Origin of the sequence: Psychrobacter nivimaris (genome assembly GCF_009812035.1) — a bacterium.
In the GTDB taxonomy this organism is placed as follows: domain Bacteria; phylum Pseudomonadota; class Gammaproteobacteria; order Pseudomonadales; family Moraxellaceae; genus Psychrobacter; species Psychrobacter nivimaris.
Map to the genome: position 1 here is coordinate 1 of NZ_VZIZ01000014.1, position 57,671 is coordinate 57,671.

General features: G+C 42.6%; 42 protein-coding genes and 1 pseudogene (1 of these 43 running past the window's edge). 29 read left to right on the forward strand and 14 right to left on the reverse strand.

The window, feature by feature from the left end; translation table 11 throughout:
• Positions 1 to 91: 91 nt before the first annotated feature.
• Positions 92 to 1,330 carry a tyrosine-type recombinase/integrase gene (locus tag FQV37_RS06025; RefSeq protein ID WP_160021683.1) on the reverse strand — a complete coding sequence of 413 codons (1,239 nt, stop codon included), beginning with the start codon at positions 1,328 to 1,330 and terminating at the stop codon, positions 92 to 94.
• Positions 1,331 to 1,738: 408 nt separating this feature from the next.
• On the opposite strand from FQV37_RS06025, the gene FQV37_RS06030 reads away from it, so the two are divergent.
• The 11 genes from FQV37_RS06030 (at position 1,739) to msrB (ending at position 17,686) form a co-directional block, all read left to right on the forward strand.
• Positions 1,739 to 2,335 carry a LemA family protein gene (locus tag FQV37_RS06030; protein ID WP_160021684.1) on the forward strand — a complete coding sequence of 199 codons (597 nt, stop codon included), beginning with the start codon at positions 1,739 to 1,741 and terminating at the stop codon, positions 2,333 to 2,335.
• Positions 2,336 to 2,348: 13 nt separating this feature from the next.
• Positions 2,349 to 5,321, forward strand: coding sequence for a M48 family metalloprotease (locus tag FQV37_RS06035; RefSeq protein WP_240990961.1), 2,973 nt, complete (start codon positions 2,349 to 2,351; stop codon positions 5,319 to 5,321).
• A gap of 113 nt (positions 5,322 to 5,434) precedes the next feature.
• Positions 5,435 to 6,346 (forward strand): DNA polymerase III subunit psi, encoded by a 912-nt coding sequence (locus tag FQV37_RS06040; protein WP_160021685.1) that lies wholly within the window; start codon positions 5,435 to 5,437, stop codon positions 6,344 to 6,346.
• Between the two features lie 92 nt (positions 6,347 to 6,438).
• On the forward strand, positions 6,439 to 7,566 hold the full coding sequence (gene serC / locus FQV37_RS06045; RefSeq protein ID WP_160021686.1) for a 3-phosphoserine/phosphohydroxythreonine transaminase: 1,128 nt from the start codon (positions 6,439 to 6,441) through the stop codon (positions 7,564 to 7,566).
• Between the two features lie 306 nt (positions 7,567 to 7,872).
• Positions 7,873 to 9,705, forward strand: coding sequence for an extracellular solute-binding protein (locus FQV37_RS06050; RefSeq protein ID WP_160021781.1), 1,833 nt, complete (start codon positions 7,873 to 7,875; stop codon positions 9,703 to 9,705).
• Positions 9,706 to 9,857: 152 nt separating this feature from the next.
• The gene (gene gloB / locus FQV37_RS06055) at positions 9,858 to 10,637 is read left to right on the forward strand and encodes a hydroxyacylglutathione hydrolase (protein ID WP_160021687.1); all 780 of its coding nucleotides are present in this window, start codon (positions 9,858 to 9,860) and stop codon (positions 10,635 to 10,637) included.
• A 103-nt stretch (positions 10,638 to 10,740) separates the two neighbouring features.
• Positions 10,741 to 11,811: a microcin C ABC transporter permease YejB gene (gene yejB / locus FQV37_RS06060; protein WP_160021688.1), complete on the forward strand. Its 1,071-nt coding sequence runs from the start codon at positions 10,741 to 10,743 to the stop codon at positions 11,809 to 11,811.
• 62 nt (positions 11,812 to 11,873) lie between these two features.
• Positions 11,874 to 12,923, forward strand: a complete 1,050-nt coding sequence (locus FQV37_RS06065) for an ABC transporter permease (RefSeq protein WP_160021783.1) — start codon at positions 11,874 to 11,876, stop codon at positions 12,921 to 12,923.
• Positions 12,924 to 12,999: 76 nt separating this feature from the next.
• Positions 13,000 to 14,604, forward strand: coding sequence for an ABC transporter ATP-binding protein (locus tag FQV37_RS06070; protein ID WP_420876987.1), 1,605 nt, complete (start codon positions 13,000 to 13,002; stop codon positions 14,602 to 14,604).
• A 283-nt stretch (positions 14,605 to 14,887) separates the two neighbouring features.
• On the forward strand, positions 14,888 to 16,192 hold the full coding sequence (locus FQV37_RS06075) for an iron-containing alcohol dehydrogenase (RefSeq protein ID WP_160021690.1): 1,305 nt from the start codon (positions 14,888 to 14,890) through the stop codon (positions 16,190 to 16,192).
• Between the two features lie 279 nt (positions 16,193 to 16,471).
• Entirely contained in the window at positions 16,472 to 17,686 is a 1,215-nt protein-coding gene (gene msrB, locus FQV37_RS06080) for a peptide-methionine (R)-S-oxide reductase MsrB (protein WP_160021691.1), read from the forward strand.
• A gap of 98 nt (positions 17,687 to 17,784) precedes the next feature.
• On the opposite strand, the gene folE is transcribed toward msrB, so the two are convergent.
• A complete protein-coding gene (gene folE, locus FQV37_RS06085; protein ID WP_238052945.1) occupies positions 17,785 to 18,381 on the reverse strand; it encodes a GTP cyclohydrolase I FolE in 597 nt (198 codons plus the stop codon).
• A gap of 445 nt (positions 18,382 to 18,826) precedes the next feature.
• Here folE and FQV37_RS06090 point away from each other — a divergent pair, with 445 nt between their 5' ends.
• Both FQV37_RS06090 and FQV37_RS06095 read left to right on the forward strand, forming a co-directional pair.
• Positions 18,827 to 19,636: an enoyl-ACP reductase FabI gene (locus tag FQV37_RS06090; protein WP_102093016.1), complete on the forward strand. Its 810-nt coding sequence runs from the start codon at positions 18,827 to 18,829 to the stop codon at positions 19,634 to 19,636.
• A 134-nt stretch (positions 19,637 to 19,770) separates the two neighbouring features.
• Positions 19,771 to 20,466 (forward strand): YoaK family protein, encoded by a 696-nt coding sequence (locus tag FQV37_RS06095; protein WP_160021693.1) that lies wholly within the window; start codon positions 19,771 to 19,773, stop codon positions 20,464 to 20,466.
• A 94-nt stretch (positions 20,467 to 20,560) separates the two neighbouring features.
• On the opposite strand, the gene FQV37_RS14110 is transcribed toward FQV37_RS06095, so the two are convergent.
• A complete protein-coding gene (locus FQV37_RS14110) occupies positions 20,561 to 20,713 on the reverse strand; it encodes a hypothetical protein (protein WP_167514299.1) in 153 nt (50 codons plus the stop codon).
• A gap of 409 nt (positions 20,714 to 21,122) precedes the next feature.
• Here FQV37_RS14110 and FQV37_RS06100 point away from each other — a divergent pair.
• The 6 genes and pseudogenes from FQV37_RS06100 to FQV37_RS06125 all read left to right on the forward strand — a co-directional run bounded on the left by FQV37_RS06100 (position 21,123) and on the right by FQV37_RS06125 (position 30,041).
• A pseudogene (locus tag FQV37_RS06100) lies at positions 21,123 to 22,548 on the forward strand (SLC13 family permease).
• A 158-nt stretch (positions 22,549 to 22,706) separates the two neighbouring features.
• Positions 22,707 to 23,705: an alpha/beta fold hydrolase gene (locus FQV37_RS06105; RefSeq protein ID WP_160021695.1), complete on the forward strand. Its 999-nt coding sequence runs from the start codon at positions 22,707 to 22,709 to the stop codon at positions 23,703 to 23,705.
• Entirely contained in the window at positions 23,698 to 24,492 is a 795-nt protein-coding gene (locus tag FQV37_RS06110) for a metallophosphoesterase family protein (protein ID WP_160021696.1), read from the forward strand. Before FQV37_RS06105 ends, FQV37_RS06110 begins: the two co-directional genes overlap by 8 nt.
• 85 nt (positions 24,493 to 24,577) lie before the next feature.
• Positions 24,578 to 25,168: a DUF1543 domain-containing protein gene (locus FQV37_RS06115; protein ID WP_102091714.1), complete on the forward strand. Its 591-nt coding sequence runs from the start codon at positions 24,578 to 24,580 to the stop codon at positions 25,166 to 25,168.
• 159 nt (positions 25,169 to 25,327) lie between these two features.
• The gene (gene hrpA, locus FQV37_RS06120; protein ID WP_240990962.1) at positions 25,328 to 29,560 is read left to right on the forward strand and encodes an ATP-dependent RNA helicase HrpA; all 4,233 of its coding nucleotides are present in this window, start codon (positions 25,328 to 25,330) and stop codon (positions 29,558 to 29,560) included.
• Positions 29,561 to 29,600: 40 nt separating this feature from the next.
• Entirely contained in the window at positions 29,601 to 30,041 is a 441-nt protein-coding gene (locus FQV37_RS06125; RefSeq protein WP_057760321.1) for a hypothetical protein, read from the forward strand.
• Between the two features lie 98 nt (positions 30,042 to 30,139).
• On the opposite strand, the gene FQV37_RS06130 is transcribed toward FQV37_RS06125, so the two are convergent.
• Both FQV37_RS06130 and FQV37_RS06135 read right to left on the reverse strand, forming a co-directional pair.
• A complete protein-coding gene (locus FQV37_RS06130; RefSeq protein WP_102091713.1) occupies positions 30,140 to 30,469 on the reverse strand; it encodes a hypothetical protein in 330 nt (109 codons plus the stop codon).
• Positions 30,470 to 30,729: 260 nt separating this feature from the next.
• The gene (locus tag FQV37_RS06135) at positions 30,730 to 31,581 is read right to left on the reverse strand and encodes an AraC family transcriptional regulator (protein ID WP_160021697.1); all 852 of its coding nucleotides are present in this window, start codon (positions 31,579 to 31,581) and stop codon (positions 30,730 to 30,732) included.
• Between the two features lie 166 nt (positions 31,582 to 31,747).
• Between FQV37_RS06135 and FQV37_RS06140 the strand changes: the two genes are divergently transcribed.
• On the forward strand, positions 31,748 to 32,161 hold the full coding sequence (locus tag FQV37_RS06140) for an organic hydroperoxide resistance protein (RefSeq protein ID WP_160021698.1): 414 nt from the start codon (positions 31,748 to 31,750) through the stop codon (positions 32,159 to 32,161).
• A 170-nt stretch (positions 32,162 to 32,331) separates the two neighbouring features.
• On the opposite strand, the gene FQV37_RS06145 is transcribed toward FQV37_RS06140, so the two are convergent.
• The gene (locus FQV37_RS06145; protein WP_160021699.1) at positions 32,332 to 33,249 is read right to left on the reverse strand and encodes a DMT family transporter; all 918 of its coding nucleotides are present in this window, start codon (positions 33,247 to 33,249) and stop codon (positions 32,332 to 32,334) included.
• 323 nt (positions 33,250 to 33,572) lie between these two features.
• Here FQV37_RS06145 and FQV37_RS06150 point away from each other — a divergent pair, with 323 nt between their 5' ends.
• Positions 33,573 to 34,256 carry a DUF421 domain-containing protein gene (locus FQV37_RS06150; RefSeq protein ID WP_160021700.1) on the forward strand — a complete coding sequence of 228 codons (684 nt, stop codon included), beginning with the start codon at positions 33,573 to 33,575 and terminating at the stop codon, positions 34,254 to 34,256.
• 140 nt (positions 34,257 to 34,396) lie between these two features.
• Here FQV37_RS06150 and creD read toward each other — a convergent pair whose 3' ends face one another.
• From creD to pnuC, 4 genes are all read right to left on the reverse strand, one after another.
• Positions 34,397 to 36,007 carry a cell envelope integrity protein CreD gene (gene creD, locus FQV37_RS06155; RefSeq protein WP_160021701.1) on the reverse strand — a complete coding sequence of 537 codons (1,611 nt, stop codon included), beginning with the start codon at positions 36,005 to 36,007 and terminating at the stop codon, positions 34,397 to 34,399.
• 169 nt (positions 36,008 to 36,176) lie between these two features.
• Positions 36,177 to 36,701: a TIGR00645 family protein gene (locus tag FQV37_RS06160; RefSeq protein ID WP_102090338.1), complete on the reverse strand. Its 525-nt coding sequence runs from the start codon at positions 36,699 to 36,701 to the stop codon at positions 36,177 to 36,179.
• Positions 36,702 to 36,796: 95 nt separating this feature from the next.
• Positions 36,797 to 37,384 (reverse strand): AAA family ATPase, encoded by a 588-nt coding sequence (locus tag FQV37_RS06165; RefSeq protein WP_240990963.1) that lies wholly within the window; start codon positions 37,382 to 37,384, stop codon positions 36,797 to 36,799.
• On the reverse strand, positions 37,356 to 38,066 hold the full coding sequence (pnuC, locus tag FQV37_RS06170; RefSeq protein WP_160021703.1) for a nicotinamide riboside transporter PnuC: 711 nt from the start codon (positions 38,064 to 38,066) through the stop codon (positions 37,356 to 37,358). Before pnuC ends, FQV37_RS06165 begins: the two co-directional genes overlap by 29 nt.
• A gap of 295 nt (positions 38,067 to 38,361) precedes the next feature.
• On the opposite strand from pnuC, the gene FQV37_RS06175 reads away from it, so the two are divergent.
• The 6 genes from FQV37_RS06175 (at position 38,362) to FQV37_RS06200 (ending at position 46,954) form a co-directional block, all read left to right on the forward strand.
• Entirely contained in the window at positions 38,362 to 39,507 is a 1,146-nt protein-coding gene (locus FQV37_RS06175) for a beta-ketoacyl-ACP synthase III (protein WP_057760302.1), read from the forward strand.
• A gap of 234 nt (positions 39,508 to 39,741) precedes the next feature.
• Entirely contained in the window at positions 39,742 to 40,833 is a 1,092-nt protein-coding gene (gene prfA / locus FQV37_RS06180) for a peptide chain release factor 1 (RefSeq protein WP_057760300.1), read from the forward strand.
• Between the two features lie 130 nt (positions 40,834 to 40,963).
• The gene (gene lysS / locus FQV37_RS06185) at positions 40,964 to 42,502 is read left to right on the forward strand and encodes a lysine--tRNA ligase (RefSeq protein WP_102090341.1); all 1,539 of its coding nucleotides are present in this window, start codon (positions 40,964 to 40,966) and stop codon (positions 42,500 to 42,502) included.
• 115 nt (positions 42,503 to 42,617) lie between these two features.
• The gene (locus FQV37_RS06190) at positions 42,618 to 43,880 is read left to right on the forward strand and encodes a hypothetical protein (RefSeq protein ID WP_160021704.1); all 1,263 of its coding nucleotides are present in this window, start codon (positions 42,618 to 42,620) and stop codon (positions 43,878 to 43,880) included.
• Positions 43,881 to 43,949: 69 nt separating this feature from the next.
• Positions 43,950 to 45,821, forward strand: coding sequence for a DNA polymerase III subunit gamma/tau (gene dnaX, locus FQV37_RS06195; RefSeq protein WP_160021705.1), 1,872 nt, complete (start codon positions 43,950 to 43,952; stop codon positions 45,819 to 45,821).
• Between the two features lie 233 nt (positions 45,822 to 46,054).
• Positions 46,055 to 46,954, forward strand: a complete 900-nt coding sequence (locus FQV37_RS06200; RefSeq protein WP_057760292.1) for a LysR family transcriptional regulator — start codon at positions 46,055 to 46,057, stop codon at positions 46,952 to 46,954.
• A gap of 120 nt (positions 46,955 to 47,074) precedes the next feature.
• Here FQV37_RS06200 and FQV37_RS06205 read toward each other — a convergent pair whose 3' ends face one another.
• The gene (locus FQV37_RS06205) at positions 47,075 to 48,256 is read right to left on the reverse strand and encodes an aspartate aminotransferase family protein (protein ID WP_160021706.1); all 1,182 of its coding nucleotides are present in this window, start codon (positions 48,254 to 48,256) and stop codon (positions 47,075 to 47,077) included.
• Positions 48,257 to 48,296: 40 nt separating this feature from the next.
• Positions 48,297 to 48,488 carry a DNA gyrase inhibitor YacG gene (locus tag FQV37_RS06210; RefSeq protein ID WP_160021707.1) on the reverse strand — a complete coding sequence of 64 codons (192 nt, stop codon included), beginning with the start codon at positions 48,486 to 48,488 and terminating at the stop codon, positions 48,297 to 48,299.
• A 189-nt stretch (positions 48,489 to 48,677) separates the two neighbouring features.
• Here FQV37_RS06210 and FQV37_RS06215 point away from each other — a divergent pair, with 189 nt between their 5' ends.
• Positions 48,678 to 49,352 carry a class I SAM-dependent methyltransferase gene (locus FQV37_RS06215; protein ID WP_160021708.1) on the forward strand — a complete coding sequence of 225 codons (675 nt, stop codon included), beginning with the start codon at positions 48,678 to 48,680 and terminating at the stop codon, positions 49,350 to 49,352.
• Positions 49,353 to 49,486: 134 nt separating this feature from the next.
• Here FQV37_RS06215 and FQV37_RS06220 read toward each other — a convergent pair whose 3' ends face one another.
• Both FQV37_RS06220 and purD read right to left on the reverse strand, forming a co-directional pair.
• Positions 49,487 to 50,881 (reverse strand): ABC1 kinase family protein, encoded by a 1,395-nt coding sequence (locus FQV37_RS06220; protein ID WP_167514300.1) that lies wholly within the window; start codon positions 50,879 to 50,881, stop codon positions 49,487 to 49,489.
• A gap of 449 nt (positions 50,882 to 51,330) precedes the next feature.
• Positions 51,331 to 52,641 (reverse strand): phosphoribosylamine--glycine ligase, encoded by a 1,311-nt coding sequence (gene purD, locus FQV37_RS06225; RefSeq protein ID WP_160021787.1) that lies wholly within the window; start codon positions 52,639 to 52,641, stop codon positions 51,331 to 51,333.
• A gap of 458 nt (positions 52,642 to 53,099) precedes the next feature.
• Here purD and FQV37_RS06230 point away from each other — a divergent pair, with 458 nt between their 5' ends.
• On the forward strand, positions 53,100 to 57,671 hold the 5' portion of the coding sequence (locus FQV37_RS06230) for an NAD-glutamate dehydrogenase (protein WP_160021709.1). 276 nt of this gene lie beyond the right edge of the window; 4,572 of the gene's 4,848 nt are visible here — the first part of the coding sequence; its start codon is at positions 53,100 to 53,102; its stop codon lies off the right edge, out of view.

Sequence of the window (57,671 nt, forward strand, 5' to 3'; positions counted from 1 at the left end):
TGTATCTCAGTTGGTAGATTCTTGTGTCGCAGGTTCGAGTCCTGCCATAACCGTAAGCCCCGTCATTAATTTGGCGGGGCGTTTTTTGTGTCTAGGTTTTGAGTGAGTCTAAATAATCAGCCCATTTTTGCATCATGTCAGCTCGCTCAGAAAGCATTTGGACACGGTTATAAGCACGACCATTTGCATCACGCACGTTATGCCCTAATTGCAATTCTATCAACTGTTCGGATATTCCCAACTGTTCAACAAGCATGGTTCGAGCAGACGCACGAAAACCATGCGGCATGTGAATACCCTCATAGCCAATGCGGTTCAAAAACTTGTTAAGCTGTTGCTGATGCTCAAATTTATCTTTGCGCCGTGAGTTATAGAACACATAGTCAGTATCGCCTGTTTGCTCTTGTACGGCTCGTAGCAGCTCGATAGCCTGTCTTGGCAATGGCACTATCAAACTGCTCACCATGTCGGTTCTATTGCCTGTTTTGAGCGGATTAAACGACCATGTAGCATCGTCAAAGTCGATACAATCCCAACGCATCGAGCACATATCACCGTTGCGCTGAAATAGCATTGACTGCAGCTTGATGATGTTTTGAGCGTGGCCGTAAAAGTCCGTCACGCTGTCTATATCGCGCAGCAGTTGACCGAACGCCACTGGCTCAATAATCGCGCTATGATGCTTGGTTTTTGGCTTTGGCAGCATTAAGTCAGCGACCGCAATAGCCGGATTGCTCGCGATATAACCTTGACCAATAGCTAATGCGAATATCTTTTGACAGACACCGCGCACACGTTTAGCTGTTGGTATCGTGTCACGCTCGATATGCTTGATTGCCTTCAATACGTCAGGCGTTCCTATCTTGTCCAGACTCATGCGCCCGATGTGCTCACACGCATATTCAATATGCTTGCGCTTTTGCTCGATAGTGCGTTTCTCGAATTGACCTGATGCTATCTGACCTTGCAGCCATTCATGCGCCATCTGAGCGAATGTAGGCATTGCTGCGGCTTTGTTTGCTAATTGCTCGTAGTAGGTGACTGGATCGACGCCTCTGCTTAACATTGATAGGTTGTCACGGTACATATCACGCGCTTGCTCAAGTGTGAACACTGGATAAGCACCCAAAGTGAAGTTACGACGTTTGCCATTATCAGGGCTAGTAAAACGATGCCTAAATGTAGTAGTCTTATTATCTCGAATATAAAGGTTTAATCCCTTATAGCCTTGGATAGCATAAACGTCATCACCGCTGTTATGGTCTTTGATAGCTTGCTTGATTTGTGAGTCGGTTTTAATGCCAAGCTCTTTTAATTTGTTGTTAGCCACTTGATTACCAGTTGATTACCATTTAAGTTTTGCAACTTTGCTATACTTTTACCAACTTTTCAAGCATTAAAACAAGCCATGGCAAATAACAGCCTGAAATATAAGGTTATAAAAGTTTATAAAGGTTATTAATAAATGCTGACTGATGGAGTCGCTTTTTTTTGCCTAAAATTTGATAATTATATTTATAAAGTACAAAAAATCTATTTGTGATGTATTAAGCCCTTCATTGTAAAGGGCTTTTTTTTGGTCAAAATTTTGTCTGATGGTTATCTATTTGCTTATGGAGTTTCCAATTTAATTTCCTGTTCGATTTCCTTTGTAGTTCCGAGGTTTTATTGATTAATATGAGTTAAAATACAATGTATTAACTTTTTATTAACATTCTAGACACCTTGGAGTTTGATTATGAAGATGTTTGTTTGGCTATTCATTGCATTTGTGGTGTTGGTAGTTGTGTTTGGGGTATCCGTTTTTAATAGATTGGTACGCGCACGTAACCAAGCAAAGAACGGCTTTGCTCAGATAGATGTGCAATTAAAGCGTCGTCATGATCTGATTCCAAACTTGGTCGAAACCGCCAAGCGTTATTTGAGTCATGAAGAAGAAACACTCACTCGCGTCATTAGCGCGCGTAATCATGCTCAAGATCTACAAGACTCTAATAAGCATCAGCCAGACTCGCTAGAGCACATGGCACTATTTGCAAAAGCAGAAGGTATGTTGTCTAAGGCGTTGAGTCAATTCTCCGCTGTCGTCGAAGCCTACCCAGAGCTAAAAGCCGATAGTATGATCAAGGAACTCATGGACGAACTAACCAATACGGAAAATCGCATCGGATTTGCGCGTCAGCATTATAATGACAGCGTGATGTTTTATAATAATGATCGCGAAGTATTCCCGAATAACCTCGTTAGTACGACTTTTGGCTTTCGTCCACTCAGTCCGTTGGTATTTGAAGACAGAGAAGCGATTGCTCAGGCACCGATTGTCAATATGGGCTAAGGTTGAGATAATTTTGGCGAACTCTAGGCAGCCTAATCAGATGGATTTTTTTGGTGAACAGCGGATACGTACGCGGCGCAGTCTATTACTTTATGGACTGTTTTTCCTGATTGTACTTGCTCATATGGCTGTAGGACTGGCTCTCATGTCTATACTGCTGACAGTATTTACAGGCGGCATATATCATTGGGTATTGGTTCTGGTCATTGTCTTGACGTTAGGCAGTTTCGTTGGTGGTAGTTTTTTAGAGTATCGACGCCTGCGAACAGGTGGTCGCGCTATTGCTCAGCGAGTAGGAGCGGTTAGGCTGTTCATTGATAAAAGTCAAGAAGCATGGGAGCACAGTCAAGGAGTCGCTCATCAACACGAAGCTGAAGAAAAGGTTCGCTATAGTTCACGTCATATAGCAGTACGTGATGAGCGCGATTTTCCGCCCGTTTATCGTCGCTACTATGAAATCGCTCAACAACTGGCCATTGCGGCAGGTTTGCAAACCCCTATTTTGTATGTGTTACCTGACGAGCAGGGTATCAATGGTTTTGTCGCTGGTCGCCATAGCCAAGATATGGTACTTGTCGTTACACAAGGTGCGCTAGATAAACTGTCTGATGAGGCGCTATACGGACTCATCGGTCATGAATATGGTCATATATTGCACGGCGATGCTACGTTCAATTTACAGCTGATGGTGGTATTGGCAGGCTTGCAGATACTATACGACTGGAGTGACCCAATATCCAATCACATCTCTAATAGCCTCTCTAATTATAGTCACTTTGATAGCGATAGTATTTCCCAAAAGTCTCTATCACAGAGACAGGTTGATATGCTAGCGCGTAACACAGAAGCGCAAACGGCCAATTTCACCACGCATAGTGAATGGGTCGCCTACTGGCAGCAGCAATCACAACAACAGCAGTCCTCAGCCAAGCGTCAGTCTAAATGGGTACAAACGCCACCTATAATAGATCGTCAAGCCCCGCGTAGTGTCTGGACATTGCTACTGCATGGTTTAAGCTTCTCTAGCATGGCAAGCGCGCAGTTGATTAAGCACAGTTTTAATCGTGAGCGTGAGCTACTTGCTGATGCCACTAGTGTTCAATTGACACGTACGCCTGCGATTATCGAAACCTTAAAAGCCATTCATCAAGACTCGATCGGCTCGCGTTTGTCTGGCATCGCCGATATCAATGGACTCAGTCATTTTTTCTTTGCTAGTAGTGGGGCAGACTTGGGTGATGTGTCATGGTTTGCCACCCATCCAAGCTTGACTGAGCGTATGAGCGCTATTAATGCGGATGCTTATCATCAGTTTGCGGTACAAATCGCCAAAGAAAAGCGAATAAATCAGCAAAAGGTTAAAGAAATATATAGGCAACGCCGCTTAGGTGATTGGGGAGCAATAAAAGAAAATAGCCTAAGTGAAGATTTCCCAGAAAAAAACTTGCAGCAGTCGGCGTTACTTGGATCTCAAACAGCTGCAACGATTAATACAGGTGACACTAAACAGCCAAATGATAGAAAAGTTCTTGCTGAATCTATAAGCGACAGTCGTAATAAAGATAGTGGCGAATCAGAAGGTGATGATGGTTTAGAGTTTACCGTAGAAGCTGATGTGGTAATTGAGGGGCGGCTTCAAGTACAGTCCGAAGATGTTAGTACTCATCAGCTATTAAAACCGTGGCAGTCCAAACCTGACGCTGACCTACCAGAAAACACATTAATTGGGTTTAATGATATTAAAAAGGTATCGCTACCTCAGTACATACTAAACCATAGTCATCATCCTCTAGGTGCGCTAGCATTAATCGAAGCTGTCTTGCTTTGTCATCAGCATCAACCAATATCAACGACTGCCACTTATAGTTTGAATGATATTTGGAATGATGACTTCTCTAGTGCAACTGACTCGACTTCCCATGAGAAAATATTACCGCATAGGATAGATACTAAGCTGATGACAGTAGTAGCCAGTTTGGACAGGCGTTTAGACAGCGCTTTGATTGAACTCGCCTTAAACCAATTGCGTCAACAGGATTTATCTGAACTATGTATCGAAAATCTAAAGCTCAAAAGTAAAGACGATCATAGTCACGACAGTCATCAGTACTATAAAAAACAAGAGAAATGCCGTACGATGTTGTTGCGTTATCAGCAGGGCATATTTAAGTTATTTAACCAACAGCTGACATCTGACTTAACCAAAAGCTTAGCTTCTGATTCGTCAGATCAAAATATATCTAGTGATAACTCCAATGCTATGGCTCTGAATAATTCGTTAGCTTTAGCACATCAAAAATCGCCAATATTATCATTATGGCAAGCGTTACATTTGCAGCAGTTGCTACCGATATTGTCTAAAGTTTTACAAGATACAGACGCGCAGTCTCTATGGCCGCAAATACTGAAGACTGGTATGGAAGACGTAAGGGCGCAACTAGATCCTTCAAGTCAGGTGTTTACAGGACTTAATAAATCAGACGTGTCAATTGCTGTCTTATTGGCTTATCGACTATCAAAAGATGCCAAAGGCCAGATGATCTCAATGCATGACCGATCGCTATTGAGTGAAGGTAACGACAGTGTGGCGCATTATATTGTAGATTTGAGACGGCATGCGCGCTTGATTGATATTGATCTCGTGACAGTAAGCGATGTTAATTTGCAGTGGCTATTATTGACCGCACAGCGTTTGAATAGCATTCAGTTATTGGCGATTGTTTCTGCGGTTCCTGTATCTGCCAATCACTATCTCAAGCGCTTGGTAGGTGATCAGAATGCTGATAATTATCGAGAGAAGCAACAGGATGGTAGCCAAATAGATTATAATGAAAGCGAGATGAACCAGCCGACTCATAATGAGTATCGCCAATGGTTAAGTACGTTGCATACGGTGATGTTACACGATACGATAATCAGCCAAGATGAATACGATTGTTTGCTGGCAATGTCAGAGCATTGGCTAGGCATTCGACAGCTGTTTTGATGGGTATTTATTCAGTACTTAATTGATAGTATGACGAATGCTTAATAAAAGCTGCCAAAACCATAAAAACATCTATAAATGATATAAAAAAATGAGTAGGATAGTAGAGTCGAATGAGTGATACCCAAGACCCGCTAATTGTATTACAGCGCCGTGTGCAGCAACGCCAAATTCTAGCGATGATGTGTATCAATCAGTGGGTACAGCCTGAGTCAGAAACCATCAATATGGCTGATATTGCGACAGCTTCGGTGAAGCCATCAAATACTGACTCTGCTGATATTGAGTCTAACAACAACGAAGTAGTGAGCGCTAAAGCTGTAAACGCAGTTGATCAGCCGGCTGATGGTTATGATATCAATGACTATAATGCTAACGGCTATGTTACCGATGAGTATGATCCTGATTTGCAAGCTACCACTGAACAGACGGCTAGCGAGCAAAGCCCTGTTACCTATAGTTTTGATTCTGTTGATTCAAATACGGTCAGTTCAGATGCTGCTGAGTCTAACTATTATGACATCCCAAGTACTGCATCGAACCAAACTGCTGTAACCTCTACGAATGCACCTATTGAGCAACCTCAATTTGCGCAGAATAATTTTCCGCAAAGTAGTTTTCCACAGAGTGCTAGTGATGACAGCATAAATGATGATAGCTTAAAAAAAGTAGCACCATTTGACTTGCAAGGTGGCCGCTATGGTGACTGGGTAATAGTGGTTGATATCAAAGCGCTAAATAGTGACAGTCAGAAACTATGGCAAAACATCATTCAAGCGCTATCAATCACTTGCGAGACAACATCATTCCCGATTTGCGACGGTATGGATACTGCTGAGCTTGCCAATGCCAGTCTTGCAGGATATATCTTTCGAATTGGCCGGAGTGAAGAGATACAAGTTGCTGCACTGACAGCGCTGCCTAACGGCCTCCAACATCCCAATCTGACCACTGTGCCGACATTAGAAGCAATGCTCGCAGACAGTGATGCTAAACGTCAGTTGTGGGAGCAGATATCTCATTGAGTTGTATAAAAACTAACATCGATACCATTGCCTTTATCAACAAACTGAAATAAAAAACATCCTTTTATTTCATCATACCTAGGACTGTGATTATGCCTACAACCCCAACGTCTACAGCAACTGCCACACCGCATCGCCTGCCAAATTTTTGTGCTGGTCCTGCTACTATGCCAACAGCCGTATTAGAGCGCGCGCAGAGCGAACTGCTTGATTGGCAAGGTCGCGGCCTGTCGGTCATGGAAGTCAGCCATCGTAGTAAAGAGTATATGGCCATTACTGACAAGGCGGAAGCTAAGCTACGCACGCTTATGGAAATACCAGATAACTATAAAGTGCTGTTTTTGCAAGGTGGCGCAAGTTTGCAGTTTTCTGCTATTCCATTGAATCTGTTGAATGGTGGACGCGGTGACTATTTGACGACAGGCGCATGGTCAGGTAAAGCGATCAAAGAAGCCAAACGCTATGAAGCGTTGGGTTTGGGCGAGATTAACTTAGTCGCAACTGGCAAAGAGAATAACTTTACTGACGTACCAGCGCAAAGTGATTGGAATATCAGTGAAGACGCCGCTTATTTTCATTATTGTGCCAATGAAACAATTCATGGCCTACAGATATTTGAGCCACCACAAGTAGATGCGCCAATCATTGCTGATATGTCATCTTGTATCTTGTCACAGCCGATAGACGTGTCTAAATTTGGCATGATCTACGCTGGCGCACAGAAAAACATCGGTCCTGCAGGTCTAGTCATTGTCATTATCCGTGACGATTTGATGGGGCAAGCAAGTGAATGGTGTCCTATGCTGTTGAACTATGAGCATCAAGCTGACAAAGAGTCTATGTCTAACACGCCAGCGACGTATTCTTGGTACTTAGCAGGGCTGGTGTTTGATTGGTTGGAAGAGCAGGGAGGTGTAGCTGCTATCGGTAAAATCAATCAGCAAAAAGCTGACTTACTTTATAAGACAATCGATGAGAGCAGTTTTTATAATAATCCAGTAGATTCTAAGTATCGTTCTATCATGAACGTGCCATTTACTTTAGCAGACAGCAGCCTTGATAAAGTATTCTTAGAAGAGTCAGAAAAAGCTGGCTTGTTAAATCTAAAAGGTCATCGTGACGTAGGCGGTATGCGAGCCAGCATCTACAATGCCGTACCAATTGAGTGGGTACAGCAGCTGGTTGACTTTATGATTGCGTTCGAAAAAAAGCACGCGTAAGCGAAATAGTAACTGCTAGCGTATAGAGTCTTCATATATAAACTCATATCGAAAAAGGCGCAACTAGTCATGGTTGCGCCTTTTTATATGTATAAACAGACAGTTTGGTCATATTAGCGCGTAGTAATAATGGTTTGTCGTGGATATCGCTGAATGCTATCACCATTAAGTCATATCCATGGCAAACCATTAGGTTAAAAAACCTAAGTTTGTTATGATAAAATTTTGCTATAACGCTATTTTGCTGTCAGGCTTTACGTTTTGATATTTATATTGGTTAGCATAGAGGTTTATTATAACGTCATGATAATAAAAAACGCCCTGTTAAAAGCCATGTTGCTAACCATCACCGTCAGCTGGATACCGAGCAGTATCGCTGCACCTATCACGACGACCGCGCTTGGTCACAATAGCCCTACTGAGTACATCAATGCACCTTACTTACCTTATGCCAATCCAAAAGCGCCATCAGGGGGCACGCTGTCTCTAGATGCTCGCGGTACGTTTAATAGCGCCAATAAATGGATGACCACAGGCGTCGCGATGATTGGCACAGACTATCTGTATGATACTTTGATGACTGGCTCATTAAATGAAGCATTTACCATGTATCCACAGCTGGCAAGTAAAGTGACATATGATCCAGATGATACCAGCTGGATTATCTATCATCTCAATCCTAATGCTCGTTTTTGGGATGGGTCGGGTGTGACCAGTCGCGATGTAAAAGCGACTTTTGAGGCGATATTGAACAAAGGCCCCATGTATATTCGCAGTTATCTTAGCGATATCAAAGACATTCAAATCATTAATGATCAACAAGTAAAGTTTGTCTTTGCCTCTGCTGACAACAAAGAGATTTTACTGACTGTTGGGCAATTTCCTATTTTTGCCAAATCTTCCATTGATACCGATTTTGAGAAAATCAGTCTGTCACCATTGATGGGTAGTGGTCCTTATAAATTGGGTCGCGTCGATGCAGGACGTTCGGTAAGTTATATACGTGATCCCAATTATTGGGGCCGTGATTTGATGGTCAATCGTGGCCGCTACAACTTTGATATGATCAAGTTTGTTTATTATCAAAGTGATGAAATTGCCTTTGAAGGTTTTAAATCCGGTCAATACCGTTTTCGCCCCGAAAATAAAGCATCTAACTGGGTAACTGGGTATAATTTCCCCGCAGTCAAAGCAGGGCTTATCCAAAAAGAGACGATAACCAGTCAAAATCCAGTACCGATGCAAGCGTTGGTGATGAATTTGCGCCGTCCCATCTTTCAAGATATCAAAGTTCGCCAAGCACTGACGGCTGCTTATGATTTTGAATGGATGAATAAAACCCTATTTCACGGGCAATATGAACGCTTGCAGAGCTTCTTTCATGGCTCAGAGCTTGCCGCAACGGGTACGCCATCTGATGCAGAGATGCAGGTATTGACGCCTTTATTGTCTGAGCTCGAACCGATTCAGCGTAAAGCAACATTAGCAGAGTGGCAGCTACCCACCAGTGATGGTAATGGTTTTAATCGTCAAGGATTATTAGAGGCGCGCCAGCTTCTATTAGAGGCTGGGTTTTATTATAAGAATATGAAACTATATCAACCTGATAGATCGCCTGCTCAGATTGAGATTTTGATGACAGGCGAGACCATGGGCCGTGTATTGTTGCCTTATATTCGTAATCTAAAACGCTTGGGATTCGATGCAACATTGCGCCAAGTCGATGGGCCGCAATATTATGAGCGTATGCGCCGTTTTGACTATGACATGGTCGTGGACGTATTTGCTCAAAGTCTATCTCCTGGTGCTGAGCAAGCGGCATTCTGGGGTAGCGATGCTGCTGACGAGCCGGGCAATCATAATAGTGCTGGTATCAAGAATGCAGCCGTCGATAAAGTCGTTGCTGCCCTTGGTAATGCTAAAAATCGTGACGAAATTGTACTGTATACGCAGGTGCTAGACCGGTTGCTGCGCGCAGGACATTATGTCGTACCGCTATACGGCAAGTCTGGCACCAATGTCGCCTATTGGGATCAGTATCGCCATACCGAAAAGCTACCGACCAATGCTGTTGGTATCGATTACTGGTGGGTGGATAAAGAGGCAGAAGGGCGTATCAATAAATATTTAAAGCAGTAGACAGTTTTTATTATAAAGTTTGACCCGATAACAACAGACAGCTGAGCATATATGCTGTTTTTATCAAATATATGCTTCTGTTATCAAATAACAGTTAGGTTAAACAATTTAAAATAACACGCAACAAAAATAACTACCGGTAAGGATTTAACATGAGTATCCGTATTCACCCAATCAAAGCATTTAGCGATAACTATATCTGGACATTGATTAATGAAAATAATAAGCAAGCGATTGTCATCGATCCAGGCCAAGCCCAGCCGGTCATTGACTATCTAGAAACGCACGAGCTTGAGCTAACCTCGATTTGGACGACTCACCATCATCATGATCATATCGGCGGCGTCGCAGAGTTACAGGAATCGTATCCGATGACTCATCTGGTTGCACATAGTGAGCATGGCGTCGATGAAGATCAAACTATCAAAGATGGTAGCACGGTGAGCGCATGGGGCTGCTCTGCGCAAGTTTGGGATGTGTCAGGGCATACCGCTAGCCATATGGCCTATATCTTAGATATCGATGGGCAAAAGCACTGCTTCTGCGGTGATACTCTGTTTAGTGCAGGTTGCGGGCGTGTCTTTACTGGTACGATTGAGCAATTGCATGAGAGCTTTAAGCGTTTGAACGGCTTACCTCATGAGGCGCTACTATATCCTGCACATGAATATACGGCCAGTAACCTGCGTTTTGGCCTGTCTATTGAACCTGACAACGAATCGATGCAGCAAGCCTTAGCACGAGCAGAGGCACAAACTGAGCAAGGCATGGCAACACTACCAGTGACACTAGAGCATGAGCGCGCGATAAATGTGTTTTTACGTACACAAGAGCCAAGTGTAATCGCAGGGGTTAAATCCAAAATGTCTATCGATGATGAGAAGTTATTGACGGTATTTGCAGCGTTACGTGAGCTGAAAAATAACTTTTAAAGCAAGTTTTTAACAAATAGTTTGCTTTTAAGCACCTATTTAACACACAACAATTCGCTGCTGAATGTCATTGCCCTCTCTCTTTATTTAGGAAGTCGCCATTATGGGTCGTTATATCTTAAAAAGACTACTACTGATATTGCCGACACTATTTTTGATCTTGCTTGCCAACTTTGTGATCGTGCAAGCAGCACCTGGCGGGCCTGTTGAGCAGCAGTTAGCGCTCATCGAACAGGGTGCAAAAGACAATGCGCTTGACGGTAATATCGGTGCGGGCAGTGCAGGTGGTAATGACAGTACTTATCAAGGCACGCGTGGTCTCTCTGAGGAGATGGTCGCTGCAATCAATGCTCAATATGGCTTTGATAAATCTGCTCCAGAGCGATTTTGGCTTATGTTAAAGAACTACGCTCAGCTAGATTTTGGTGAGTCGTTTTTTAAAGGACAGTCGGTGACAGAACTTATCATAGAGAAGCTGCCAGTCTCGATATCGCTTGGGCTGTGGAGTACGCTGCTCATCTATATGATCGCTATTCCGCTAGGCGTCTATAAAGCGATGCATCATGGCTCAGGCATTGATAAAGCCACGGCTATGCTGCTAGCGATCGGACATGCGATACCTGTGTTTGTCTTTGCAGTGATTTTATTGGTGTTTTTTGCGGGTGGCAGCTATTGGAATATCTTTCCATTACAGGGACTGACGTCCGAAAATTTTGATCAGCTAAGTGCGCTTGGTAAAGTAAAAGATTATTTTTGGCATTTGGCGTTACCGTTACTGGCAAGTACTGTAGGCGGTTTCGCGGGCTTGACATATTTGACCAAATTCAGCTTTTTAGAGGAACTGGGCAAGCAGTATGTACTGACCGCTCGTGCTAAAGGCTTAGGTGAGCGTCAAGTGCTGTATGGTCATGTGTTTCGTAATGCAATGTTGATTATTATCGCAGGTATTCCAGCCGCTATTGTTGGTATCTTCTTTGCGGGTAACTTTTTAATTGAGATTATTTTTAAACTTGATGGTTTGGGATTGCTAGGTTTTGAAGCCATTCAACAACGCGATTATCCAGTGATCTTTGGCACGCTATTTATCTTTACCTTAGTGGGGCTGCTGCTGCAATTAATCAGTGATTTAAGTTATCACTTAATTGATCCTCGTATTGATTTTGAGGGCCGCTAATGTCAAATAATCAATCTTCATCAAAGAGCAGTACTATTAATAGCGAACCAGATAAAGCGCCAATGCCTGAGCAGCTATCTACCACAAAAAAGCAACGATTGAACCCTATATGGCAAGCGCGTTTAAATCGCTTTCGCCAAAATCGTCTAGGGGTGATATCGCTGTTTGTTTTCGCGGTGATATTTGTCATCTGTATGGCAGCTAATATCATCGCCAATGACAAACCATTGCTAGTGCAGTATCAAGACGATTATTACTTTCCGGTATTAAAGGCCTATCCTGAAACGACGTTTGGCGGTGTATTTGAGACCGAAACCAATTATAAAGACCCTGCAGTGCAGTCGCTGATTGATGAGCAAGGGTTTTATATAATGCCGCCTATTCCGTTTGCCGACCAGACGCCGAACGTCGAGCTTGGTTTGCCTTATCCAGCAGCGCCCAATGCCCAGAACTGGCTTGGTACTGATGATATGGGGCGTGATGTGCTGGCACGGATACTTTATGGTATGCGAGTGTCGTTACTGTTTGGTTTGGCCTTGACGCTTGCGGGCGCACTGATTGGGATTATCGTTGGTGCGGTACAAGGCTATTATGGCGGCTGGGTAGATCTGGCAGGACAGCGATTTATGGAAGTATGGGGCGGTATGCCTCAGCTATTTATGATTATTATTTTGGTCAGTCTGTTTAGTCCTAGCATTATTATGCTGTTTGCTATGATGCTACTGTTCGGTTGGATGGGACTGGTTGGTTTGGTACGGGCAGAGTTTTTGCGAGCCCGCAACTTTGACTATGTGCGAGCTGCACGCAATTTAGGTGTTTCGGACAGCCAAATCATGCTCAGACATATTTTACCCAATGCGTTAGCTTCTAGTTTGTCGCAACTACCATTTATTCTAACGGCCAATATTATCGCTTTGACTGCGCTAGATTTCTTAGGATATGGATTGCCACCTGGCTCGCCGTCTCTTGGTGAGCTAATGGTACAAGGTAAAAATAACCTTGATGCACCATGGCTTGCCTTGTCAGGATTCTTTAGTTTGACCTTTATTTTGTCATTGCTCATCTTCGTTGGCGAAGCGCTGCGTGATGCGTTTGATCCGAGGCGTTCTTAACATGACTGAAAATATTATCGCCACTAAGCAAAACAGCGCACCAAGTCAAAGCCCTAATCGTGCACAAGATAAACTTATGCTAACCGTAGATAGATTAACTATTACTACGACTACAGGTGTCCAGTTGGTCGATGCACTGTCTTATAAGCTAAGACAGGGACAAACATTAGCCATCGTTGGTGAGTCAGGCTCTGGTAAATCAATTGCCAGTCTTGCGCTATTAGGCCTGTTACCTGATAGTTTGATCATCACGGGTACAGTGCAGCTGGCAAGTACAACAGGCATGTCGACCTTGCCCATAGCGAATGATAAGGCGCGTAATGCCGCATTACGTGCTATTCGTGGACAGCGTATCGGTATGGTGTTTCAAGAGCCAATGACCGCATTAAATCCGTTACATACGGTCGCCAAACAAATCGCTGAATCGTTGCGTCTAGTTGGCGTGCCTAAGAAGCAATGGCGAGACACCAGCATTGCTTTGCTAAATGATGTCAATATTGCAGATCCTTCTAACAAGTTGAGCCGTTACCCACATGAGTTATCGGGTGGCCAGCGTCAGCGAGTAATGATTGCGATGGCATTGGCTCAGCAGCCTGATATTTTAATTGCTGATGAGCCAACGACTGCGCTCGATGTTACCTTGCAACATGAGATTTTAGCGCTACTAGATGATCTCAAAAGCAAGCACAATATGGCGATGATATTAATCAGTCATGATCTCAATTTGGTCAGGCGCTATAGTGATGAGGTCATCGTTATGCGCCAAGGTCAAACCATCGAACAGGGTCAAACGTCAGCGGTATTTGATCAGCCTAAAGCTGATTATACCCGCACACTTATCAAGCAAGACTTTGGGCAAGCATTAACCATAGAAGACGATAACGCAGATAAACAATCAATCGTATTAGAAGTGACGCGTCTTAACGTACAGTTCCCAATTGAAAAAGGTCTGCTTGGAGGTACCAAGCGCTGGTTCGATGCGGTCAAAGATGTCGATATGACGCTACAAAAAGGCCAAGCATTGGGTATCGTCGGTGAGTCTGGCTCTGGAAAAACCACCATTGCGCTGGGGCTTAGCCAACTACTGAGCAACCAAGCACGTGTGAATGGGCAGATAGTGGTCAATGGTCAAGATATCTCAGTATTGTCCAAAAAAGCACTACGTAATTTCCGCTCACAAATTCAGATGGTATTTCAAGATCCATTTGCCAGTATTAATCCGCGTATGACAGTCATGCAAATCGTTGAAGAGGGATTGCTAGTACAAGGCGTGGATAAAGTCGCCCGTCAGCAAGCGGTGCTAGATAGTCTTGCTACGGTACATTTGCCTTTAGCATTTGCGCAGCGTTATCCTCATGAGCTGTCAGGTGGTCAGCGTCAACGCGTGGCGCTGGCGCGTGCCCTCATTATGAAACCCAGTCTACTTATATTGGATGAGCCGACCTCTGCGCTCGACAGTACCACACAGGTCACAGTAGTTAGTTTATTACGTGAAATACAAGAAAGACTAGAAATCAGTTATGTCTTTATTAGTCATGATCTCAAGGTAGTACGGGCACTGTGTCAGCATATCATGGTGTTAAAACAAGGCACTTGCGTAGAATCTGGACGTACCGAAGATCTTTTCAATCATCCACAACATACTTACACTCAGCAATTATTAAGGGCAAGTACTGACTAGTTTAAACGACTTACTGTAGCCACTTAGATTGATCAATCAAACTAAGCGACTAAAATAAGCGGCTTGGTATAAAATTGACACATCACAGTTCATAATAATAGCGACATAACGAAAAAAGCAGTGGTACAATAATTTTAGAGAGCTGCCCATTTTATAATGCTGTGATGCGTATCTTTATACATTCTGGCGCTCGTAAATTAGTAATATTTAACTGGCTGGCAAAAACGGTCTTTAACGGTCTTTATTGCAGTTAAAACCATCATTAAAAAGGATTTTTGTGCTCATGAAAACACAAAACAGTATTACTAAATTGGTAAAGAACAACAGTTTGCAGCATGCTGGTTATTTGGCTGTGGCTAAGACTCGGGCAAAGGTATTAAAAGCAGTATCTTATGTGATACCTATCAGAAGACCGATGTTATTCGTTGGCGAGACTGCCTGTGACGAGCTATGCGATATGCTTATCAATGAAGGCAATACCAATGTGTTTATTGTCACGGATGCAGTGCTCAACAAACTGGGCATACCAGCAAAAGTTACCGATTATCTAGATGCGAAAAATATCAGTTACCACATCTATGACGGTGTTACGCCAGATCCTACTTTTAAAGTAGTTGAAGAAGGACTACGTCAGTCTATAGAGGCCAATTGTGACTCTATCGTAGCCATTGGTGGCGGCTCAGTGATCGATGCGGCCAAAATGATAGCAATGTCTCAAGGCAATAAGTGCAAGCCAAAGCAGCTAATCGGTATTCTTAAAGCAAGAAAGCCTGCAACGCCGCTATACTGCGTACCAACGACAGCTGGCACGGGTTCAGAAGCGACACTTGGTGCAGTAGTGTCTGATGACAAAACGCATCAAAAAGCATTGTCTATCGACCCAAGAATGGTACCACTAGCCGCTGCGATTGACCCAGTTATTATGAAAGGCATGCCAGCCCATATAACAGCAGATACTGGCATTGATGTATTGACCCATGCCTTAGAAGCATGGATGAGTGCCAATGCTAGCGTAGAGACAGATTATTATGCAGCCTCTGCCGTAAAATCTGTTATGCATTACCTACCACTAGCTTATAAAGACGGTGGCAATTTAAAAGCAAGAGAAGAGATGGGTATCGCCGCTCATTATGGCGGGATTGCCTTTAACAAAGCAGGTCTGGGTTATGTGCATGCTATTGCGCATCAGTTAGGCGCTTACTATAGTATTCCGCATGGCCGTGCTAATGCCATCGTGTTGCCTTATGTGCTCGACGTCAATCGCAAAGCGAGCAAAAAAAGACTGGCTGCATTGGCGAAAAGAACCGGTATGGTACAGGATGGTCAAGCAGCCAATGGCGATAGTGAGATAGCAGATCACCTTATCACGCAAGTTAAAAACTTGATTGCAGATCTAAATATTGATCCAACTGTCAATGGTATGCAAACTAGCGACTTTAATGATATCGCAAAGGCAGCAGCAAAAGAGGTCAGCGATACTTATGCCGTGCCAACTTATCTATCAGCCGCTGAAATCAAGGAAATTCTAACGAAGATTAAGCAGGCTAGTGATGAACGTGCTGATAGTAATAATGAAACAGCGTCATAGTTTTTTATAGAGCTACTGATATTAAAATAAAAAAGTCTATTACTCTTTGGAGGATAGGCTTTTTTAATGCATTGAGATAATAAAGCTTCTGTCTTATTTTCATAGTTAATTCATACTAAAATATATAATCGTTATCAAACAACCGTTTAATTTATCTTGTTATTACACTCAGTTGATAAAAAATATCTTAATGAACTGTAAATATATAACAGTATAGGAATGTTTCAGTGATACAAAAGCATTAGGATATTTAGAGGACATTACGCTTAGGAGATTTTCATGAACCGCATATTACCATCTAGAATTATAGGGTTAGTTATCATAGCGAGTAGTGCGATTTACGCAGGCTGCGCATCAACTGAAAACAGCTCTACTGTAAAGAACACAACTGCCGCTAACCCATACGCACCGACTACGCCAGGATTGGCAGTAGCCACAGTAGCGGGTGGATGTTTTTGGTGTGTTGAAGCAGGTTATGAAAAAATCCCTGGCGTGGTAGAAGTCGTGTCTGGTTATACGGGTGGCACCGCTGAAAACCCAACCTACAAGCAGGTGTCGGCAGGTGGTACTGGGCATACAGAAGCGGCGCAGGTGTATTATGATCCTAAGAAAATTACTTACAATGGCATAGTACAGGCGCTATGGAGAATCGCTGATCCTACTGATGATAAAGGACAGTATGTTGATCGCGGCACACAGTATCGTCCAGCAATTTTTTATAATAATGCGCAAGAAAAGCAAATAGCAGAAGCGGCTAAGCAATCGCTGCAAGCGTCTGGCGTATACGACAAACCAGTCGTGATTGAAATTGTTCCTGCTGGCAATTTTTATCCTGCTGAAGAGTATCATCAAGACTATTATAAAAAGAACCCAATACGTTATAAGGCTTATACGTTCAATTCAGGACGCTATCAGTTTATCGAAAGCGTCTATGGTAAGGATTATGAACTTGATTTTACTCAGTTCAAGCCTACGGCAGCCAGTGTACAGACAGTAACGTCTAGCCAAATGCCAAACGACCAAGCAAGTACAGGGTTCAATCCAGAGACCTTTGTAAAACCATCACAAGATACGCTGAAAAAATCGCTCAGTGACATTCAGTATAAAGTCACGCAACAAGAGGGAACTGAGCGCGCTTTTAAAAATGAGTATTGGGATAATAAAGCGCCTGGATTGTATGTAGACGTTGTATCTGGTGAGCCATTATTTTCTTCTCGTGATCAATACAAGTCTGGCACAGGCTGGCCTAGCTTCACTCGTCCATTGAACACGAATATGGTGGTCGAAAAAGCAGATCGCGGTATCTTTGGGACGCGTACTGAGATTCGTAGTCGCTACGCTGACTCACACGTGGGTCATGTATTCGATGATGGTCCAGCACCGACAGGTAAGCGTTACTGTATGAACTCAGCAGCTCTCCGCTTTATTCCGCTTGCAGATATGGAAGCTGCTGGTTATGGTGACTGGATAGATGATGTAAAACCAGTTGGTTAGTACTATTTTTCTATCGCTCAGCCAAACAAAAAGGACGCATCATATGCGTCCTTTTTGTTTAGTTATTATTCGCAACAGCCTAAGCAATTAACAGCCAATTAAAACGCTGGCTGACGTTTAGGTACCGCACCCAAAAATTCATTACGGGCTTGATTGTCGTGTTGATATTCACCAAGCATCGCGGTACTACGCGTGGTTGAATGTTGTTTGCTAACACCGCGCATCATCATACACATATGCGATGCATCCATAACTACCGCCACGCCGCGGCAGCCAGTAACATCCATGATGGTTTGTGCAATCTGTTCACTCAGGTTTTCTTGTATTTGTAGACGACGGGCAAACATATCGACAATGCGGGCAAACTTCGATAGCCCCAGTACTTGACCATCAGGCAGGTAGCCAATATGAGCCACACCATGGAACGGTAGCATATGATGCTCGCACAGTGAATAAAACTCAATGTTCTGTACCAGTACTAGCTCACGATTGGTCGATGGAAAAACCGCATCATTGACCACCTCTTCAATGCTTTGATGATAGCCTTTGGTTAAGTGAGCAAAAGCCTTTGCCGCACGTACAGGCGTGTCTAATAAACCAGGACGATCTAAGTCTTCGCCAGTTGAACCAATCAGTTGGCGATAGGATTCGGTACTTTCTTTATAATCTGGGGTTATTATTGGGGTGTTACTCATAAGTTTGGCAGCCATCCAAAATGTGGGTGTAGCTTAACGTTGAATCCTATCATGTCAGGATTCTTATAAAATTGTGCAAGCTGGGAAGGGCTGTGATTATACTCGAAATCTGCTGAACTTCATACTGCTGTAGCAAGCAGTTGAGTGTTTAATCTGTTCAGAGTCGTCAGACAAATCAATAGGGTCATAACTATAACGGTGTATACCGTTTAGAACGTTTATATAAAGACCGTTATGGATGGCAGATATCTGATTGGTTTACTAAATGAGAGGTTAATACAACGTTAATGAGAGTCGACAAGTACAGTTTACGACTGTTTACTTAAACTAATTCGTGTATAATAAGTCATCTTTTGATTTGCATCATTTCATGACGCGTCACTTTCTGATTACTCTAAATAAACCTATACTCTAAATCATCTCGATTGATTCAAAAGGAAATCTTATGCTATTGCAAGGACAACGATTTGTCGTAACTGGCATCGCAAGTAAACTCTCTATCGCTTGGGCTATTGCAGAAGCGCTACACCGCGAAGGCGCCTCACTGATCCTGACTTATCCGAATGATAAAATCAAAAAGCGTGTGGACATGGCTGCCGAACAGTTCGAAGCGGATTTGGTGCTAGAGTGTGATGTCGCCTCTGATGAGTCGATTGCTGCTTGTTTTGAGCAAGTAACCGCCCATTGGGGTGATGGTATTGATGGTGTGGTACACGCCATTGGTTTTGCCCCAATGGATCAGCTCGATGGTGACTTTGTCAATGCTACCACGCGTGAAGGCAGCCACATAGCACATGATATTTCTAGCTACAGCTTTGTGGCATTGGCAAAAGCAGCTCGTGAGTTGCTTGCAATGCGTCATGGTTCTATGCTGACATTAACTTATGAAGGCAGTATCTCAGTATTGCCAAACTACAATGTCATGGGTATGGCAAAAGCCAGTTTAGAAGCCAGTGTTCGTTATTTAGCGACTTCTATGGGCGGCGAAGGTATCCGTGTCAATGCGATATCTGCAGGTCCTATCCGCACGCTAGCGGCTAGTGGTATCAAATCTTTCCGTAAAATGCTCGATATCAGCGAAAAAATTGCGCCATTACAACGCAATATCACACAGACAGAAGTAGGTAACGCTGCGTTATTCTTATTGTCGCCGTGGGCATCTGGTATCACAGGTGAGATTATGTTCGTTGATGCGGGTTTCAATACAGTTGCTATCAGCGAGCAGTTGATGATGCTTGATGAACCAGCACAGTAATTGTTATAGATGATTCGTTTGATAATAGAAAAGACAGCCAATTGGCTGTCTTTTCTAGTTATACTATGAGTCTTTTTGGCTACGTGCTTTTTTAGCAATGCGGCTTTTTAGCTACGTGCCTTTGGACGAGGGATATGATAACCAAGTTACCAAAGTGGATACTATGGGGCGGGGCAGTATTGGCATTTAGTGCTGGTTGCGTGAATACGACGGCGTTAATGGGGTTTGCCAATTTATCAGTGTCGCACGTCACGGGCAATGTGAGTTTGTTTGCAGCGGCAATCGCTCATTCAGACGCGCGTAGTATTTTATATATTGGTACCTTGTTGCTGTCCTTTTTGGCAGGGGCTATACTAAGCGGCTTTGTCATTGGACAGACATCATTGAAACTCGGTCGTCGTTATGGACGAGCGCTATATCTAGAAGCAGCACTACTGTTGGTGAGTTATTGGTTATATCAGCAGCATGACTATCTCGGACAATTGGCAGCAGCGATGGCCTGCGGATTACAAAACGCGATGGTAGCCACTTATAGTGGAGCAGTTATTCGCACAACTCATTTGACAGGACTGACATCCGATATGGGTGCAGCAATCGGTAACTGGCTTGCGGGTCGCTCCATTAGTAAGCCGACATTGGGCTTTCAAGCCATTATTTGGTATTGCTTCTGCGGTGGCAGTACAGTGGGGGCTTTTTTGTTTGCCAAAGTTAGCTATGATGCGCTGCTTGTACCCATCGCAATCGTTCTAACAGCAGCATTTATATATAACTATGTCTCAGATCATCTGCCAGAGGTGAGAGAACCAAAAAAAGATAGGCGCTTATCATAGTGATAAACGCCTATCGTGCCTATTATTAACTGTATTGGTTTTTTGCATGTTTATTTAGGTGTAGAATAGCGAGCTATCAAAACATGCTTTGGTCTTATTCTTTATGATCTTCGTGCTCATGCATCCCTTGCATCATATCGAGCATAGAGTCGTCAGTACGTTGTTGATCTTCTTTGGCTAGGCCATCTTGATTGATGTCTTTTGGTGCCATTTTGGTCGTTGAGTCCGTTTTATTTGCGTTTGTCATAAAGTACTCCAGTGTTTTTATTTACTTCTTAATAGAGATGTTTTAATTAAATCTTTATTCGTTGACGCTCGTATTTATTAGCGCTTGGCTTTTATTTAACTTACCTAGTATGCAATGTGGTCATAGTCTTGTACATATACAGAGTACACTTGTTTAGTGACTATGTGTAACTGATGCTGCACTTAACGATGCAACTAATAATGAAGCCAGTTACATGGCTAATGACGAAGTTTACGAATTACTAGCATAAGTTGTAAAAAGACGAGTTTCGACGTATATATTTTAAGTGATATTTGTAGATAATTAGATTTACCTCAGTGGTCATGTGTATTATCAAAATACACTAACCGACAATTTATGTTTTATTTTTAGGTTTCTTACACCGTCTTTGATTCAATAAGGACATTCTATGTCAGAGCAAAAGCTAGATAGCCATCTTCCTAATGATGGTAATGAATATTTATTTACTTACTGATACCTTCCCAAAAGGTACAGGAAAAGGGTTAATTGTGGTCGCTATTGCCGCGATTATTGCGTTGATTATTTATAATGTGTTGCCGTTCGATATCAATGCTAATAAAGGTCTCGCAGTCCTGTTTTTCATTGGGGTGCTTTGGCTTACAGAAGCTGTGCACGTCACCATAACAGCGCTACTTGTCGTAGTAATCGGTGCCTTGGTTGGCATACCAGACTTCGATGCTGAAATCGGTCTGCAAAGCTTTGCCAATCCTACTATTTATCTGTTCTTTGGTGGTTTTGCTTTGGCAGCAGCATTGCATGTGCAGCAGCTAGACAAAAAGATCGCACTAAAGATTCTATCGATGTCTGGTGGCAAACTGAGTACAGCTGTATTTTTGATATTTGGTGTGACGGCATTTTTATCGATGTGGATATCAAATACCGCTACGGCTGCGATGATGCTCCCGTTGGCACTCGGTATCTTGACGCAAGTTGATCGTGAAAAAGACCGCGGTACGTTTGTCTTTGTACTATTAGGTATTGCTTATTCAGCAAGTCTGGGTGGTTTGGGTACGATTGTTGGTTCGCCGCCCAATGCCATTGCTGCAAAAGCACTCGATATTGCCTTTGTAGACTGGATGAAGTTTGGTATTCCAATGATGTTGGTACTGTTACCATTATTGTTGGGTGCGATGTATGTGTTCCTAAAGCCGAACCTAAATCGTACTATTGTCCTCGTTGATGATGCGCCGATTGCTTGGAACAAGCCACGTATCGTCACTATCATCGTCTTTATCGTTACGGCATTGAGCTGGATATTCTCCAAAAAGATCGGAGCAGCTTTAGATATCACGGATACTGATGCTATCGTTGCACTAACAGCAGCGGCAGCAGTAGTGAGCTTAGGGCTAGTGTCTTGGAAGCAAGTATCAGACAATACGGATTGGGGTGTGCTCATGCTTTTCGGTGGTGGTATTGCGCTATCGACAATTCTGAAAGTATCTGGGGCGTCTTTGGTACTAGGGGAAACTGTAGCAACTGCGCTGTCTTCTGCACCACTTATCATTGTGATGATGGCAGTCTCAGCATTTATTATTTTCTTGACAGAATTTGCTTCCAATACTGCCTCGGCAGCATTGTTAGTGCCTGTATTTGCCGCTATTGCAGAGCAGATGGGTTTGCCACATGAGGTGCTCGTATTGGTCATCGGTATTGGTGCATCGTGTGCGTTTATGTTGCCAGTTGCCACACCGCCAAATGCTATTGTGTTTGGTACAGGTTTGATCAAGCAAACAGAAATGATTCGTACAGGTATCATATTAAACATCATTGCTACTATCGTTATCGGGCTATGGGCGTACTTTTTCTTGATATAATCAAGTAGTCATTACAATCCTAGTCATATCTGCTTAGTATAAATGAAACCCCAATGTTCAAGACAAATTGAACGTTGGGGTTTTTTATCGCTTATCATACGAGCTAGCGGTATAGAATGTTTATTATTAACGTCATCTTATTAAATGGATTTGATCACATGACACAGTACTTATTAAAAGCAACTGTTCTGATATTACTAGGCGCAATTGCTGTGGTAATAGTATTTATAGCAAAATATTGGGCACCTGATCGTACCGTCGCTGAGTTAACACAATGGCAACTACCCAACAGCGAATTTATAGACATACAAGGTATGCAGGTGCATGTAGTGCAGTCAGCTAATTGTCATACACACCGTGGCGATGCAGCCGAAAAAAACCGACCCGAAACAATCGTTTTATTGCATGGTACATCGGCAAGTTTGCATACATGGGAAGGTTGGACTAAGGCGCTGTCTGATCAATACTGTGTCGTGAGCATGGATTTGCCAGGGTTTGGTTTGACAGGTCCTTATGTGGACGAGAGCACGCAATATAGTAGCGAAAATTATGCGGCGTTTGTCATTGAAGTACTTAATCATTTGAAGCTGGACCGTGTCACGCTAGCTGGTAATTCATTAGGAGGTAAGGTAGCGTGGCGCACCGCCGCTTTGTATCCTGAGCGTGTCAACCGATTGATATTGGTAGACTCAGTTGGTTATCCAGCAACCCCAAAACATGTTCCTATTGGTTTTAAACTTGCTAAATATCCAATGATGTCACCAATTTTAAATCGTATCCTACCCAGAAGTGTTGTTGAGAAAAGCGTTTTAAGTGTGTATGCAGACAATAGTAAAGTAAACGATGCCTTGGTTGATAGATACTATGAATTGACCCTACGCAAAGGTAATCGTCAAGCATTAAGTCGTCGCCTAAATGAGACTGATGATGACAGTGATCAAGCTCAAATAAAGCAGCTGGACATACCGACTTTGATCTTATGGGGTGCAAAAGATGATCTTATTCCTGTAGGAAATGCCGCGTTATTTCATAGAGATATACGTAATAGTCAGCTTAAAATATTTGATAACTTAGGTCATGTACCGCACGAAGAAGATCCGTTAGCAACCGTTGACGTTGTAAAGCAGTTTTTAATTAGTGAGTCAGGAAATGGATAACTTAGAAAAGAAACAGATAACAACCATCGCTGCGATTTCAGATATTCATAGTAATGTCTACGCCCTTGAAGCTGTGCTTACCGATATAAGATATCGAGATGTTGATCAGATTGTCAATCTGGGTGATATTTTATACGGGCCAATAGCGCCTCATGCTACCTATGAGCTATTAATGGCAAATCGAGATGATATTATTACCATTAGAGGCAATCAGGATAGGCAGATTTATGAAGCCACTACGGCAGAAATTGCTAATAATCCAACCATGGGTTTTATTATCAAAGATCTCTCTAAAAAAGCGATTGAATGGATGCGGTCTTTGCCATTTGATTTTCATGTAAGTCAGGATGTATACCTCTGCCACGGTTCGCCGACCGATGATATGATATATTTACTAGAGGATATCGAAACGGGTCAACCAGTAGTGCGTAATGATGCGACTATATTGGCGTTACTTGATGGTATTGATAATGATGTTATCTTATGTGGTCATACACACATCCCGCGTACAGTAGTACTGTCGTCAGGACAAACTATTGTGAATAGTGGTAGCGTTGGCTATCCAGCTTACGAAGACGATTTGCCTATTATTCATAAGATGCAAACTTATTCGCCTTATGCTAATTATGCTCTTATCAAATGTATTGAGACTCAACAAGGTAAATATTGGCAAACTGAGCATGTCAGGGTCGCTTATGACCATGAAGCAGCAGCAAATATGGCTCTAAGAAACGGACGTGAAGATTGGGCATTTGCATTGAAGACGGGTAGAGTGATTCCAGTATGACAGTACTTAAAAACGTTCTATCCTAGCAATGACAGCATTACCTTTAGATTAACTATGGGTTTTTATTTAATAGAGATTACGTAAAATGCTAACACTATATATGGTTCAATTGGGCGGCCGTCCTAAAGGCCGTCTGATTGAGCAACACGATATTTTCTTTGGTGCAGCCAGTCAAGTGAGTGACTTGATAGGAGATATCAATGAACATTGGCCTGAGGTAAAAAATAAATGGCATATTGATTCGTATCGAGCGATTGCCAAAGTGGGTAGTTATGCCATTAAGTTAATTGAACCAAGTCAGCAATTAAAGGCTGCTGCTGACTTAAAGTTATTCTTTATCAATCTAGGTGGCTATCAGCAGGACAGTTTTGAAGAATTCCATTATAAGCTACTCATCGTTGCACCTAACCAAGCTGACGCGATCAAACAAGCAAAAAAAAGTGACTTTTATAAGCAATCTACTTTTAAAGATAAAACGTCACCTTTCAATGCAGCTTCTCATATTGATGATAAGTTTGCAGTAGATATAGATGACATATATAACGTAAATGATCTTATCTCCAATGTTCAGCTTTCGATTGAGCCTATTAGTGATACAGATGAGCTGAATGCTAAAGAAGACAAAGAGTACGTCGGCTATCTAAGCATCAAGAATTTAAAGAAATTGGCGCTATAATAGATTTATCTAAATTTCATAAAAGTAACTCAATACATGCTTGATTAAATAAACCTAATGGACAGCTTACGAGAGCAATCAGGACTCGACTAACTTGAATCATACCCCAATTACCCCCATAATCTAACCACTTCTACATAATAAATAGCCTAAGCGAATATGCCCAATACTTCTAAGCCCAATATTCCTGAAAACAGCGATTCAGATACATCTACTGTAAATGAAACTCAAGATACTAAGAAGCCAGCAGTACCACTGGCGGATCTACCAGTACTTGCCAAGGATAGCTATTACTTAAGCCGTCTTGAACGTGAGCTGGCACGTGCTGCTGTGCCTAAGAATAAAAAATCTAATCATGATTCTGAGCAAGAAAAGAAGCTAGATGATGTACTCGCTAAAAAACGTGCTCAGTACGAGAAAATAAAAATGCGTTCTCAAGAAGCTGTGCAGGCACGTATCAATAGTATTCCAAGTGATTTACCTGCCAAGCTAAATCTGGATCTGCCTGTTAGCCAACGCGCAGAAGACTTAGTACAAGCGATTATCGATAATCAAGTTATTATCGTTGCTGGTGAGACGGGTTCTGGTAAAACGACGCAGTTGCCTAAGCTTGCAATGCTAGCAGGGCGCGGTATTACAGGGCAGATAGGGCATACACAGCCGAGACGATTGGCTGCTCGTAGTGTGGCAAACCGTATCGCAGAAGAGCTGGGTGAGCCATTAGGTAATACGGTCAGTTTTAAGATTCGCTTTAATGAGCAAGGGACAGCGCAATCTATTGTAAAGCTCATGACGGACGGTATTCTGCTCGCTGAGTTGGGTCATGATCGGTTTTTGAGTAAGTACGATACGATTATTATCGATGAGGCGCATGAGCGTAGCTTAAATATCGATTTTATTATGGGTTATCTCAAAAAGATGCTGCCCAAGCGCCCAGATTTAAAAGTCATTATTACGTCAGCGACCCTCGATACTAAGCGCTTTAGTGAATACTTCAGCCGTTATGACAATAAGCTCAAACGGCAAGTTCCTGCGCCTATTTTTAATGTAGAAGGGCGTAGCTTTCCAGTAGAAGTCCGTTATCGTCCGTTGACAGATGAGCCAGTGAACAGCTCAGAAGATGACAGCTACGATGATTTTGAAGAGAACCTGCCGCGCGCTGTGGTTGCTGCGGTCGAAGAGTGCTTTAGCGACGCGCAGAGTAAAGGTCACGCCGATCAGGCTGATATTTTGATATTTGCTGCAACTGAAGCTGAGATTCGTGAGACGCAGGAAGTGCTTGAGCGTCATGGCCCTCGCCATACAGAAGTACTGCCATTGTTTGCACGGCAGACTTATGAAGAGCAGCAGCGTATCTTTCAACCATCGGGTCGAGGTCGCCGTATTGTTATCGCGACCAACGTTGCTGAGACCGCATTAACCGTACCGGGTATTCGTTATGTGATTGACTTGGGTTTTGCGCGGATTTCGCGTTACTCATATCGCTCACGCGTACAGCGTTTACCGATTGAAGCAATTTCGCAAGCAGCTGCCAATCAGCGTAAAGGTCGCTGTGGGCGTGTTGCTCCAGGTGTTTGTATTCGTCTTTATAGTGAAGAAGATTTTAGTGGCCGCCCTGAGTTTACTGAGCCTGAGATTTTACGTACTAACTTAGCGTCAGTAATCTTGCAAATGGCCAATCTACGTCTAGGTAGTGTGGATGACTTTGAATTCATTGAGCCGCCTGATAGCCGATTGGTTACTGATGGTCATAAACTGCTAGATGAATTGGGCGCTATTACTTCTAAGAAAGACATTGCTGCTCAAGACAAAGCTAACAAGCCAAAAGCGAGAAAAGGGCTTGATCACCTACGTTTGACAGCGACTGGTCAGAAAATGGCACGTATGCCAATCGATCCAAGGCTGGCACGTATGCTGGTGGCTGGTTCTGATTTTGATTGTATTCGTGAAATGCTGATCGTTGTGGCCGCGCTTGCTGTACAGGATCCACGCGAGCGTCCTGCCAATAAACGTACACAAGCGGATCAAAAGCATGCGGTCTTCCGTCAAGACGACTCTGACTTTTTGTTTTATCTGAGCCTATGGAAGGCGCTGTTTGAAAAAGATGAAGACGGCAATAAACTGTCTGGTAATCAGCGTAAGCAGTTTGCTAAGAAAAACTATTTAAGCTTCCCACGTGTACGTGAATGGCATCAGACACACCGTCAATTGGTACAAATGGTCACTGAGCTGAAGTTAACTAATGTCAATGAGTCAAAAGCTTCTGATCAGAGCATTCCCAATAATGACCCAACTGCGATCGAAGACGAAGCGCTAAAAGCGGTCAAATATGCCAATCTGCATAGAGCGTTGTTAACAGGATTGTTGTCTATCATCGCGCATAAGACTGAAAGCCGCGGTGAGTATTTGGCTGCGCGTCAGCAAAAGGCCAAGATATTCCCAGCCAGTACGGTGTTTAAACAAATACCCCCTTGGGTGATGGCATTTGAAATGGTAGAGACTTCACAAGTCTTTATGCGTACTGTTGCCAAAATCGAACCAGAATGGATTATCTCAGCAGCAGGTGACTTGCTGAAATATCATTACTTCGAACCACATTGGTCCAAGAAAACAGGACGCGTCAAAGCTTACGCACAGATTAGTTTGTTTGGGCTGATTATTATTAGTAAGCAGCTGACTAACTATGAGCAAGTTAATCTGGTTGAATCACGAGAGATATTTATCCGTGATGGCTTGGTAACTGGTAACTTTGGTCGCAATGCACCATTTTTGCAACATAACATGGATAAGATTGCTCATGTTGAGCGTATCGAAGACAAGCTGCGCCGCCGTGATTTATTGGTAGATGAGGAGACGCTCTATCAGTTCTATGATAAGAAAATCCCTGAGCACGTTGCCAGTCGCAAAGCGTTTGAGGATTGGCGTGCAGAAGTCGAAAAGCATGATGCCAAGCATCTATTCTTTACTGATGAAGATGTACTTAATAGCCAAGCGCCGACCACAGGGGACTTCCCAGAAGTGTGGAAGCTGGGCGATTTAAAACTGCCGCTCCGCTATATCTTTGATCCAGCCAGCGATGATGATGGTGTGACCATACGTGTACCGCTTGCCGCATTACCGCAGCTCGACGCGATTGAGCTACTGTGGGGTGTGCCTGGTTGGCGCTATGAATTGGTATTGCAGCTGCTCAAGTCCCTACCAAAGGAGATACGTCGTCAAATCGTACCGATACCCAATACCGCAGACAGTTTGTTTGATGAGTTGCAGCCAAAGGGTGGACAAGGATTGCTGAAGCAGCTGTGTCAGGCATTACATCGTCGCGGTATTATGTCGGTGACGCCAGAGAACTTCAATCCATCTACGATTGATCGCTATTTACAGCCACAAATCTGTGTGGTCGATGAGAAAAACCGTATCATCGAAAAAGGCCGTGACCTGCAAACCCTACAGATTCGTCATGCATCTGAAACCAGTCAAGCGGTAAATGAACAGCAAGGCGTGCATACTGAGTTCCCTGAGCATTTTGCTTTTAGCAAAAACCATCATAGTGCAGGCGTGGTGATGAAACAGTTTGCGGCGCTCGTCGCTGATGAAGCGGGAGAAGCTGTATCGATTCATCAATACACTGATGTCAATGCAGCACTTCAAGCACATCGTATCGGGGTACTGACTTTAATCAAAGGCAAACTTGGTGCAAAGAAAAAGCAGCTAACGAGCCAAATCGATAGTATATTTAAACTGGCATTTGCGCCACTTGGCGATATGGATAAACTCAAAACGATCGTTATAGATGCTGCGTTAGACGCGGCTCTCGAAGAGCACTATATCTTATTTGATCATTCTGAGAATTTACCAGAAAGCGCCGATGATATCGCAGTTGGATTGAGCGAGGAGCTACCGTTTACCTCTGAAGAGTATACCCAGACTCTTGAAGTGGTGGTGAATAACTTCTTATTAACTGGTCAAAGCGTTATCAAAACGCTTAAGAATGTCTACACTCGTTGGCAGCGTATTCGCCAAGGGTTGCTGATGTTAGATCGTGAAATATTTGGTGAGTCTATCGATGATATCGAAGATCAGTTAGAAGATTTACATTTGGCTGATTTTGTCTATCGGATGGATTACAGCCATTGGCAACAGTACCCACGCTATCTTGAAGCGTTACAGATTCGGCTAGAGCGTCTGGAGCACAATCTCGACGCCGACCTCGATGGTGTTTATGCTCTTGACTTGCATATGGAACGGCTAGCAGGACGTGCGGACAAAGAAGCCATCAGTGAGTATCGCTGGATGGTGGAGGAATACCGTATTCAACTGTTTGCCCAGCCTATGAAAACTCGTATGGCAGTATCGCCCAAGCGTCTAAGCAAGATGTGGGATAAGGTGAGTTAGAAGGTTGTATATAATTCTCTTTAATTGTGAGGTTTATAAAATGTTTCTAACTATAATTGCAGGTGTCACAATTTTTGTCATAGGTCAGTTTATTTTAAAGTTGATTTTAGAACCCATAGTAGGGTTAAAAGAAACACTTGGAGAAGTTTCATCTCTATTTCTTCGAGAACAATCGGGCTTTATAAATGATAATGTCAATAAGGATGTACAAAATGAAGTTATAAGATTATCTTCAATGATTTTGGCAAAGAAACAAGCTATTTTACTTTATAGTGTTTTTGCAAAAATATTGAGAATGCCAAGCGAATCAAATCTTATTGAAGGTTGCCGTAGTTTGAATTTGATTTCTTATCTCGTTATAAAAAACTCTTCAGACACATTACAGAGAAAGTCTCATACACGGGAAATATATGAGGAAATGAAGTTAGTAAGTAAGCATTTAAAAATCCATATTACATATAGTGAGCGGATTGAGACGTGATATAAAAGATCTTATCAGGTATTTGTTTAGAACTTTAATGCACAAATAGAAAGTTTAAGTTAGCAAGCACTAATCTAGCCTTTCTATTTGTATAATATTTAATGGCTAATCTTTTCTGTCAGTACACCCATGCTATAAAGTACATAGGCAATCACGGTTAATGCGACGATAAATGGAGTAAGCATCCAAATCACAATATTGATTAAAAGTGATGGTAGCAATCCATTGAACAATTCAATATCTGGTGCGAAAAAATCGGTCATGACATCGACTGCACGCTTAGCAATAGGGAATAGCAAGGTGCTAAAAGCTAACATATAAATGTACTTACTAAATCCAGGGTCACTCATGACTACCATAAAGTAGAACACTGTAAAAAACGTGATGCCAAGTGCCCAGCATTTGAGAGTGTAGCTTAAACGAATCATGTTATCTCCTCCCTAAGCTTTCTATTGATTGCTTTACATCGATCGTACGCAGAATAAAGCTACTCCCATACATTCATTTTTTTTAAATATATAATATGTTATAATACGAATATATAGTCGAGTCAACCAATTTTTCTATTTATTTAAAATACTCCGCAAATTATTCAACTTAAAAATGATATTTTTTAAGGAATGCTTTCGTAAATATAATAGTAAATAGCCTAAGCAAAAATTTTTTTTATTAAAAAATAAAATTATAACTACAACTCACTACTCGGGCTCACATCAAACAGTCGTTTATATTCTCGGCTAAACTGACTAGGGCTTTCGTAGCCTACTTGCATCGCTATTTGTGATATTTGCGCTCCATGCATCTTAATTAAGCGCCTAGCTTCCATTAAACGTAAGTTTTTCTGATACTGTAGTGGACTCAGCTGGGTTATTTCTTTAAAGTGCTGATGAAACCCTGAGACACTCATGCCGCATCTACTAGCCAAGCTCTCAACCATGATAGGTTCATCTAGATGTGCCTTTATCCAGTCAGTCGCTTGAGCAATGCGGTGTGTATGGCTACCGCTAACGACCAATTGCTTAAGTTTGTTGCCTTGCTCAGCCAAGAGTAGGCGATAGTATATTTCTTGTTGAATTAAAGAAGACAGAAAATCAATATCGTTTGGATAATTAAGCAAGCGTATCAATCGATCAAACGCGTCCATTATGGTGTCATCTAGGTGCCACTTTATCCCTAAATGGCTGCCTGCCATTGGTTGTGTGGTCGGTAGCTGCGCTAATACATCTCTAATCATGGCTAAATCTAATTTCATTGATAAAACAATGACAGGGTTTTTTATCGAAGCATGTTTAATATGCATACTTAGCGGTATATTAACTGGACAGAACATCAAGTTACTATTGTCAAACCTTTGACAGTCAGCACCCAAATAAATCTCGCGTTCTCCCTGCAATACAATACAAATACTTGGCTCTTGAATATAGCTTACGGCTTTGCTTGGTTTGTCCGCGCAGTAAAAGAACAAGCCTGAAACAGCGGACTCGATGGTTTTATTTCTAGGCAGTACTGCTAAAAGTTGGTCAATAGTCGTTTGATTCATCACGAGTGCTTATTTTATAGAGTTGCCTGATAGTATAAATATTTGTAGGATTAGGCAAGAGTTATAGAGGTTTGTTCTAACGTATAAATGCAGAGGATTCTATAATAATCTCATCGCAACAGCGTAAGTACGACCTCTAATAATATGAAACAAGGAATAATTACTCATGAAAATATTTTATAAAACGCGCGCAACCGCTACTGGTGGACGTTCTGGCCATACTGGATTAGACGATGGTTCGTTGGGATTTGACTTGGTGTCTTTTCAAGAGCAAGACAAAGAAGGCGTGAATCCAGAACAGCTTTTTGCCATGGGTTACGCGGCTTGTTTTGATAGCGCTTTGAGCATGACAGCACAGCACATGAAATTGCCTGTTACCGCTTCAAAAACTTCTGCGCAAGTGGGTATCGGTATGAAAGCTGACGGTAGCTACAACTTAGAGATAGAGTTGTCTGTAGAAGTATCAGGTATTGATGAAGCGCAGGCGCAGCAGCTGATAGAAGCCACGCATCAGGTGTGCCCGTATTCTAATGCTACTCGTGGCAATGTCGATACTCGTCTAGAAGTGACCGTTGTTTAAAGGCTGTTGTGTACAGACTATTGATCATAGACTAGCAATATTAAAATAATAACTCGAATATAAAACGCCCCGATTTATAAGAGTCGGGGCGTTTTATGTTGTCCGGTAACGTAATTAGCTGGAACCTTTTCTGAGCAGATTATTAATGATAAATCACTAATAGTCTTAATTTATACTGGTACTTTTTTATTTAAAGTAAATACCAAGACCGCGCCCAAAATGACTGTGCTTGCAACTATAAATGGAACAGTCAGCTGTTCAGACAAAAATATCACACCTAGCAACGCAGCAATCACAGGGACACATAGCTGAACGATAGCGGCTTGTGTGTTTTTCAATAGTGGCATTGCTGTATACCAGATACTATAGCCCAACCCTGAGGCGATCGCTCCTGATGCAGAGGCGAGTAGTACACCTTCAGTCGTAATACCTTCCAAATTGATATTTTTAAAACCCAAGTCATCTAGATACGTCATACCTACCAGTAATAGTATAGGCACAGCGACTAAGCTACGCACAAAGTTGAACCCTGTCGCTCGAAGCGGTGAGACACATGATTTGCCTCGTATACTGTATATTCCCCAAGCTATGCCGCTCATAGCCATTAACGCTGCCGCCAATGGTGATGGTATGGCAGCTGATGGCAGCATCAAATACACGAACCCTGCCACTGCAACGGCAAATGCTAACCATTGTAGCGCGCTTAATTGCTCCTTTTTGTAGATACCCCAGCCAATCATCGTCAGCTGAACCGCTGAAAACAAAATCAATGCCCCAGTGCCAGTATCCAGCTCTACATACGCAATCGAAAAACATAACGCGTAAATGACCAAACTGACACTACTGAGCCAACTGCCTTTATCATTTAAAATAGCATCAACAGAGGGCTTGTCAGCGGTGAGTGCTTGACGCTGTAGTCTGTAGGCGTGAATCGTCATGATAACCACTAAGCAGGCAGCCGCACTGAGCAGACGAATGACCGTAAAGCTCCAAGCATCGATGTAGCCTTCTGCCAATGCCATTCGGCAAAACAGGGAGTTTGCGGCAAAGGCGATTAACGCAATAATGGTATAAATAGTGGCTTTCAAAAGTAATTCCTACAATGAATAAATGGTACAAAACAGGCAAGCATAGGATGACAATTTTAGGTTTCTAGATACGCTGTTATAGCGATCGCTTATTTTTTAGCGAAAATAATAGATTGATAAATTATCAATCTAATCTATAGCTGTCTCACAGGACAGGATATTTTGTCGTACTTATGGCAAAAAGTCTCTTTTAAATCAGAATAACGATAGTTGTATTGACGATAAGGTCTAAAAATAGGGATGATATGCTTCGCGTCAAACGAACTATTAGAACAACATTCATTAAACACAATAAATCAGATAAATAAATAGGAAAAGATAGTATGGATTGGGCAAGTATTTTTATTTATGACACAACTTGGTTGTTTGCCGTGGAAATTTTAATACGTGTCACTGTAATGTTTGTATTAATTATCACATTTTTGCGCTTCACTGGTAAGCGCGGCGTCCGTCAGCTCTCTATTTTTGAGCTAACCATTATTTTATCGCTAGGCTCTATTGCAGGTGATCCCATGTTCACCGAAGACCTGCCTATTATCCAAGCGGTACTCATCATGGGTACGGTCATTTCACTCTATAGGCTCTGTACTTGGGCGATGATGAAGTTCCAGCCTTTTGAGGACCTGCTAGAGGGGCGCTCAATGTATATTGTAGAAGATGGCATGCTGGTGCTTGATAAGATTAAACAAGGGGAAATGTCACACGATGAGTTTTTTGCTGAAATGCGCCAACAAGGGGTTGAGCATTTAGGTCAAGTGCGTACTGGTTTGCTCGAAGCTGATGGCAATTTTAGTATTTTATTGCATACCTCTGAAAAGACAGATTACGGTATGCCGCTTTTCCCTAAGCAATACCGACCGGTCGAGCAAGTAGAAGCAGGGGTTTATTATGCTTGTATGTATTGCGGTTACGTCGATGAAATCTCTGACCCCAATCATTGTTGCCCACGCTGTGAGGATAATTGCAATAACTGGGCTAAGGCGTTAAACAATCATATCGTCAAATAATATTACTACTTGGCTGCCTTAGCTCAATTAATAAACTAAGGCAGCTAAGTTTTTTCAAATTATTAGATAAAAACCTTTCATTTACTGACAGTTTGTCTAACTTATTTCATAAAGAACGTGGGTTAAGTGGCTTGCATAATTTACGTGACTTTGTACCAGTCAAGTTTGCGAGTCATCACCATCACGCAGGCAAGTATCACAAAGCAGAATATCGCACCCAGTAATAGATTGAGATCTTCTGTACTTAAAATACCGAAAAACGCAGCGTATAGCCCAGCAAGCGTCGTGGTAAAGATTACTGCCCGTTTGAAGCCTCCAAATACATAATAGCTATACCAGCCAATAAGCCCGACACAAGCACTGGCTGCCACCATATAGGCTTGCCAAAATGCGATTTGTTCTGCAAGTGGTAGTAATAAGACATAAAAGACAAATAGTGCGCAGCCGACGAGCAGATACTGAATAGGATGGATGCGACTTGATTTGAGCACTTCAAATAAAAAGAAAGTGCCAAACGATACCAACATTAATAACAAGGTGTACTTCATGGTTCGTTCAGTTTGTAGATAGACATCGTTAGGGCTCGCAAAACTAACGCCAAAGCTGTTTAGCAGAACACTTTGATTACTACCAACTACTGCTGCACTGTCTGTCGTCAGACCTCTTGAGGACTCAAACGAATCAGGGTTGTAAGACTGGCTATCGGTATTGAGCGTTGATTCACTTATGATTGTACATTGATGGTTAGGCGCGCTGAAACATTGAGAGAGGTACTGATTATTGGCGACAGTTAGATACTGATTTTGCCAACTGGCATCGAATCCTTTATTCATAATGTTCTTAGTGTTTGGTAATGCTTTACCGATAAAGTTTGGTGTCTGCCAGTCACTGTGCATAGACAGAGTAAAGTTCTGCCCAGTTGGGACAGTCGTCACACTACTAATGCCAGCTAACGGCAAGTCGATCACAATATTGAGCGCTTGATTGTCTCTAGGATTAGATAACTTGCTACTCACCTCTGATTTATTTAGATCTGTATTTATTGAGCCTGTGGTAGCCAAGCTATCTTTATTCTGCTGGCTAGTAGGATTGATTAATTGATCCAATACATCTTTAGGAATATCTACTTCGACATAGGTTAAGTTCTCTATTATTGGTATCTGCGGATAGTTTGCTGCAATTGATTTATGATTGATTGTGACAGTAGGCAGGGTAGCGACACCGCGTAAGTCAGACACGGGAATGATCAATTTTGCCTTGTTCCAGTGGGTAATGGTTTTGGCTAGCTGTGTCTTATCTGTATCATTGTCGATTGTATTGCCAATCTGATCTAAATTTTCTAAAGTCTCTGCGAACGTATAACTCTGATCGAATGTCAGCTGACCATCATAGCTAGTAGCGCTATAGATACCGCGTTTATAGGTGTCTGTGTTTACTTTTAAGTTCTGCGCTGCTTGCGTCTGAGAGGCAAAAATCGTCTCAATTTTCGAGTATGACGGTTCACATTTGCTCTTTATATTTGGTGTATCAGATGCATCTGATTGACAGGCCGGTGTGACTGTCGTAGGGATGGCGATAAATGGATTAATGACTTCTTGTGGATTGACATGCTGCTGGGTGATTTCTTTTATCACTGATTCTGCGTAGTATTGCCTCTCGTATATGATGTCGCTAATCATAGTGAGACCAATCGAAAAAACGATACAAAGTCCTATAATGATGGATAACTTAGTCAATAATGTTTTTTGCATGTTGTCGCCTCCTAAGTGCCTTTAATCCACAGCTGCCGAAATAGCAGACCGTGGTTTTAAAAGACATCATAGAGAGGGCATAACGAGAAGATGTGCAGGAAATATGGAATAACTGTGAAAGGGCGAAAGTTGATATTTTCGGATAATTATTTTTCGATTATTCATGTGCTTAATGCTTTTTCGTGTCGCCAACGACTTTATCCATAATAGCGAATAACAAGCCAGACAATACAAAGGTCATATGAATAATAACCTTCCACATGAGTTTGTCGGCATCAAGTTCACTCATTCCACTAGAAATATCCATAAAGGATTTCAAAAGGTCAATCGCCGAGATAGCGACGATCGCTCCGATGACTTTGAGCTTTAGGCCAGAAAAGTCAACTTTGCCCATCCAGCTAGGACGATCATCATGAGTGCCAGTATCGATTTTTGAGACAAAAATCTCATAGCCACTGAATATAATGATAAGCAGTAAACTAGCAACCAGAGAGATATCAACCAATACCAATATATCTACAATCACACTGGCTTCAGAGGCCGTCAGAATGTCAGCAAACATGTTCCATAGTTTTTGGACAAACTTAATAAATAATAAAATAATGCCTAACACCAGCCCTAGATAAAAAGGTGCCAGTATCCAGCGGCTATTAAATATGGTTTTTTCTAAATAAAGCTCAAACTTCTTTAGCATGGGTATCTCTTAGGTTTTAAAGACAAGAAAGTCTTAAAGACGAAAAATTTGTAAGACATAAATATGGGTAAGCTTGTAGATATAGCTATTTAGCTTTAGTCAGGCAATATGTTGTCTATATTAGCGAGCTTCGCTACTACTTGCTGGACGCGTTCTTTTCTATTGCCACTAATACGCTGAAATGATTTCTGATGCTTGCTTAATTGACTGGCGAAGTAGTCGCTTATCTCATCGCGTTGGTGTGGACTGTCTCTCAGGTCATCGGCGACCCATGGCGTATCAACATCAGTCAATAATATTAAGTCATAGTGATGCGCCAATGCTGTTTGCTCAAGGGCCGTAGGGCAGTCGCCATAATACCAATAAGAATAAACCATCAGCTCAAACAAACTGGTATCACAAAACAAATAATGACTGGCATTATTCGTCTGAGCGACCTGTTTGGCTAAGGTATTCTCTAGTGTAATCTGCCCCTGTGCGATAGGGAGTAGATCTTCCCACGTACAAGTCAGCTGCTCATCATCCCACTTTGCCTGTAAGTAGGTGCGCATATATTCTGACACCCAAGGAGTATCAAAATGCTCGGCCAAATCACGACATAAGGTCGTCTTACCCGTACTTTCTGCCCCTAAAACCGCGACGTTGATGACAGATTTAGGCGTATGCTGCTCGAGGTTGTACACGGTAGCGTCGTTGCCATTCATAGTATGCCCAGATTGCGATAAGAGTAAAGACTACATATTGTAGCGCGGTAAAAGTAAAACCTTTATAGAAGTATAGCGGTACTGATATCGCATCAGCGATGATCCAGAGTGTCCAATGCTCGATTTTACGTCGTGCCATGAGCCACATTGCCATCAAAAATAAAGCCGTAGTGAGCATGTCAGTATAATCGACCCAAGTAAATAGATGGATTCCAAGTACTGCACCATCGAAACTAAAGCCATTATTAATCACTGGACGGAAATAATAAACCAATCCTACAAAAGCTATCGTTCCTGCTGCCAAAGCAGAGAGGATCGGGATGTCACCTGCATGCAGATGCTCAATACGGACATTATTAGCGTCTGCTTGCTTATGCTCAGCAGACTGGTTTTTCTTGTTCTTTGACCAGTTAATCCAGCCATACAGGCTCATCACGGTATAGTAAGCATTGATGAACATATCGCCAAACAGTTGCCATTTCCACAGTAGGTACACAAATATAGCAGTACTGACCAGACCGATAGGGAAAACTAGGATATTGGTTTTGCTGGCGAGTAAGACACTTGCTACGCCGAAGACAACAGCAATCAATTCAAGAATGATGAATATCGTAGAGTAGTCAGCGTATTGACCAAATAACCAGTTGAGAAGTTCTGCCATTAGCATTCCTAAGTATGAGCGCGTATCGATGTTCTGAATAATTAAGATAGTTCGACGAATAATACAGAATAAATGATGCCAATTATAACGTAGCTATCCAAAAAGGACGGCAGTCTTTGCTAATTTATGGCAAGAAACAGATTATTTGTAACAAAGTATTAGAAAAATTATAATATTCAGGCATAATAAACACACTGATTTTAAGTTTACAGTTATTCACTGAATTTGAATGGCTATTATTTTTCCACTTTTATGCTTATTCCAAGCACCACAGTAGTAGACAAGGAAGCTTATCATGACGACTTGTATCACAGGCACTGGTCTTTATATCCCACCTTACAGCATTAGTAACGAAGAGCTAGTTGAGTCATTTAACCAGTATGTTGAAAACTATAATACCGAACATGCTGAAGAGATAGCTGCAGAGACAGTGACGGCACTAGAGCCTTCTTCAGCTGCTTTCATCGAAAAAGTATCTGGCATTAAATCACGTTATGTGATGGAAAAAGAAGGTATCTTAAATACTGAAATCATGGCGCCAGTTATTCCTTACCGTAACTTGGGCGAAGAGCTGTCGGTAATGGCCGAAATGGGTGCAGCAGCACTGAGAGACGCTTTGGCTGATGCTGGACTTGAGGCCAACGACTTAGATGGTATCATCCTTGCTTGCTCAAACTTCCAACGTACTTATCCTGCGGTTGCCATCGAAATCCAAAACGAAATTGGTATGATTGGCGGCTTTGCTTATGATATGAACGTTGCGTGTAGTGCGGCGACGTTTGGTCTGTCACAAGCACATGGTTCTATCATCTCTGGTTTGGCCAAGCGTATTGCTGTGGTCAACGTTGAGATTACCTCAGCGCATCTAAACTGGCGCAACCGTGACAGCCACTTTATCTTCGGTGATGTAGCGACTGCTTCTATCGTTGAAGAATTAGATACGCCAAAAGGTTATGAGATTCTAAACTCTAAGCTATTTACTCAGTTTTCGACCAACATTAAAAACGAATATGGCTTTATGGATCGCTCAGAGTATCTAGCAGCACAGACTGAAATGTATCCAGATATCAAAGCACCGGTCACTGACAAGCTGTTTTTGCAAAACGGTCGTAAAGTATTCCGTGAAGTCTGTCCGAAAGTGTCAGAGATTATCACTGAGCACTTGCAAGAAAACGACATCCCAACATCTGATGTTAAGATGATGTGGTTGCATCAAGCCAATGCCAATATGTTGGATTTGATTCTACGTACCGTGGTTGGTAAAGATGCCGATAAATCGATTGCTCCGAGTGTTATTGCTGAATTTGCCAATACTAGCTCAGCGAGTCCTATGATTGTATTCCATCGCCACAAAGATGACTTAGTATCAGGCGATCTGGGCGTTATTTGCTCATTTGGTGCAGGTTACTCTATTGGATCGGTCTTAGTTCGCAAGGTCTAATACTTTGACTACTTGTTTTGATAAAAATAGCTAAGAATATTCTTAGCTATTTTTTTGTCTGTTGTTTTTGCTATTGAAATTAAGCTGTGACATCTAAATATAAACAGAGATGTTGGAGAAGATAACATCGAGATTACCGACAATATCAACAAGAATGATTAGAGGTTTTAATTTACCCCAAAAAATTTGCTATAATCACGGGCTTATTCCTCTTATCTAATTAAAAGTCCTTTTATGAAAGAATCCTTACGCCTGCGTTTAGACCAGATGGTAGACCGTTATGAAGAGGTCACCGCTTTATTATCAGATCCTAGTGTCATTAGTGATAATAATAAGTTCCGTGAATTGTCTGTTGAGCACAGCGACTTGATGGAGATCACGACGCTGTGGCAAAACTACGTGGGTGCAGAAACGGATCAGGCTGATGCAGAAGCGATGCTAGCCGATGCAACAGATCCTGACATGAAAGAGATGATGATCGATGAGATTGAGAGTGCGCGTGATACCATCGTAGAGATGGAAGAAGCGCTTAATCTGATGATGCTACCAAAAGATCCTAACGATAAAGTACCAGCATTTTTAGAGATTCGTGCAGGGACAGGTGGCGATGAAGCAGCGATTTTCTCTGGTGACTTGTTCCGTATGTACCAAAAATACGCGCAGAGCCAAGGCTGGACACTAGAAGTGCTCTCTGCAAATGAAGGTGAGCATGGCGGTTATAAAGAAATCATCACTCGTGTATCTGGCAATAGTGTATATGGTCGTCTAAAGTTTGAATCAGGCGCTCACCGCGTACAGCGTGTCCCTGAAACCGAGAGCCAAGGTCGTGTGCATACGTCAGCTTGTACGGTTGCGGTCATGCCGGAAGTTGAGATTGATGATACCGTCGATATCAATCCTGCTGATATCAAAATGGATACTTTCCGCTCAAGCGGCGCTGGTGGTCAGCACGTGAACACGACTGACTCTGCCGTACGTTTGACACACATTCCGACAGGTACCGTGGTAGAGTGTCAGCAAGAGCGTAGCCAACACAAAAACCGTGCGCATGCTATGAAAATGCTGGTCTCTAAAATTCAACAAGCCAAAGTGCAAGCACAGGTCGATGTGGCGGATTCTATACGTCGTGACTTGGTCGGTAGTGGCGATCGCTCAGAGCGTATCCGTACCTATAATTTTCCACAAGGTCGTATGACCGATCACCGTATCAACCTTACCTTATACAAGCTTGATTCCATTATGGAAGGCGATTTGGATGAGATTCTTGATGCACTACTGCGTGAGCATCAGGCTGATTTGATGGCCAGTATCGGTGGCAATGACTAGTAGCTAGTCTTTAAGAGTACCAGTAGTTTTATCGTTTTTATCACCATGTCTGTTCTTATAATAATAAGTATTGATTTAATTTTTCTGTTTTCGTTTATCCATTTAATTACCTAAAAATATTGAGAGTGTTATGTCAAAGCACAATAATCAGAACCAAGATCAAACCCCAGTCGTAGAAGATGCTAACGAGCTAATCGCACAACTGCAAGCCAAGCTAGATGATATCAGTGCTTCAGGTAAACAGCCGTATCCTAATACGTTCAAACGCACTGATTATGCGCAAGACTTACAGACGGCTTTTGATGGTGTCTCAAAGCAGGAAATTGAAGAAAAAGCAGCAAATGGTGAAAAAACACAGGTCAACGTGGCAGGTCGAGTCATGCTCAACCGTGGTTCGTTTATCGTGATCCAAGATATGACAGGCCGTATTCAGTTATATGTAGCACGTAAAGAGCTTGATGAGGAAACGCGTGCGAGCATTAAATCACTAGATTTGGGTGACATCGTTGGTGTATCAGGCTATATCGGTCGCTCAGGTAAAGGCGATTTGTATGTGCATATTGAAGAAATTACGCTACTGACCAAATCACTACGTCCAATGCCAAACAAGTTCCATGGCTTGGCTGATGTCGAGGCGCGCTATCGTAATCGTCATCTTGATTTGATGACCAATGAGACGACTCGCAATACCTTTATGGTTCGTAGTCAGATCGTTAGTGGTATTCGTCAATTTATGCTCAATGAGCGTTTTATGGAAGTCGAAACGCCAATGATGCATCCGATACCAGGCGGTGCAGTAGCCCGTCCGTTTGAGACGCATCATAATGCATTAGACATGCCTTTATATCTACGTATCGCGCCTGAGCTTTATCTTAAGCGTCTGGTTGTTGGTGGTTTTGAGCGAGTATTTGAGATTAACCGTAGCTTCCGTAATGAAGGGGTTTCAACCCGTCATAACCCTGAATTTACCATGATTGAGTTCTATCAAGCCTACGCTGATTATCATGACTTGATGGATTTGACTGAGCGTCTGTTTAATCAGTTAGCAATAGATGTGCTAGGCACAACAGAGCTGACTTATCAAGAAGAAGCCATTAGCCTAAAAGCACCATTTGCTCGTCTGTCAATGTCTGATGCGATTGCAAAATATGCTGAAAACTTTGACATGACACGTATCAATGATCGTGAATACCTAGCAGAATATGCATCTACGACACTTAAGCAGCAAGTCAAAGATGTGTTTGGTGTGGGTAAACTACAGACGATTATCTTTGAAGAAACGGCTGAGCATCAATTACGTCAGCCAACGTTCATTACTGAGTACCCAGCTGAGACTTCACCTCTAGCGCGCCGTAGTGATGACAATCCTGAGATTACCGATCGCTTTGAGCTGTTCGTTGGTGGTCGTGAGTTGGCCAATGGCTTCAGTGAGCTTAATGACCCAGCAGACCAAGCCGAGCGTTTCCGTGGTCAAGTTGCTGAAAAAGATGCGGGCGATGATGAAGCTATGCATTTCGATGAAGAGTATATCGAAGCATTGTCTTATGGTTTGCCACCGACAGCCGGTGAGGGTATTGGTATTGACCGTCTAGTAATGCTATTTACCGACTCTGCTAGTATCCGTGATGTGATCTTGTTCCCGCATATGCGCCGCAAACAAGACAGCTAAGGTGGGTTTGCTTGCTGTAAATCCAAACTGATACTTAACTCAGCATAAAAAGCTTTTGCTCATTTTCACAGAATGGGTATAAGCTTTTTTGTGAAATATCGTTTATAGAGGTATTATGGATATTCAGCAAGCATCACATGCGCCATGGCAAAAAATGATTCAGCAATGTTTTTTATCATTGTATGAGTTGCCTGATGACAAAATCACTGACTCTGATCATTTTCAGGGTTATGATTTTGTTTTTGAGTTTTCCGGCGCTACTATTTATTTGCTCGTCAATACGGTTTTGATGCAGGCAAATAAGCAAGAAGTAGATAATGCTAAAGTTCGTGAATGGAGAAAAGAAGTTGTTAACCAACTTATCAAACGCCACGCTCAGATTTATCAAAAAAACGATAGCCTAATTGTAGATAGAATTGCCGCGACAACTGATAAAGCAGTTTATTTTATTGGCTTAACGTCATTGTCTATTAATCATCAAGACAATCAGTCGGGCCATTCATCTTATGCAGTTGGCTACGAATATGGCAGTCGGTTTTTTGCAGAAGACTGTGTTTTAGACTTAGATGATGAGCAGAGTATCCTACAAGTCTTTAGTCATCAAAACTTCGTTGATATCCTTAATCAGTTGGTTACGCCAAGTGATTTAACAACCTTTTTGAATTTCCATCGTCGTCAACTATCTAGCTTTGCATCATTTCAAAACGAATCGACATTGCTTAAACAATTTCTACAATCACCGAACTTTCACCAAAGAGCGATTAGGGTACAAGAACAGCTAATTGATAGTGAGTTAATTGAGCAAGTTGAATTACGCTTACTTAAAGCAGTAGAGCCGAATCAGACTGTGTTTGCCGATGCTCTAATGGCTGAGATGCAAAAAAATACTGGAATGTGGTTCAAGCTATTCAACAGTGTGCTTGAGCGTTATCATGAAGCAGGTACACCTTTACCAAATGAACAGGTTGATATTTTGGTAGATGAGTCAATGTATACCTATGCGTGTCTAGTAGAAAAAATCTTAGCTTATAGAACCATGGATCAAGACTCGCGCTGGAATGGATATATCCGTCATGAGCATTCTTATCATGTATTTGGACGCCATTATCTCATGGTGTTTTATGCGCAAGACGATAGCAGTTCGCTAAGCGCAGAGAATGTTAGGCTCTCTTATAAAGATTTATTGTCAGATACCAATGTCCAGTTACAAGAGCCTGTAATGGATGATTTATTTTTACTGGGTGTAGAGTTTAGGCCGTGCGAAGACAGCGTAAATACTGAGGTTTATCTAGATATATTTCATCAAGCAGGCTCATTGATTGATGAAAGTACTCAGCGCTTATATGACCGGCTGGCCCAACTTCAAGCTCAGTTATAACCAAAACATAGTATGATTCATTAGCCCGACGCTTCATTTATATTTGTATTATTTACATTGGCATTTCTTATGACGCAGCAATATCAAGTTTTAGCTCGCAAATACCGACCAAAAAACTTTCATGAGTTGATTGGGCAGACGCATGTGTCTCAAGCGTTGATTAATGCGATTGATTACAATCGTTTGCATCATGCCTATCTGTTTACAGGTACGCGCGGTGTGGGTAAGACAACGATTGCGCGTATTTTATCTAAATGTTTGAACTGTGATACAGGTATTACCAGCACTCCTTGCGGCGTATGCGATAACTGCGTTGCTATTGATCAAGGGCGTTTCATTGATCTTATTGAGATTGATGCCGCTTCTCGTACCAAGGTCGAAGACACTCGTGAGCTGTTAGACAACGTGCCTTATGCACCAAGTCAAGGGCGTTATAAGGTTTATCTGATTGATGAAGTACATATGCTGTCTACGCACAGCTTTAACGCGCTATTAAAAACGCTAGAAGAGCCACCTGAACATGTGAAGTTTTTGTTGGCGACAACTGATCCACAAAAGCTACCGATTACGATTATTTCGCGCTGCTTGCAGTTCGTTCTGCGCCCATTACCTCAAACGTTACTTAGCGAGCACTTGGCAAATATCTTGACCAAAGAGCAGGTTGACTATACTCAGCCAGCTATTTGGCAGTTAGCAAGTGCAGCCAAAGGTTCTGTACGTGATGCGCTATCATTGACCGATCAAGCCATTGCTTTTGGTCAAGGCGCACTGGATGATGCGACTGTCAATGCAATGCTTGGTCTCATTGATGCTGCTGACTTAGTGCGTCTAATCACAGATATCTATAATCATGATAAGTCGGCGGTTGCTGCTCATATTGAGCAAATGCGCGCGCAAATGGTCGATGCGACTAGTATGTTTGATGGGCTCGCTGAGCTGCTACATCAGTTGGCATTGACTCAGCTATTGCCTGAAGTCGCTCTTAATGTCAATGAGGCGCAAGCAAAAGATATTTATACGTTAGCTCAGCATATCAGCCCTGATGTCTTGCAGCTGTATTATGAGATTGTTGTGCAAGCCCGTGAAGGTGTCAAGCTTGCAAGTACGCCGATGCAAGCGCTTGAGATGTGTATCTTGCGTTTATTGGCGTTTCGTCCATTGCCAGTCGATGAAGTCTTGAGCAATACTTATGATAGTGATGGGCTTGCTACCAAAGTACCAGCTATAGAACCAGTTTCTTCTACATCAGCCTCAGATGCAATTGCACATGAAGCCTCAGCACCGCCGCCAGAGCTTTATAGTGTTGATTATCAGACTTCAAGTCACGCTGAGCTACAAAGCGGTATTGATTATAATGACAATTTAGCACAGTCAGTGGCTAGTGCTATGCCTGAACCAGTTGTTGAGCCTGAACCAGTTGTTGAGCCTGAACCAGTTGTTGAGCCTGAACCAGTTGTTGAGCCTGGCGCAAATGATTCTCAGTTAACAGCACACTCTGATGAAGACCCACGCACATTACTGCGTTGTCCACCTCAAGAACTGACAGGCGAGTGGAACCCAGAAAAGTGGGACTACTGGTTACAAACTGCTCGTGAAGGCGAGGTATTGGCACAAGATGAGCTAGCACTAGCACGACAAGGTACAATGACTGGTCAATGTAATGGCAAAGCCACGTTTTTGACCAGTGTTGATAGTAAGCATTTGCAGGTCACTTTTCAGCAATTGGCAGCTAAGTTACAACAGCAATTTACGCAAGCTGACATTGACTTGAAAATTGATAGTAGTATCATGCAGACCGAAGATAAAACCCCAGAGCGCCGACAGAAGAAACGTTTAGAGCAAGCGCAAACCGTTGCTGAAACGAAATTGCTAAAAACACCAGTAATGCAGTATTTAACTGAACGCGGTGAGGGGAAAATGGGTAAAGTACAGCTGTATTGAGATTTTAGAGCAGTGTTTGCTCAAAATATCTAAAAGTATATTTATATATTGAACATAGTTTTATATTAAATATCAAGGTGATAGCAATATGTCACCTTGGTATTTTTGTTTTTATTACGGGTCAAAATATATTTATCAAACAAGAGAGAACCATTTGATAACGATAAGATGAATCCAAAGTCGTTATAATGGTTAAGTTATATTAAAAACTGAAATGACGTTTAGGTGAGAATATGTTGGATAATTTACGCGGTATGGCTGTGTTCGCCAGTGTGGTCGGACATGGCTCTTTTAGTGGCTCTGCACGTGAGCTAGGTATTACAACCAGTGCAGTCAGTCAGCAAATTCGTTCGCTAGAGAACGAGCTTGGCGTGGTGTTGCTACATCGCTCGACTCGTAAGCTAAGCTTAACAGAAGCTGGTGAGAGCTTTTATGAAGCGGCAAAAGATGTCGTTAGTGCAGCAGAGCAAGGGCGTATCAAAGTTAATCAATTGCGTGATGAGCTAGCAGGTAGCTTGCGTGTATCGACGACTCCTGAGCTTGGTGTTAATCACATACTGCCGGCACTCTCTACGTGGATGGCGGCACATGATGATTTAAGCGTCACCTATCTAGCTGACAATCATTATATCGATATGATTGATGAGCGTATTGATATTGCTATTCGCATGAGTCCATCGATTAATGATTCTAGTTTGAGCAGTCATCCATTGACCGATGTGCGCCAACTGTTGGTTGCTTCACCTCAGTATTTGCGTCAGCACAGTAAGCTAAATACGCCTAAAGATTTGGCTGAGCATCAATTAATCTGTATTGAAATCATGAAAGATGCCAATCAGATCGATATGATTCAGACTGAAACTGGCAAAAAAACGCGTGTCAAAATGAACTCACGTATCTATACCAATAACGTGTTTATGGCAACGACGTTGGCTAAAGAAGGTCATGGTTTGGTTAGAATGTTAGAAATGGACGTCAAAAAAGAGCTTGAAAGTGGAGAGCTGGTAGAAGTGTTGACTGGCTATCAATTGCCAAGCTTTGTGCTATATGCGGTCACTTTAAATCGCGACCAACAGCCAGCTAAAATTACTCGTTGCCTAGAAGTACTGAAAAAATACTTCCATGCAAACTAAGTGTTGTTCTCACTACGCACGAAACGTTTTTAGTTAGCAATAAGCAGTTAGCAAAAAGCCTATAGATAATGAATCATCTATAGGCTTTTTTGTTGTCTGTTATTAACGTTGAAGCATGCTTTAAAATGATGGCTTCAACAGATTGATTAAACGCTCAGCGACTTGTGTGCTTTCATCACGGCTCATGTTAAGCGGCGGCAGCAAACGTACAACATGACCACCGGTCACATTAATGATCAGCTTTTGCTCATCACGGGCACGATCCACCAGTTGGCTACAATCCATATCTTCAGGTAGCGCGATACCAATCATCATACCTGCACCGCGACTACTAACGCCATGTTGGCCAAATGTATCAACGATACTTTCTCTGATAAATAAACCCTCAGTTACTGCGTTTTCCATAATATTACTATTTGCTAGCACGTCATATACGCTATGTACCACGCGGCTGGCCAATGGCGTACCACCATAAGTAGAGCCATGGCTACCAGCACCAAACAGACCATTGGCGCGGCCACGTACCATGCACGCACCGACTGGGAAACCATTACCTAGACCTTTGGCTGTCGTCAACACATCAGGGCGAGCATTGCTATGTTGATAAGCAAAATATTTACCCGTACGGCCATTACCTGTTTGCACTTCATCCAGCATAAATAGCCAGTTATGAGCGTCACATTCTGCTTGCAACTCTTCAAGATAAGTGAAGCCATTGGCTGCCGTATTTAGGCCACCTTCGCCTTGAATCGGCTCTACAAAGATAGCGCAGATGTCATCATGTTCTTGAGCAGCTTGTTTAACGGCAGCTATATCGCCAAATGGCACACGAATAAAGTCCTCATCTAGCGTATAAAACCCTTCGCGCGCTTTTGGATTTGCAGTAGCTGACAAAGATAATAACGTACGACCATGGAACGATTGCTCCATTACGATAACTTTTGGACGTTTAAAACCTTGTTTGTACGCGTATAAACGTGCCAGTTTCAATGCAGCTTCATTGGCTTCAGCGCCGCTATTGGCAAAAAACACACTGTCCATTTGGGCGGCGGTACATAGTATCTCTCCAGCGCGCTCTTGCCAATCAATGCCAAACAAGTTACTTGTATGAATTAACGTACCTGCTTGCTGCTGAATCGCGTCAGTGACTTGTGGATGACAGTGTCCTAAGCCGCATACCGCGATACCAGTTAAGGCATCTAAGTAAGGCGTGTCATCTTTGGTATAGAGCCAACTGCCTGCACCGCGTGTAAAGCTGATTGGTTGACGATTATAAGTGGGCATCAGGTAAGTAGCAGACATGTAAAGCATCCTTTGTATAATAATTGAGTAAGAGTGTGGGTTATAGCTCGTCAGAAAAAGGCGTGGTTTCTGCAGGTAAGGTGTAGTCTTCGTTTGCCCAAGCACCTAAGTCAATCAGCTTGCAGCGACTGCTACAAAACGGCTTATATTTATTGTCTTGCCAGGCCGTCTGAGTACCGCAACGTGGACAAGGGTAGGTCTTTGGGGGCGTGCTTGCAGTAGAATCAGTCATAATAAAAGAGAAATGTCCTAAATGTTATTAGTATTGGTTGCATATGGCATAAGCATAAAACGCATCCGTCATTGAAATTACGACTAAACGAGGCGTACTTGCTATCGCTGTATTACTATTCAAGTGGATTGACTATATAATAGCATGGGGCCGAATAATGACAAAAGACAAATGCTTTAAGGATAGTAGATGACCGACAATATTGATCTCACGCATCAGCAAGAGCGTGCCTTTCAACCACAAAAACTGTCAGCACCGCGTGACTTTATTATTCCAAATATCATCAATGATAATAAAGATGAAAAACCGTTGATGCTAGAGATTGGGGCAGGGAAGGGTAAGCATGCACTTAGCTTTGCTGCACAAAATCCTGATAAGCATCTGATAGCCATTGAACGCACGCGTAATAAATTTGAAGCATTCTCAAAATTAGCTACTCTACAAAATTTATCAAACCTAGACGCGATTCATGCGGATGCGATTGCATGGACAGTGCATGCCATTAAACCAAATAGCTTGGCTAAAATATATATTCTTTATCCCAATCCTGAACAGCACAATCCAAATCAGCAATGGCTGAACATGCCTTTTTCTGAGTTTTTATTATCACGCTTACAGGTGGGCGGAGAGGTGATATTAGTCACTAATATCGAATCCTATATGGACAATGCAGAACACCAAGCAACCAAAGTATGGTGTCTACCATCAACACGTTCTCGAGTACCAGCGACCAGTCAGCGCACTCATTTCGAAGTGAAATACCTTGCCCGACAAGAAGTGTGTTGGGAGCTAAGCATTCGTAAGCCGAAGTGGTATAAAACAAGATTTGATGATTGGCAGGTAAGTGCTATAAGCGAAAAATAATAGCCTAAGTAAATATAGGACTTATATCAGTGATACACAGTAAAGTTAGTAATATTAGATGTAAAATAGCCTAAGCAAATAAAATAAAAAAATTAAAAAGCCGTCACTAAAGGACGGCCAAAAATTTGCACGGTTTATAAATAAGGTTTTACGAGGCTATTAGAGTTGGTATGCGCATCTAAAACAGTCAGAAAAGTATATGCACCGATAAACTTGCGGCTAATAAACATAAATTCTTTTGGTGGTAGATTAAATTCAAAAGATTGCATTGCACGTGTGGCCGTAGTGGATAGACGTGAATGTAGTTTACTGTTGGCCCAAATATATCGATTCTGCTCATCTAAACATTCGCTAGGGATGTTGGTATTTTTCTCAGGGTCACTAAAAGGCTCGGTAGCAAGCAAAAATAACGAGGCAATATCCGAACGTACTTTATTACTCATGCTATCGAAAAAGTCGTATCCTTTCATAGCAATGCTCATTGCTTGCTGGTCATGGCGATATCCCGCACGTAGTAGACCACGAGCAATCGTTAATAAGTTACCATCAAACTGACGAATCGCTCCAAAATCTAGCAAAACCAATCTATCGATATCTTCTTCATTTTCGCTCACACGCACTAGATAATTACCAAAGTTAGGATCTGTCTGCATCTCCCCCCATACAAAAATCTCTTGCATCATGATTTCTATGGCTGCTTGACCAATGGCATTTCGGCGTTCATGAGGTAATAATTGTAATGCTTCCGAGACCACAGTGATACCTGGCTCGTATGACATACATAGCAGACGTTTTTTAGAATAAGTACGATTAATCTTAGGCACGATATAGCGCGGATCATCAATTAAACGCTCGTAAAAACGCTCCGTCGTAGCCGCTTCCGCTTCATAATCGACTTCGTGATGGAGTAGGTCACGTATTTCCTCAAACCAAGCATCGAGTGCGCGTGTTTGAGGGACGATATTACTTACTTTTAACAATCGTTTGAACAAGGCAAGATCAGAGTTGATAGCGTCTGCCACACCTGGATACTGAATTTTTAACACAACTTGTTCGCCAGTCGCGAGTACGGTCGCACGATGAACTTGAGCCAGAGAAGCGGTTCCGATGGGGACAGGATCAATGTCTAGATCGTTTAGTTTGTTGCCCAGTAACTGGCGTAATGTTTGCTCAATCGTCGGCCAAGTCAATGTCGCCGTATCATCATTAAGGGTTTGCAAAGCACGCGTGATCTCTGGCGGCAGTATATGCTCACCATAAATCGCTAGCATTTGACCAATCTTGACGACCGAACCTTTCAATTTACCCAGCTCTGATGCCAGATAATTTGCCTGAGTTTCCATAAACGCCTGATTGCGTGCGGTACGTGCTTCTTTATTTAAGAACATACCAGACACGCTATTACCCGCCCAACGACGACCAATATTCAAAGAAGTTTTTGCAATCGACATACGACGATCAAACCCTGAGGTTTTTAGGCTATCGATTGACTGCTTGTTGCTAAAAGGTTTAGACGTATCATTTGCCATAAGTATAATCATTCATCCAATTGGTATTGATTTGCGGGTTCGAAACCTACAATACAAGGGAGACGTGATGCACAGGTACAAAATTGTATCATATAAAGCGTGTGGGTTTTATGAGCCTGAACTGGCCATTGATAGTTACTTTGTAAGCTAATATCTAGCGGTAACTATTGATAAATAGGTGCTTACTAATTTGAGTATGATTCATAAATAGCTAGGATTTTCTAGCAAGTTCACTGGTTATTAAAATTTAGTGAAATCTATTTATAGCCAATAGGTCAGTGTCAAACAGATAATAAAAAATAAGACCTAGCACGGTGCTAGGTCAAATAATGATGTAGAGCTATAAAATAGAAAAATATTATTAATCGAACATATTGAGTGAAACCTTCGTATTATCTAAAATATTGCCTAAGACGTTACTCAATATGTCTCTTGGGATGCCTTAGCTGCTAAGCATTTTCGCGAGTGATGGCATGATGACCAATATCACGGCGATACTGCGCACCATCGAAGCTAATAGCAGCGGTAACTGCTAATGCAGCTTGCTGAGCATCAGAAATACTATCTGCTAGCGCAGTCACACATAAGACGCGCCCGCCGTTTGTGACGACTTCTTTATCATTATCGTTAGAAAGTGCCGTACCAGCATGGAAAACTTTAACAGCTTCGTCGTTGTTAGGATCTAGTTCTGGCAAGCCAGCAATCACATCACCTTTAGATGAAGTTTCAGGGTAGCCTTTTGATGCGACAACGATACCTAGAGCAGGGCGCGCATCCCATTTGGCTTCACTAGGTAATTGACCTGCCAAACCTTGTGCGACCAAATCGACCATTGATGACTGCAAACGCATTAAGATAGGCTGCGTTTCTGGATCACCAAAGCGGCAATTGAACTCGATGACATACGGGTCGCCTGCCTTATCAATCATAAGACCAGCGTATAAGAATCCAGTATAAGGATGGCCTGCGTTTTTCATTGCATCGACTACTGGTTGAATCACTTGCTGCATGACCTTGTTATGAACATCGCTCGTAACAACTGGAGCAGGGGAGTAGGCACCCATACCGCCAGTGTTTGGACCAGTATCACCTTCAAAAGCACGTTTGTGATCTTGGCTGGTTGCCATTGGTAGGATATTGTCACCATCAATCATACAGATAAAGCTGGCTTCTTCACCCTGTAAAAATTGCTCGATAACCACGCGGCTGCCAGCATCACCAAACTTATTGTCTGCTAACATATCGTCGATAGCTTCATGTGCTTGTTCGATCGTTTCAGCAACGATAACGCCTTTACCTGCAGCAAGACCATCTGCTTTGATAACGATAGGCGCGCCTTGCTCATCAACATAGGCTTTTGCAGCGACTGCGTCGGTAAAACCTTGATAAGCAGCGGTTGGGATATTGTTTTGCTCCATGAACTCTTTAGCAAAAGTTTTTGAGCCTTCTAACTGTGCACAGTACGCTGTAGGGCCCCATGCTTTGATACCCGCTTCACGACAAGCATCAACAATACCCGTAACCAAAGGCGCTTCTGGACCAACAATTACCATGTCGATATCATTATTTTGACAAAAGGCGATAACAGCTCTATGCTCGCCTGCGTCAGTAGACTCTAGCGTAACGTTTTGGCATTTAGGCTCAAGGGCGGTGCCAGCATTGCCAGGAGCGATGTAGACATTTTTTACATTGTCATCTTTTGCACATTGCCATGCCAATGCGTGTTCGCGACCACCTGAGCCAACCACCAAAATATTCATCATACCTTTTGCCCTTAGCATTAAAGTTAATAGTGAGCGAGTCGTACGCTCTTAAATATGTTGGCATATTCTAACAAAAAAACGCCTTCAATTACCATGAGTATCCGCCTGCCAGCACCGAATCATCCATATCGATGTCCAAAACCGCATTGTCTCATTAGTAAAGGTTATCGACACATCGCTGATTCATGAAATGATGTTGTACACTTTAGCTCGCGCCTTATGTGCGTTACACTTCACTATATTGGTAGTATTAAATTCTGATGGCTACATATTAATAAAAAATAAGAGCAAAAAAGGAGAAAATTTCTAACTGTTATAAAAATAAAATAAGTCGCGTGAATGGAAATACTGCACCGTTGCACCAATGATGAATATGCAGTAACAGTAGTCAATCTAAATCGATAAACTTAAATAAATAAATGTTAAACCAAATCTATAAAAAAAGGACGCAGGAAATGCCAAACTCCCTCAGTATCGCAAAAGAGCGCATTAGCCAGATAAGCGATATTGCTACCAGTTATGTACAAAAAGACAAATCGTTATTTGATCATTTTATTCATAGCTATTATCAACCGCTGCATCAAGAAACTGCAGAGGCGATTAGTAATGCTGACTTGGCGGGCATGGCGCTACATCACTTTACACTACTCAAAGCTTACGACGGCAGCAAGCCACAGCTGACAGTACTAAACCCAGCAGCAGAAGAGCAGCACTTTCACAGCTCGCACACTGTCATTCAAATCGCAGCTTATGATAGACCGTTCTTAGTTGATACGATTTTGATGAGCCTAGAAGCTGAAGGTATCGATGTTCATCGTACTTACAATATCATTATCAGTGTTGAGCGTGATGACAATGGTGATATTACCCATATCGAAGGCGCACATGAAAGTGCCACCTCACATATGTCATTGATTCATTGTGAAATTGCTTACCAAGACAACGAAGACTTGGAAGCACTTCAACAGATGCTGATGTCAAAAATTGACACGCTTGATACGGTCGTTGGCGACTGGAAACAGATGCGTGCGCAGTTGAATGACATCAAAACTGAGCTTTCAACTAAGCCGCTACCGGAAGTATTCTATTCACAACAAGAAATCCAAGCATTTTTAGATTGGATCTTAGACGATCACTTCATATTCTTAGGGTATCGTGAATACCGCTTAGAAGGCGGTCAGTCTATCGAAGTGACTTCTGAGCCGACCGATTTAGATTTATTTGCGATTGGTAACAGTGGACTTGGTCTACTACGTGGTTCTGAGAAAGACAAGCTATCAGAAAGCTTTAGCCAACTACCTAAAGGGTTAAAGCAATTATTGACTGAACCACGCGTATTAATGCTGTCTAAATCAAGCCGTGTATCACCGATCCATCGCTCAGTATATATGGACTTTTTGGGCATTCATAAGTTCGATGATAACGGTAACCTAATTGGTGAATACCGCTTTATCGGTTTGCTTACGTCACAAGCTTATCAGCTGACTGTACAGCAAATACCGCTATTGCGCGAAAAAGCCAATAAGATTATGGCGATGGCAGACTTGCCACGTGACGGTCATGCTCATCACAAGATGATGCATGTGATCAATACCTTACCGCGTGATGATTTGTTCCAAGCCAGCGTCGAAGAGCTATACCCAATTGTTTCGGGCATTACTCAACTACAAGACAAGAAGAGCTTACGTCTATTTAGCCGTATCGACCATTATCAGCGTTTTGTCTCGTGCTTGGTCTATATCCCACGTGATAAGTTCAACACCGAGCTACGCATTAAAGTCCAAAACGTCCTAAAAGACGCTTATAACGGTATGTCTTCAGGGTTTACCACTGAATTTAATGAATCTGCGCATGCTCGTGTGCACGTCCACGTACGTACCGTGCCTGGTCAAGTAAATGACGTCAATATCGCCACACTTGAAGCCAAATTATCAGCACTCATGCAATCATGGGATGATAATTATCAAAAAATGCTCCTCGATAATGTTGGCGAACAACAAGCCAACGCTTTAAATCGTCGCTTCTTAAACTATATCCCTGCTGCCTACCAAGAGCGTTTTGATGCTCGTACCGCAGTCGAAGACACGAAGCGTTTGGCGGGACTGACCGCAGAGCAACCGATGCTTTGGCATTTATACCAGTCAACAGGCGATGCACGTAACCAGCTCCACCTAAAGCTATACGGTCGCGAGCAGCCGGTTATCTTGTCAAAAGTATTGCCAATACTTGAAAACTTTGGGGTATCGGTTATCTCAGCACAGACTTATGAGTTTGACTTGCCAGAGCAGCCTATCTGGATGCAAGAGTATGAGCTGACCCTAGAGCATGTCGATACGGTCAATATGCAAGTCGTGCGTGGTCAGTTCGAAGACAGCCTCAAGCAAATCTGGGCAGGTCGCGTTGAAAGCGACTCATTCAACGAATTGGTACTAACGACCAAGCTCGATACTTATGATGTCGTCGTATTGCGTGCATTGTCTCGCTATATGCTGCAGGCTCGTGCGCCATTCTCTAGTGCTTATATTCAGCAAACAGTCGTCAAAAACAGCGATATCAGCGTGGCGTTAGGTAGTTTATTTGATGCGCGCATGAATCCTGAATATAGTGATGAGACGCGCCAAGAAAAAACAACGAAAATTCAAGAGCACATCACTGCTGCGCTAGCAGATGTAGATAGCTTGGATGAAGATCGTATCTTGCGCTGGTACTTAGATTTGATCAATGCGATGGTACGTACCAACTTCTATCAAGTGGATAGTGATGGTCAACGCAAAGATCGTCTGTCATTTAAATTCTTGGCAGCAGACATTCCAAACTTGCCTAAACCAAAGCCAATGTTTGAAATATTTGTGTATTCACCACGCGTCGAAGCTGTGCACTTACGTGGCGGCAAAGTCGCTCGCGGTGGTCTGCGCTGGTCAGATCGTATGGAAGATTTCCGTACTGAAGTACTCGGCCTTGTCAAAGCACAGATGGTCAAAAACGCAGTAATCGTCCCTGTAGGTTCTAAAGGCGGCTTCATTGTAAAAACCAAGAGCATGGCTGATGGTCGTGAGGCGTTCCAAGCAGAAGGTATCGCTTGCTATCAGACATTCTTACGCGGCATGCTTGATGTCACAGACAATATTGTAGATGGCAACATCGTCCCGCCAGCCAACACGGTACGCCATGATGAAGACGATCCGTACTTGGTTGTCGCAGCAGACAAAGGTACAGCTACTTTCTCTGACATAGCCAACGCGCTAGCAGCAGAGTACAACTTCTGGCTAGATGATGCCTTTGCCTCAGGTGGCTCAGTAGGTTATGACCATAAAGCAATGGGTATCACAGCTCGCGGTGGTTGGGAGTCGGTCAAACGTCACTTCCGTATGCGCGGTATGGACATTCAAAACCGTGACGACTTTACCGTTGTCGGTATTGGTGACATGAGTGGTGATGTGTTCGGTAATGGTATGCTGCTATCAACGCATACTAAGCTCGTTGCTGCCTTTAACCATTTGCATATCTTTATTGATCCTAATCCAGATACGGCCGCCTCATACGCTGAGCGCGCACGCTTGTTTGAATTACCACGCTCATCATGGGCAGATTATGAAGCATCATTAATTAGTCAGGGTGGTGGTATCTTCTCGCGCCAAGACAAAACCATCGCTATCAGCCCTGAGATGAAGTCGCTCTTCGATATCAGTGAAGACAGCCTTGCACCAAATGATTTGATCAGTGCGTTACTACGTGCACCTGTCGATCTTATCTGGAATGGTGGTATCGGTACTTATGTCAAAAGTGCAAACGAAACGCATGCTGACGTGGGCGACCGTGCGAATGATTCGCTGCGTATCGATGGTAATGAGCTACGTGCAGCCGTGGTTGGTGAAGGTGGTAACTTAGGTCTAACTCAGCAAGGTCGTATCGAGTACGCTCAAAAGGGCGGACGAATCTATACAGATGCAATCGATAACTCAGGCGGTGTTAACTGCTCGGATCATGAAGTCAATATCAAAATCTTACTTGGCAAAGTGGTCGAGCAAGGTGATATGACACTGAAGCAACGTAATGAGCTGCTTGAGAGTATGACTGAGACCGTAGCAGAATTGGTACTGCGTCAAAACTACTTGCAACCACAAGCGATTGAGCTGAGCCATATCCGTGCCGCAGCCAACCTGAGTGATCATCAGCGCTTTATTCAGATGCTAGAGAGTGAAGGGCGTCTGGATCGTGCGATTGAGTATCTGCCATCAGACGAAGAGATTGCGAAGCGTCAAAAAGCGGATACTGGTCTGACCAATCCTGAACTGGCAGTGGTCTTGGCTTATGGCAAGATGTGGGTTTATGACAATCTACTACTATCTGATTTACCAGATGATCCGTACTTTATCAATGAGCTACGTAAGTACTTCCCAGATGAGCTTGCTTCACGCTTCTTTGATGAGATGACTGAGCACCGTTTGCATCGCGAGATTATCAGTACTTACTTGACCAACAGTGTGGTCAACCGCTTAGGTATTGAAGCGCTATTCCGCCTCTTTGAAGAAACCGATCAATCACTAGCCACTATCGTACGTGGTTATGCGATTAGCCGTGATGTATTCAATGTATCGCGTGCTTGGCAAGCACTGGAAGCATTAGACAATCAAGTTGAAGCGACGTTACTACTGAACCTTGAGCTACGCTTACGTGATGCGCTTGAGCGCGGTGTGGTCTGGTTCATCAACGCCTTCGGTCAAAACTTGCAAGTCGCTGACATGATTAGCCGCTTTAGCGAAAGTGTAGAAAAACTGACTAAGCCAAGTGGATTTATCGAGCAGCAGTTTGCACAATATCTGCAAGAAGATACCAAGCGTTTGATGCAAAAAGAGCTGTCTGATAACGATGCTACGCTATTTGCGATGCTACCGTACCATGTCGATGCGCTTGATGCTGCATTGCTGGCCGAGCAATATGAGCGTCCTGTTGATGAGATTGCAACCCTGTACTTTGAAGCCTATCAAGTGTTGCAATTAGACTGGATGATGGACAATATTGCCAAT

What these genes read in the sequence shown, in the direction of transcription:
- FQV37_RS06030 (WP_160021684.1), top strand. Translation starts at nt 1,739, where the DNA reads ATGAAGATGTTTGTTTGGCTATTCATTGCATTTGTGGTGTTGGTAGTT.
- FQV37_RS06040 (WP_160021685.1), top strand. Translation starts at nt 5,435, where the DNA reads ATGAGTGATACCCAAGACCCGCTAATTGTATTACAGCGCCGTGTGCAG.
- serC (WP_160021686.1), top strand. Translation starts at nt 6,439, where the DNA reads ATGCCTACAACCCCAACGTCTACAGCAACTGCCACACCGCATCGCCTG.
- gloB (WP_160021687.1), top strand. Translation starts at nt 9,858, where the DNA reads ATGAGTATCCGTATTCACCCAATCAAAGCATTTAGCGATAACTATATC.
- yejB (WP_160021688.1), top strand. Translation starts at nt 10,741, where the DNA reads ATGGGTCGTTATATCTTAAAAAGACTACTACTGATATTGCCGACACTA.
- FQV37_RS06065 (WP_160021783.1), top strand. Translation starts at nt 11,874, where the DNA reads ATGCCTGAGCAGCTATCTACCACAAAAAAGCAACGATTGAACCCTATA.
- FQV37_RS06070 (WP_420876987.1), top strand. Translation starts at nt 13,000, where the DNA reads ATGCTAACCGTAGATAGATTAACTATTACTACGACTACAGGTGTCCAG.
- FQV37_RS06075 (WP_160021690.1), top strand. Translation starts at nt 14,888, where the DNA reads ATGAAAACACAAAACAGTATTACTAAATTGGTAAAGAACAACAGTTTG.
- msrB (WP_160021691.1), top strand. Translation starts at nt 16,472, where the DNA reads ATGAACCGCATATTACCATCTAGAATTATAGGGTTAGTTATCATAGCG.
- folE (WP_238052945.1), bottom strand. Translation starts at nt 18,381, where the DNA reads ATGAGTAACACCCCAATAATAACCCCAGATTATAAAGAAAGTACCGAA.
- FQV37_RS06090 (WP_102093016.1), top strand. Translation starts at nt 18,827, where the DNA reads ATGCTATTGCAAGGACAACGATTTGTCGTAACTGGCATCGCAAGTAAA.
- FQV37_RS06095 (WP_160021693.1), top strand. Translation starts at nt 19,771, where the DNA reads ATGATAACCAAGTTACCAAAGTGGATACTATGGGGCGGGGCAGTATTG.
- FQV37_RS14110 (WP_167514299.1), bottom strand. Translation starts at nt 20,713, where the DNA reads ATGACAAACGCAAATAAAACGGACTCAACGACCAAAATGGCACCAAAA.
- FQV37_RS06105 (WP_160021695.1), top strand. Translation starts at nt 22,707, where the DNA reads ATGACACAGTACTTATTAAAAGCAACTGTTCTGATATTACTAGGCGCA.
- FQV37_RS06110 (WP_160021696.1), top strand. Translation starts at nt 23,698, where the DNA reads ATGGATAACTTAGAAAAGAAACAGATAACAACCATCGCTGCGATTTCA.
- FQV37_RS06115 (WP_102091714.1), top strand. Translation starts at nt 24,578, where the DNA reads ATGCTAACACTATATATGGTTCAATTGGGCGGCCGTCCTAAAGGCCGT.
- hrpA (WP_240990962.1), top strand. Translation starts at nt 25,328, where the DNA reads ATGCCCAATACTTCTAAGCCCAATATTCCTGAAAACAGCGATTCAGAT.
- FQV37_RS06125 (WP_057760321.1), top strand. Translation starts at nt 29,601, where the DNA reads ATGTTTCTAACTATAATTGCAGGTGTCACAATTTTTGTCATAGGTCAG.
- FQV37_RS06130 (WP_102091713.1), bottom strand. Translation starts at nt 30,469, where the DNA reads ATGATTCGTTTAAGCTACACTCTCAAATGCTGGGCACTTGGCATCACG.
- FQV37_RS06135 (WP_160021697.1), bottom strand. Translation starts at nt 31,581, where the DNA reads ATGAATCAAACGACTATTGACCAACTTTTAGCAGTACTGCCTAGAAAT.
- FQV37_RS06140 (WP_160021698.1), top strand. Translation starts at nt 31,748, where the DNA reads ATGAAAATATTTTATAAAACGCGCGCAACCGCTACTGGTGGACGTTCT.
- FQV37_RS06150 (WP_160021700.1), top strand. Translation starts at nt 33,573, where the DNA reads ATGGATTGGGCAAGTATTTTTATTTATGACACAACTTGGTTGTTTGCC.
- creD (WP_160021701.1), bottom strand. Translation starts at nt 36,007, where the DNA reads ATGCAAAAAACATTATTGACTAAGTTATCCATCATTATAGGACTTTGT.
- FQV37_RS06160 (WP_102090338.1), bottom strand. Translation starts at nt 36,701, where the DNA reads ATGCTAAAGAAGTTTGAGCTTTATTTAGAAAAAACCATATTTAATAGC.
- pnuC (WP_160021703.1), bottom strand. Translation starts at nt 38,066, where the DNA reads ATGGCAGAACTTCTCAACTGGTTATTTGGTCAATACGCTGACTACTCT.
- FQV37_RS06175 (WP_057760302.1), top strand. Translation starts at nt 38,362, where the DNA reads ATGACGACTTGTATCACAGGCACTGGTCTTTATATCCCACCTTACAGC.
- prfA (WP_057760300.1), top strand. Translation starts at nt 39,742, where the DNA reads ATGAAAGAATCCTTACGCCTGCGTTTAGACCAGATGGTAGACCGTTAT.
- lysS (WP_102090341.1), top strand. Translation starts at nt 40,964, where the DNA reads ATGTCAAAGCACAATAATCAGAACCAAGATCAAACCCCAGTCGTAGAA.
- FQV37_RS06190 (WP_160021704.1), top strand. Translation starts at nt 42,618, where the DNA reads ATGGATATTCAGCAAGCATCACATGCGCCATGGCAAAAAATGATTCAG.
- dnaX (WP_160021705.1), top strand. Translation starts at nt 43,950, where the DNA reads ATGACGCAGCAATATCAAGTTTTAGCTCGCAAATACCGACCAAAAAAC.
- FQV37_RS06200 (WP_057760292.1), top strand. Translation starts at nt 46,055, where the DNA reads ATGTTGGATAATTTACGCGGTATGGCTGTGTTCGCCAGTGTGGTCGGA.
- FQV37_RS06205 (WP_160021706.1), bottom strand. Translation starts at nt 48,256, where the DNA reads ATGTCTGCTACTTACCTGATGCCCACTTATAATCGTCAACCAATCAGC.
- FQV37_RS06210 (WP_160021707.1), bottom strand. Translation starts at nt 48,488, where the DNA reads ATGACTGATTCTACTGCAAGCACGCCCCCAAAGACCTACCCTTGTCCA.
- FQV37_RS06215 (WP_160021708.1), top strand. Translation starts at nt 48,678, where the DNA reads ATGACCGACAATATTGATCTCACGCATCAGCAAGAGCGTGCCTTTCAA.
- FQV37_RS06220 (WP_167514300.1), bottom strand. Translation starts at nt 50,881, where the DNA reads ATGGCAAATGATACGTCTAAACCTTTTAGCAACAAGCAGTCAATCGAT.
- purD (WP_160021787.1), bottom strand. Translation starts at nt 52,641, where the DNA reads ATGAATATTTTGGTGGTTGGCTCAGGTGGTCGCGAACACGCATTGGCA.